Here is a 57,671-nt window from a genome sequence, read left to right as displayed (position 1 = left end):
GCTTGGAAATTCGATGATGACGGTTCGGCTTTTCACGGGTCCTTCTACGGCGTTCTGTGTGCCGCCGCGGACCAGAAATTTGGCACCAAAATCCTTGAGAGGTTTCGCATTTGCGGCGCGGTACGTGTCATAGACCTGCGGGTCACGCACATCCATGTTTGCAATCCAATATCCTTTGGCCATTATGCGGTCCTCTAATTCAAAGTGTTATAAAAATTGGCTATCATCTTGGCCGCCCCGGCCAGCCCAAAAGGTGGGTTGATCACAAACAGGCCAGAGCCAACCATACCATGCCCCGGACGGGCAGGGGCAAAGCGGACCTCATGGCGCAGCGCATCCGGGTGCGCGCCGCTCAGAGCGCTCAGCATCGGTTCATGGGCGCGGCTGGTCAGGATGGGGTACCACAGCGCGATAATTCCGACATTCCAAGCCTTTGCAAGCTTGCCAATGTGGCGCGGGATATCGGTGTAATCAGCCTTTATTTCATAGCTCGGATCGATCAGCATCAGCCCGCGGCGCGGGGTTGGCGGGGTCAGGGCAAACGCCATCTCGAACCCGTCGCGCAGGTGGCATTTGACGGGATAGGGCGACATCGCCAGATCCAATGCGCTGTGTTCGCGTGGGTGCAATTCGGCCAGATGGATCGCGTCGGTGGGGCGCAGCAACGATGCAGCTAAAAGGGGCGAACCGGGATAGGCGTCTGGGCCATGAGTGGCGCGGGTTATTGCAAGAACCTTTGCGTAGGGATGATCAGCGTCAAACCATTGATCAACCTTTTTAATTCCCTGTTTCGCCTCACCGGTTTTGACCGCCGCCACATCCGTCAGATCATATAGCGCACGCCCGGCATGGGTTTCCATATAGGTCAGCGGTTTGTCCTTGCGGGTGAGGTATTCGAGCATCCACGCTAGCAGGGCATGTTTATGAACGTCAGCCAGATTTCCGGCGTGGTAAATGTGTTGATAGCTGAGCATGGAACGGGTGTAGCGGATCACGGTGCGCACGCAACGGTTAATACGTCAAATTTGGCGCGATGCGCGAAATCGTGGTTAACGCTTTTGTTTGTTGGGCAAAGCGGCCTTGAATCACTGTCGGTATAACGTCGGGGCGGGGATTGGGTTTTGCCGTGATGAACGTGGTTTAACGCGGCGTTCCGGGGGGAATTGTTTCCGGACGGTCAAGGTTGCCTTGGCGGAGCAAAAGGCCGAACAGAGAGATGTCTTGCGGTGTGCTTCCGGCCGCCCAAACCGGACTTTGGTAAAAAGCGCAGCCAATAGTCGCATAGAGCCCAAAGCACCGGATGCTGCGCGGTGTTCGAGTGTCAACTTTCCATTATTCTGCGCAACTACCTGATAGTTGTTTGAGCTTGTTGCGAGTGCCCTCGGGCAGGACGCGTGCGTAAACTATAATCGACACTGCAGAATTCAACGATTTCTTCAACTCTCGCCTCGTGTTCGGTTGAATGGTCACTCCATCTTGATCAACCAAAGACTTGAGTTGGGAACGGGATAGCTGCCATCCCTCGCACAGCAGTCGATCTACACGCACCCTGGTTGGTACATTCGTTCGTAAACAAAGTCTGATTTCAGACCAATTTGGTCCATGAGTTCTGAAAGCGCTCTTTTCAATTGAGTACTCAGAGCCGAGGTCAATTTGCGAGGACTGGCGCTTCAACTCAGATACGTCGAATTCATACCGCGCAACGAAACTTGGCAAGCTGTGCTGCATTGCATCCAGCTCTGCCGGTTTTATGCGGCTAACGGGGTGTCGATCTAATATGGGCCGGTTCCATGTTTGATCGCAGACTTGGCATTTGTAGATCAGCCAAGCGTCCAATTTCTTGCCATTCGCGTTAAGGCGGATCTTTCCACTGGATACGAAAGGTTGTTGTTTGGCGCAGGTCGAGCAATGACGAATAGGTTTTGGAGTGGCCTTTGGCACAATCGTCCACTCAGCCATGATAATCTCGGTCATTTGATTGGTCTTCCGTTCGGAAGTTCGCAATGGCGACCGAAACGACCCCGTTGACCGAGGTGAAAAAACAGACCAGCAATGAAAAAGGAGCGTGGCGTGTCAGCCGTGCGTCGTGGGAGTGCCGGTCAGGTCTTTAAATGGCGACCACGCGAACAAAGACACCCGACGCGCCGCAGCACATCAGGTGTTCGGGTGCATTCTGAAGACCTGGGTTAGTAAGGCAAAGTTGGCTCCCGTCAGACCAAGCGAGGCGGTGGTACCCGAAAGCGGTCGTTGGTGCAAGCGGAGCGAAAGCTCGCGCCGTCCGCAGCGAACTCCTTGATACCCAGCGCGAAAAATGCCCGCATCGCGACCTTTGCGGTCACCTGTGCCGTTTGCGGCATCTGTCACATGGGCCGCAAAGCCGTCATCCGCCTCACACCAGCCGCGAATTCTCTTTTGCTGCCCTCACAAAGTCCTTGAACAGCGGATGCGGGTCAAAGGGTTTTGATTTCAGCTCTGGATGAAACTGCACGCCGATGAACCACGGGTGATCTGCCCATTCGACAATTTCCGGCAATTTCCCGTCTGGGGACATGCCGGAGAAGGTGAGGCCCGCTTTCTCAAGCTGGTCTTTGTACGCGATATCAACCTCATAGCGGTGGCGGTGGCGTTCGTCGATGGTGGTGCTACCATAGGCCTGCGCGACTTTCGAACCGTCTTTCAGCGTCGCGTCATAGGCCCCCAGACGCATGGTGCCGCCCTTGTCGTCGCCGACTTTGCGTTCGACTTTATGGTTGCCCTGTACCCATTCCTTTAGGTGATAAACTACGGGTTCAAATCGTTTTTTCCCGGATTCGTGGTCAAATTCTTCCGACCCGGCAGATTTCAAGCCCACGACATTGCGCAGTGCCTCGATCACGGCCAATTGCATGCCCAGACAAATGCCAAGATAGGGAACCTTGTGTTCGCGGGCGTATTGCGCGGCCTTGAGCATGCCTTCGGTGCCGCGTTCCCCAAATCCACCCGGTACAAGGATCGCGTGGAACCCTTCGAGACGGGGCGCGGTGTCTTCACGTTCGAAAATCTCGGAATCCACCCATTCGACCTTGACCTTGACGCGGTTGGCCATGCCGCCATGGGTCAGCGCCTCGGCAATTGACTTATAGGCATCTTCAAGCTGGGTGTACTTGCCCACAATCGCCACACGCACTTCGCCCTCGGGATGGTGAATGCGGTCGTAAACGTCGTGCCAGACGGCCAGATCGGGGCGCGGCGCGGGGGAGATGTTGAAGGCATCCAAAACCGCCTGATCAAGGCCCTGCGCGTGGTAGGCCAAGGGTGCCTCATAGATCGATTTCAGATCATAGGCGGCCACAACGGATTCTTTGCGGACATTACAGAACAGCGCAATTTTCTCGCGCTCCTTTTCGGGGATCGGATGTTCGGATCGGCAGACCAGAATGTCTGGCGCGATGCCGATGGATTGCAGTTCCTTGACGCTGTGCTGCGTCGGCTTGGTTTTCAATTCACCGGACGCGGCCAGATAGGGCAGCAGGGTCAGATGCATGAAAATGCACTGTCCGCGCGGTTTATCATGGGAAAACTGGCGGATCGCCTCGAAGAACGGCAGACCTTCGATGTCACCCACGGTGCCACCGATTTCGCAGAGCATGAAATCAACCTCATCATCGCCAATTGCGATGAAGTCTTTGATTTCATTGGTCACATGCGGGATCACCTGAATGGTCTTGCCCAGATAATCGCCGCGCCGTTCTTTTTCCAATACGGTGGAATAAACGCGGCCTGAAGAAATGGAATCTGTTTTGCGTGCCGCAACCCCGGTAAAGCGCTCGTAATGTCCAAGATCCAGATCTGTTTCCGCGCCATCGTCGGTCACAAACACTTCACCATGCTCAAACGGTGACATCGTACCGGGATCAACATTGAGATAGGGGTCAAGTTTGCGCAACCGCACCGAATATCCGCGGGCCTGCAACAACGCCCCCAGGGCCGCCGATGCCAGACCTTTGCCAAGCGACGAAACCACACCACCGGTGATAAAGATATAGCGCGCCATTTGTGTTATTTCCCCCGCGTTTTGGTTTCGAGCGTTGTTTTGATGCGTGACAAAAACCAGCCAAATGCGCTGCGGAAAACCGCAGCACCACGGGATTTAAGCCTAACAGGATTCGGATGATCAAGGCAAGGCCGGACGCAACATGATGTTGCGAAAATCGGCATTACCTCAACTTATTGTGGTTCTTTATGCACTCAAGTGCTTAGTCGGCGGCTGGAACAAGGGGCGTGGTGTCATCTGCCGAAGGCGGCAGCAGGCCTTCTCCCTCTGGCAGTGCGGGTGCATCATTCAACGCGGGTGGTGTCGCGCTTAACCGATCAATGACCGACGATCCGGCGGATTTTTCTGCAACGATGATGGTCAGGGTGATCGAGGTTATCAAAAAGCAAATGCCAAAAAGCCAGGTCAATTTGCCGAGTGCCGTTGCCGCAGACCGGCCCGACACTGCGCCGCCACCGCCACCCATGCCCAGACCGCCCCCTTCGGAGCGTTGCAAAAGGACTACCGCAATCAGGCAGAGTGCCAGAATGAGGTGGATGATCAGGACGACGTTTTCCATGGGGTGCGTGCTTTCGAATTTGTTTGCGGGTATCTAGGCATGTTTGCCTTTGGGGGCAAGGGAGGATTGCCGCTGCCTGCCAATCCCTACAAGCAAAGACCGCCGTATGGGGACGGCGGTCTTTTGAAACGGTGCTTCCACATCTTATAGAAGGGCTATCCTGGAATTGAGGTGGATCAGACTCGTTTCGTGTCATGAGTGTATCATATTCTGTGGTTTTTTTCGCGCAAAAAATCATCCGTAAAATGAGGGACTTGGGCAGGCAGGCCATAGACAACGCCCTTTCGGTCGGGCAGCATGCGAAAATGCCTCATGATCATTCTGACCACGATCACCCTCACGCCCTGCTGCCGCCGGACCCGGCGTTGCGGATCAAGGCGCTTGAGACATTGTTGACCCAAAAGGGGCTGATAGATCCGGCGGCGCTTGATGTGATCATTGATACTTATGAGAATAAGATCGGCCCACGCAACGGCGCGCGGGTCGTGGCGCGGGCCTGGGCTGATCAGGAGTTCCGATCGGCGCTTTTGGCGGATGCGACGGCGACGGTTGCCGACATGGGTTTTTTTGGCCGTCAGGGTGAACATATGGTTGCCGTTGAAAACGCAGACGGTGTGCACAACATCGTCGTTTGCACGCTTTGTTCCTGTTATCCTTGGCCGCTGCTTGGCATTCCGCCGGGATGGTACAAATCGGACGCGTACCGCGCCCGTGTGGTGCGTGAACCGCGCAAGGTTTTGGCGGAATTTGGTGTCGCATTGCCCAAGGATACGGCTGTGCGCGTGTGGGATTCCACGGCTGAGGTGCGCTATCTGGTGATCCCGGAACGCCCTGCGGGCACGGATGGCATGGACGAAGAAGCGTTGATGGCGCTGGTCACGCGCGACAGCATGATCGGCACCGGATTGGCGAGGGTGCCTTGAGCCGCGTACACGACATGGGCGGACGGTTTGGCGATGGTCCCGTGGTGCCGGAACCTGAGGATGTGAAATTTCACGCCGACTGGCATCCGCGCGCCTTGGCCGTGACTCTGGCGGCCAACTATCTTGGCCAATGGAACATCGACGTGTCGCGCCATGCGCGCGAATGTCTGGCCCCAAAAGACTATGCACGCTTTTCTTACTACGAAAAATGGATGGGCGGGCTTGCCGATCTGTTGGTCGACAAAGGAATTGTAAGCCCGGATGACCTTGCTGGATATGCCACCCCGACGCCCAGCACACTGGCCGCCAAGGCACTCACCGCAAGCCAGGTTCCGGCAGTTCTGGCCAAAGGCGGCCCCGCAGATCGGCCCAGCAATGTGACACCTGCCTTTGCTGTTGGCGATGTGGTTGCCACCCGCAGGATTGCAGAAAATGTGCTGGTCGCCGGAGGGCATACACGCCTGCCTGCTTATGCCGCCGGGGCCAAGGGTCGCATTCTGCGTCTGCATGGCACCCACGTCTTGCCTGACAGCAACGCGCATGGCATGGGCGAAGCGCCCGAGCCGCTTTATGCGGTGGCTTTCCCCGCAGCAGAGCTTTGGGCGCACCCTGAACATCCGCGTGATGAGGTCGTGCTGGACCTGTGGCAATCGTATCTGTCCAAGCCATGAACGCGCCGGACCCGGTATTTGAAGCCCCCTGGCATGCGCAGGTTTTTGCCCTGACCGTGCATCTGAACGAGGAGGGACATTTTGCATGGGCTGACTGGGCCACACGCTTTGGCGCGACCCTTGCCCGCCATGGGGTGGCCCGTGACCTCAATGGAGGCGATGATTACTTCACCGCATGGCTTGAAACGCTGGAAAGCTTTCTGTCCGAGCTTGGGATGACCAACGCAGATGCGGTTGAGCTACTGCGGGATAAATGGGAAGCCGCCTATCTCAGCACCCCGCACGGCGCACCTGTCACCTTGGATTGATCACTGATCTACATCGTCCATATCGGCCTGACCTGATAACGCCCGGCGCACGTGGCTCCAGCTTAACCCGATGCCCAGAACGAAACTGAGGGCCGCCAAGGCGAGCCAGACATTCATGCTGGAATTATTCAGCCTTAGCACACCCAGATCGTAAAGCACCCAAAGTGCCGCGGCCACAACCGCAAGCACCAACAGCATTCCAAACCCGCCGATTGAGCGCAACGTGGCGCGTAAATAGATGATGTAGCCGATGACCAGCAGCAGCCCCAGCAACACAGCAATCGACATGTTCATCCCGCCAAAGTCGCGTACCCAATTCACATAGTTGTATTCGGTGGGGTTGAATGTCACCGCCAGCAACAAGAATGCGCACAGCCACCGCAAGATAAAGCCCATTGAAAATTCCTTTGCCTCTTTTTGGGGAAAAATATCCCCACCGGAGGCAAGAAGTCTATGGGCCTTTATGCATCTAATCTGCGTGCTGGTCTTTTTGCAGTTTCGCCCATGCGACAGGCCCGCTATACGGGCGCGGGTTGTCTCGAAAAGGAATACCAGTATGGCCAATGTCGTAGTAGTCGGCGCGCAATGGGGCGACGAGGGAAAAGGCAAGATTGTCGATTGGCTGTCTGAGCGTGCTGATGTGATCGCGCGCTTTCAGGGCGGGCATAATGCGGGTCATACGCTGGTCATCGATGGTGAAGTTTTCAAGCTAAGCCTGCTGCCCTCTGGCATTGTGCGCGGCGGAAAGTTGAGCGTGATTGGCAACGGCGTGGTGCTGGACCCTTGGCATCTGGTCAAAGAAATTGCCGGCCTGCGCGGGCAGGGTGTGACGATCACCCCAGAAACCTTGATGATTGCAGAAAATACGCCGCTAATCCTGCCGATCCACGGCGAACTGGACCGCGCGCGTGAAGCGCAGATTTCGGTTGCGAAAATCGGCACTACGGGCCGCGGCATTGGCCCGGCCTATGAGGACAAGGTCGGTCGGCGTTCGGTGCGGGTTGCCGATCTGGCCGATGAGGCAACGCTGGAACTGCGGGTCGACCGCGCGCTGGTGCATCATGATGCGCTGCGCCGGGGGCTGGGCCTTGACCCTGTGGACCGCGAAGCATTGCTGGCGCAACTACGCGAGATTGCACCATCCGTGCTGGAATATGCCGCCCCGGTCTGGAAAGTCCTCAATGAAAAACGCAAAGCGGGCAAGCGGATCCTGTTCGAAGGGGCGCAGGGTGCGCTTTTGGATATCGATTTTGGCACCTATCCCTTTGTGACATCTTCCAACGTGATCGCAGGGCAGGCGGCGACCGGGACCGGCATCGGCCCCGGTTCCATCGATTTTGTTCTTGGCATTGTCAAAGCCTACACGACACGTGTGGGCGAGGGGCCGTTTCCGGCGGAGCTGCATGATGGCGACGGTCAGCGCCTTGGTGAACGCGGTCATGAATTTGGCACGGTGACAGGCCGCAAACGCCGTTGTGGGTGGTTTGACGCCGTATTGGTCCGCCAAACCTGTGCGACCAGCGGCGTTAATGGCATCGCCTTTACCAAGCTTGATGTGCTGGACGGGTTTGAAACGTTGAAAATCTGTGTTGGCTATGATCTGGATGGCACGCGCCTTGAGTATCTTCCCACAGCGGCTGATCAACAGGCGCGGTGCACCCCGATATACGAGGAAATGCCGGGCTGGTCTGAATCAACCGAAGGGGCGCGGTCCTGGGCGGACCTGCCAGCCGAAGCGATCAAATACGTGCGCCGCGTTGAGGAGTTGATCGATTGCCCGGTCGCCCTACTTTCTACGTCACCGGAGCGCGAGGATACCATTTTGGTGACCGACCCGTTCGCAGATTGAACAAAGGATACCGGATGGCACTCAGCTATAACGCTCGCAGGCGCTGGGCGCTGATCATTCTGTTGATTGGTTTGCCGCTTTATATTGTCGTGGCGCTGAATGTGGTGGCGTTGTTTGATCGGCCCGGCATTTTGCTGGAGCTTTTGATTTATCTGGGCCTTGGCATCCTGTGGGCAATCCCATTTCGTTTTATTTTCAAGGGGATCGGTCAGGCTGAGCCGGATGCGGAGAAAAAATAAAATCGCCCGGTCCCATCTTGCGCAGCTTTGATGAGACGGCAACAGGCACCTTTTATCTTGATTTCCTTGGCTTTGATTTGGTGTTTGAACACCGTTCTACCACTGACACGCGACTTTACATGGGTGTGAAGAAAGATGAATGCGCGTTGCATTTATCCGAGTGGGGACAAATTGGTTTTTTGAACGCCCAATGACCTTTGATTTCAGGGGGCTGAGACAAAGAAAGACGGCACAAACTGCGCCGTCTTTCTTCATACCTATATGGCTTAGCGTTAGCTGGCTGCGCGGTGATCGGGGCGATACCCGATGTCCTCCGATACCGTAAAGCGGCCTCCTTTGATCTTTTCGATCTTGCCAGCACGCAGCAATTGACCAAATGACCGCAACCCGTCTTCGCGGCTAAAACCATCCTCAGGATTGACCTGGCGCACCTTTGTCATCAGTTGTGGACGTGAAAATTGCTCGCGCCCTTCGACAAAGGACATATAGGCGGCGGCTGCTTCAAGCAGCTGTGGCAATTTCGTCGCGCCCATTTCAGCGGCATAATCGGCAAAGCTTTCGCCTTCAGGGGCTGGTTGTGTGGTTTCCGCCATCGCTGCAACACGGCGCGGACGCACCGGGCCTGCCTGATGCGGCCTGTCGATATCAATGCGCTGTTCTGCGACCAGTTTCAGCGGCGCGGGGCGCGCATCGCCGGGGCGCTCGGTGCGAGATGAGCTGCTGACAGGGCGGCGGGGCCGCACAACATCAGCAAGGTCATTGCGGTATGCGTCGTCGTCCTTGGCATCATCATCATCGGACGCCCCCATTGCTACATCTGCTTTTGTGGCGGCGACGGCCGCGCGCAGATGGGAAAAGGCACTGCGACGTGTGGCACTTTCCGGCTCATCCATTTGATGATCCGTTTCGGCCAGCAACCGATCTATGTCCTCGCTTCTGGCGTCGTCGATGGAAGGCAGCACATGGCGCGCTGTTGCGGCAGCGGGCGCATCTTCGGCTTCATTCTCGTCGTCTAATGCGTCAGAAAGTGGTGTGTTTTCCGGTGACATATCCGCTTCCAATTCAGCCAATTCGTTGGCCAATTCGGCTTGGTCTTCGGCAGACAATGAGGATTTTGCCGCTTTGGCGGGAGCCATGTCATCCAATGACGGACGGTCCCCTTCGTCATCCTGTTCGTCGTCATATTCCTCGAGATTACCGTTTTCGATAGCGGCCTCAAGATCGGCACGCTTTACCTTGATAACCCGTGCGCGGGGCATGGGTGCCTCATCGTCATCGTCATCGAAATTATCTTCGTCAGTGAGAGTGTCAGCTTCCTCCGCGTCTTCAGAGACAACCTCAACATCATCGTCCTCAAGGGTATCACCGTCAGTTTCATCCGCGTCGGGACCGTTTTCTTCAGACAGATTGTTCAATGTGTCATCTGAAGTCTGGGAGACAGCAACAATATCTTCGTCTGCCTCTGCAGTTTCCGCGGCCTCTGCAGCGTCCAGGCGACCAAGGATGGTAGAAATGTCGTCATCGTCGTCTTCGTCGTCGATGTCCTGGTCGGCCAAGTCTGCGGCATCATCTGCGACCAATGCATCCTCGATATCGCGGCGGACATTTGCCATCAAATGATCAGGCTCAACCTGCGATGCACCCTCGTCGTCGGCATGCTGATCCTCGACGAAGCCGTCTTCATCGTTGATTTCATCATGTTGGGCCACCACAGCACGGATGCGCTGAAGTTTGGCTGCGATACTATTGTTCTGGGTGTTCTTCTGGTCTGGATAGGGCGCAACGTGTTCTGCCGCAAGATCCTCATCTTCATCTTCGATCCCGGGGGCGTCAGTGGAATTTGCGAAAAAAGCCTCAGCATCTGTATCGGGCTGACCCGCTGCAACGTCATCGTGATCTTCGACGGGGGCTGATGCGACAGCTTTTTGATTCAGATCAGCCTCTACCACGGGTACTTTGGCAGCCTCGACACTGGGCTCATCCGCCTCTTGGCCGGTCTGGATATCTGGCGCGGCACTGTCGTCCGCGTCGTCTTCTTTGAGGTCAACTTCGGCATGGCGCATTGTGTCTGCGTCACGTGCGACTGATGCCGCAACAGCCGCTGCGACATTGGCGGTGTCTGCGATGGGGTCGTTTTCGACCTCGTCGCGCAAAAGGGCCTGAGGCGCTGTTGGCTTCTCTTCGGATCGGTTTTCGATCGCGGACAAGTGAATTTTGCCATCATGCTGATGCGCTTCGACCCGGCGTGAAATCTCTTTTTGCGCAATCCGCGCCAGCATCTCTGCATCTGGTTGCGGGGGTTCTGCGCCAAAATACGGGGCGTCCGAGGACAGACCACGGAAATATTCCGCAATCGCCTTCATCGTGCCAAAAGAATCGTCAAACCCCTCCAAAGTGCATGAAAAGGTGCCATAGGATACTGTTAATATTTTATTATTACTCATCATCGGATGCTCGTCCTCTGCGGTTCTGCAGTGTATCGTTTACCACGTTGTCCAAGACCAAAGCGGCCCGAATCTGTGCCCTTGAACGTATCATTTCGTGGCGACATTGTGATCTGTTTCCGAAAAGGGCAGTAATTTGCCATGATTAAGCCCATTGTTCACGATATCGCGCCGATTGTTCACACTCTTCATCCAATCACTCTTGTGGGTGGAGGGCAGGCTACGCCGGAAGACCTGCATACTTCACTGAATTTTGCGCCGCTTTGTGTGGCAGCAGATGGGGGGGCTGCTTTGGCCCTCAGGGCAGGGGTCGATTTGGCCGCTGTGATCGGTGATTTCGACTCAATCCCCGCAGATATTCTTGCACAGGTTCCGCGCGCGCGCCAACACCACATCGCAGAGCAGGACAGCACAGATTTCGAAAAAGCGCTGCTCCGGATCGACGCGCCATTGATCCTGGGTGTCGGATTCTGCGGCGCGCGTGTGGATCACCAGCTTGCCGCGTTTCACACATTGGTCAAGTTCGCACACCAGCCTTGCGTTTTGCTGGCTGAGGATGAGCTGATATTCCTGGCCCCACCGGAATTGACGCTGCCCAGTAGTCGGGGCGACACGATTTCATTGTTTCCAATGGCAACAGTTTCTGGACGCAGCACCGGGTTGGAGTGGCCGATTGACGGGTTGGTGTTCAAACCGGGGCATCAAAGTGGGACGTCAAATCGCGCGATCGGGACGGTTCGCATTGAGATGGATGGACCCGGAATGCTGATGATCGTACCAAGGCGGCTTATTCAGCCGGTTGTTGAACACCTGTCACGGCAGGCGCACGCGCGATGGCCTGTTCGCGAATAATGACGTAAAGGCCCGCGGCGATTGTGATCAGGATACCAAGAGAGGCGAGCGGATCCGGCAAGTCCTGGAAAATCGCGAAACCCAATAGCGTTGCAAACGGAATTTCGAGGTATTGCATCGGTGCCAGGGTCGTCGAGGGCGCATAGCGCAAAGACCAGGTCATCAACAGATGCGCGACCGTGCCGAGAGTGCCGATTGCCACAAGCAGCGCCCATTCCTGTGAATTTGGCACGATCATATCAAGCGCCGCAATGTCCACCCAACCGCCGATCCAGATCAGCGGCACCATCACTGCAACGGCCATCACGCCGCTCACGGCCTGCAATCCGATGGGGTCGGTTTCTTTGGCAATTTGCCGGGTGATCAACATAAAGAAAGAAAAGTTTACCGCGACGAAAACAGGCAAAAGAGCCGGCCAACCCACTGTCATAAAACTGGGTTTTATCACCAGCAATGTGCCACTGAACCCCACGATACAGGCCAGCAATCGGCGATATCCAACTTCTTCGTTCAAGACATATTTGCCAAGGATCAGCATGATAAATGGCATGACAAATGCAATTGCGACTGCATCGGCAAGCGGCAGATACTTTAGCGCTGTGAACATCGCGCCAATGCCCAAGATGTGCAGCAATGTGCGCAAGAAAGTCAGAGCAAGGATGCGCCCACGCATGCGCCACAACCGCCTTGTCGCCAATACCACGGGAATGAGGATCACGGCCTGTAACGCAAAGCGGATCAGCACAACCTGAGCCAACGGGACCGACGTGCCCAACATCTTTGCGATGGCGTCCCCGATCGGGGCCACAATGCAAAACCCCAACATCAGGGCGATTCCGAGGATTGGTCTGTCATGGGTCATCACGCCACGCTAATGCGAGCGTTAATGGTTTGCAACCTTTGGTTGCGGCGGTTAATCCGACGTTAATTGTTTGCCCGCGATGGCTGGTTATTCAGTCGATCCTCGCGAAAATTTGGGCAACATAACTTGCCAAAATACGATCCAGCTGTCTTGGCCGAACTTGCGAAGCCAGGTCTGGAACTGATGATCTATGCAGCAGGGCGGCTCAATGTCACCTGATTTCGGCCGCGCATTTTGGCTGAATAAAGTGCCTTATCTGCATGATCAAGAAGGGTTTCTCCATTGTCCAAAAGAGGTTGGTCGTCGCCGGTCAATACACCCCCAATGGCCATGCCGATGCTGATTGTCACGGCGATGGGTTCATTGCTGCCGGGGATATCAAATGGGCATTGGCTGATATTGTTACAAATACGAATGGCAGCCAATCGCGCATCCGCAAGTGTGGTGCCGGGCATCACGATCATGAATTCCTCGCCTCCGATACGGGCGACCATATCAACTGCGCGCATCGAGCCGCGCAACCTGTGCGCGACTTCGGCCAGAACGGAATCACCTGAGGCATGGCCATAAAGATCATTGATGCGTTTGAAGTGATCCAGATCGGCCACCATCACCGCAAAGGGGCGTCCGGTGCTACGGGCATGTTCGGCAATCCGGGTCAGATGCGGCATCGCATAGCGGCGGTTGTGCAAGCCGGTTAGGGGGTCGACCACGGCCGCTTTCAGCCCAGTGCGCACGGTGGCGCGCATCTGTTCGCCCATCCGCTTGCGCCGCGACAGCGCCTTGAGCCGCAGCGCCAGTTCCGCAGGTTCAAACCCATCTGTCATCAGATCATCAGCACCCAGATCCAAAGCATTGGTGGCCAGCGCGGGATTTGGCGTGGTCTGCATGACCAGCACGCCTGCATGCCGGGTGCTGGCATTTGCACGCAGTGTCGAGATGAGGTTCAGCGCCGTCGTCCCCTCCTGGTGGTCCTGCGGCAAGACCAGTACAAAGATATCCGGTATCGCCTCTTTCTCGATTGTTTGCATGGCGTCTTTGGCAGTGGCGCAGATCAGTCTGGACCCCATCAAGGGTCGCAATTGCGCGACCCAGCCCAGGGTACTGGCCTGATCCGAACTGACAAAAACACAATGGCCCATAGGCTCAAATTCAGTTGACGGTTCTGCCAAACCCAATGCCCGGCTCGTATCCTCGCGCATTTGCCATTCCGCAGCGGCATTATGCGCCCGGATCAAGCTGCGTACGCGGCCCAGCAACAACGTGTCATCGACGGGCTTGAGAATCACGTCATGCACACCTGCCTCAAGTGTGGTCATACGAGTATCGGTGTTCGCGCGGCAGCCGATGGCCATAATGGGGATATGTTCGGTCAGCGATGATTTTCGCAAGACACCGCAGAGTTCGGCCGCACCTCCATCGGGCAGGGACAGTGCGCTGATGATCAATTCAGGGCCATGTTGTCGTGCCAGGTCGACAGCCTCAGCAACCGAGGATGCCTGCACAACCTGATAAAATGCCGAGGCCAGTTTGACCTTCAGAACGATCCGGTTGGTTGCTATCGCATCGACGATGAGGATCTTGCCCTGCACGACGTCACCCTTACGCTGTAAAATTACATTTCATGCTTCTGTAATTGCGCCTATTGGTTAACAAAGCGTTTCCACCCCTCGCAAAACGGAATGAGAACATGACATATACGCGGGATTCCGCCGAGACTCTGGCGCTGCAGGCGCTGGGTTGGCTGGCGTCAAACGATGACCTGTTGCCAACATTTCTGGCCAGCACGGGGGCGTCCGAAAATGATCTGCGTTCGCGGGCGGCAGATCCGGTTTTTCTGGGGGCGGTGCTTGATTTTCTGATGATGGACGACGCTTGGGTGATCGCATTTTGCGATGGTGTTTTGCTGCCCTATGATCGGATCATGCAGGCGCGCGCGGCGTTACCGGGCGGCGATGAGGTGAATTGGACATGATCAAAGACAGGCTTGAAATCAAAGGCTTGATCTTTGACAAGGACGGGACCCTGTTCGATTTCGCAGCCACGTGGGAGGCGTGGGCGGTGGCGTTTCTGCTGCGTGCGGCACAGGGCGACACTGATCGCGCAATTCATGTGGGATCCCATATCGGGTTTGATTTTCAGGCGCAGAAGTTTGACCGCAACAGCGTGGTGATCGCCGGCACACCCGGCGAGGTTGCCGCCGCGCTCAAGCCGCATTTTTCAAACTTTTCTGATGTCGGTTTGCTGGAAATGCTAAACGACGAGGCTGAAAAAGCGCCGCAACGCGAGGCCGTTCCGCTCATGAAATTGTTAACGGATCTGAGGGGGCGTGGGTTAAAGCTGGGGGTCGCCACGAACGACGCGGAAGGCCCCGCGCGCGCCCATCTTAATCAAGCGGACGTCACACCGATGTTTGACTTTATCGCGGGATTTGACAGTGGGCATGGTGCGAAACCCGCACCGGGGCAGTTGCTGGCATTTGCCGCACAGACCGGACTGCGCCCCGACACGATTGCCATGATCGGCGACAGCACCCATGATCTGCGCGCGGGCAGGGCGGCGGGTATGACTTGCGTCGCTGTCCTGACCGGACTTGCGACCAAAGCAGAGCTTGCCCCCCATGCGGATGCGGTATTGCCTGATATCGGCCATCTTCCCGCGTGGCTGGACGGCGCGGGCCACTAGACCAACTTCGCATATTATCGTCCCTCCTGATAGGAAAGCGACACGTGCCGTCGCATACAGAAATGTCAGTCGCGCGGGTGTAAGGCCTTCTGGTGGCAGGTTTCAGGAGGACACCAGATGGCAAATGCACCCAAACGCAGAACACGTCACGGCGGGCGCGCAGGAGCCCAGGATCGACGTGGCAGTGCGGTCATCGAACAGATGCCATGGAGCCCGCCGATCAACATCGATCGACCGACAGAACCGCTGGGCCCCGAAGGGGTTGAGGCGATCCATGATGGCGCAATGCGGATATTGGAAGAGATCGGGATTGAATTCCTAAACCCTGAGGCGCTTGAAATCCTGAAAAAAGAAGGCTGCACCGTGAACGGTGAAAACGTGCGGATGGGCCGGGATTTTGTGATGGAATGGATCGCCAAAGCCCCGTCAGAATTCACCCTGACCCCGCGGAACAAGGAGCGCAAGATCACCATTGGCGGCAAGAACCTTGTATTTGGCAACGTGTCCTCGCCGCCGAATTACTTCGACATGGCAATTGGCAAAAAGGTCCCCGGCACCCGTGAGATGTGCAAGGATCTGCTGCGCCTGACCCAGTATTTCAACTGCATCCACTTTGCGGGTGGCTATCCGGTGGAACCGGTGGATGTGCATGCGTCCGTGCGCCATCTTGATGTGCTTTTTGACAAGCTGACCCTTACCGACAAGGTCATGCATGCCTATTCGCTTGGCAAAGAGCGCGTCGAAGACGTGATGGAAATGGTGCGTATCGCCAATGGCTTAACACATGAAGAATTCGACAACACGCCGTCGATGTATACCAATATAAATTCGACCTCACCGCTGAAACACGACTATCCGATGATGGATGGCTGGATACGGATGGCGCGGCGCGGGCAGGGGTTGGTTGTGACACCTTTTACTCTGGCGGGCGCGATGGCACCGGTCACGATGTCCGGTGCCGTGGCGCAATCGCTGGCCGAGGCGCTCTGCGCGGTGGTCCTGGCCCAGATCGTGCGGCCCGGCTGCCCCTGTGCGATTGGCACGTTTACATCAAATGTCGATATGAAATCCGGCGCGCCCGCATTTGGGACCCCGGAATACATGCGCGCCACCCAGATGACCGGGCAATTGGCGCGGTTTTATGACCTTCCGATGCGGTCATCTGGTGTTTGTGCGGCCAATGTGCCGGACGGGCAGGCGATGTGGGAAACCTCAAACTCGCTTTGGGCCGCAGTGCAGTCTGGCACCAACATGGTTTATCACGCGGCGGGATGGCTTGAAGGCGGGCTGATTGCGAGCCCGGAAAAATTCATCATGGACTGCGAGGTTTTGCAACAGATCCAACGCTATATGCAGCCCGAGATCTGCGCAACGGGTCCGGATGAGATTGCACTGGACGCGATAAAATCCGTTGGCAATGCCGGGCATTTCTTTGGCATCCAGCACACCCAGGACCGCTATACTACCGCATTCTATCAGCCGTTTCTCAGCGACTGGCGCAACTTTGAAGGCTGGGAGGTCGCAGGCGGCATCTGGACAGCCGAGCGCGCGCATCACATGTTCAAAGAGATCGTGGCAAGTTTTGAGGCCCCCCCAATGGACATCGCGATCCGCGACGAATTGGCGGATTTTGTCGCGCGCCGGAAGTCTGAGGGCGGCGCGCCGACGGATTTCTGAGAGAGGTCTGGGAAGGAGGGGTTTGGTCGTAAATGCGGACAAAGCGGCCATCTGACGGCGCTAGCGACATTGTCACCTAACCATAAGATCGCATTTGAGCCAAAAGCAGTTGATCTGGCAATCGGTCGGCTTGCCGACGAGCAACTGGAATGGTCGCCGGCATCAACAGTATCTCGAACCCCTAGTTGTTTGCAGTCAGGGGATCGATGATCTGAGAAATTTCGGTGATCTTCGAAACAGGAATTCCGCTTAATTCGGCATGCTTGTTGATCTCAGCTTCGCTCTCAGCAAGGTAGACACAGAACGTCTTTCCTGCTGCGACGTAGGAATGTTGCCATTGAATGCCGGGACCGATCGTAGCCAGAGCTGCATTTGATGCCCGAGCCGCACCGCAGAGTTCGGTCAGGGAAAAATCGCCGATGCCGGGAATGTCGCGTTCGATAATGAACCTTTTCATTATTGGTCTCCTTGGTTGTCGTTTATGAAGTCATGGGGAAAGCCTGCATGACAGCCAGCCAAACTCAAAACTCAATTTTCTTTAGCATCATGAAGGTTTTCTTTAGTGTAAGGCATTTACATGTTTCTTGGTAAAGGTAATCTTTAGCAATGGTTGTCCTGACCCATCTGAAGTCTCTTCAAGCCGTTGAATTGGCCATTCGCATGGGCTCTTTGAAAGAGGCGGCGGAGGTTCTGGGCATTACGCCTGCAGCTGTAGGTCAACGCGTTCGCGCCCTGGAGGACTTTCTAGGTGCAGATCTCTTGCTGAGAGGGCGATCTGGACTGCGGCCAACGCGCCAGCTTGATCATGCTCTGGCCGATTTGCAGCTGGCCTTTGCCGCGCTTGAGCGGGTGACACAGACACTCGACTTCCAGCGGGTTAGCGAAATACAGATTGTCGCAGACCCAGATTGGGCCGAACTTTGGTTGGCACCGCGTATTCACGCATTTCGCGACGCGCACCCCAATATTCTGTTTTGTATCAACGGAGCGGGTGACGTTCCTCTGCGGTTGGGCGCGCCTGACCTGCGTATCGATTATGGCGGCGGGCCCGGTGAGCCGCTGTTTACCGATGTTTTCCTGCCGGTTACCGGGCCTGACAACCCGCGCCGTATTGCAGACTGGGATCCCGTCCTTCAGATGGAAGGCATGCCACTGCTGCACCTTAAGGTTCAGCGCGAAAGTACTGATCATCCCGGATGGGTAGAGTGGTTTCAGAAATTCGGTCATCGCGAAAAGGGTCCAGATCGCGGCGTTCATTATCCCAATGCCCGGGTTGCGTTGCAGGCAGTTCGGCAGAATGTGGGATTTTTGGTTTGTGGTTTGTCATTGGTATTGAGCGGATTGGAAGACGGGAGCATCGTCAATCCGTTCCCTGCGTCTCAGCACCTTGGAGCACCATATCCCTACAGGTTGAAAATTCGCCCCGGCGTTGAAAAAAGGCCCCAAGTTGAGAGATTTGCGGCATGGCTCCGCACCGAAGCAAACCAAACACGTTGTGAAATCCAACGTCTGGGACGCCAGTAGTTCTTTCCAGACACATGGACCACAGCAGACATTGATGCGGTCTGCAGCAGTCGGCATTTTGGGCGCTCAGCGGACTTGAACCAATTGGAATGCGCCGCCCCCAAAAATATCTAAAATCCCATATGTCAGCTTTATCTTAACCCCTACCGCCCCATTCTGGCTTTGGGAAAATTGGGAATGAGGCAGCCATGCACGGGCTTATCAACCGCAGCATACAGAGTTTTGTTTGCGACAGTTACGGGACAGACATCTGGATTGATCTGATCCAACGGGCCGATCTCGACTTTGTCGAATTCGAGGCGATGTTGACTTATGATGATGCGTTGACACCGCTGGTTCTGGATACTGTGTCTGAGGTGCTGGGCCGTCCGCGTGGTGAAGTGATGGAAGACATCGGCACCTATCTCGTCTCGCATCCCAGCTTTGAAGCTGTGCGCCGGCTGTTGCGATTTGGTGGCGTCAATTTTGAAGATTTTCTTCATTCGCTGGATGATCTGCCCGACCGGGCGCGTCTGGCGGTCTCTGATCTGGATCTGCCGCGGGTTGAGTTGCGCGAACACGGAGAAGGGCAATTCAGCCTGATCTGTGACGCGCCTGTGGCGGGCTATGGCCATGTGATGATGGGTATTCTGCGTGTGATGGCTGATGATTACGGCGCACTGGCCTTGCTGGAACATACAGGCAGCGGGCAAGGCATCGAAACGGTTTCAATTGTATTAATTGAAGCGGAATTCTCCCGGGGGCGCCAATTTGATCTGGGGGCGCGGGTCGGATGAGTGCGTTGCTATGTACCGACGTGCTTGACGTATTGTGCCCGATGCATCTGACGCTGAATGCAACGGGGCATATCACTCACGCCGGGCCGACCATCCAAAAAATGCGGGCGGATGTGCCGATGGTAGGGCAGCGCTTCCTGGAGGTTTTTGTCGTCAAACGACCGCGTTCCATCGCAAATATGCATGATTTGCGTCAGGCAACCGATCTGAAGCTGCATCTTGAACTGCGCGATGCACCCCGAACAGAGCTTAAAGGTATCATGGTGCCGACCTCTGCTGCGGATGGCAGCATGATTGTGAATCTGTCCTTTGGCATCTCAATCCTTGATGGCGTGCGGGATTATTCACTGACCAACGCGGATTTTGCAGCTACCGACCTTGCCATCGAGATGCTTTATCTGGTTGAGGCAAAGACCGCCGCGATGGAAGCGTCGCGCCGGTTAAACCTGCGGCTGCAAGGGGCCAAGATTGCCGCCGAGGAACAAGCATTTACGGACACCCTGACGGGGCTGAAAAATCGCCGCGCAATGGACACGATTCTGTCGCGTCTGGTGGCGGGCAATTCATCTTTTGCCGTGATGCACATTGATCTGGATTATTTCAAAGCGGTCAATGACACGCTTGGCCATGCGGCGGGTGATCACGTTTTGCAGAACGTGGCCCGGATCATGGTTGAGGAAACCCGTGAAACGGATGTGGTGGCCCGGGTGGGCGGCGATGAGTTCACCGTCATTCTGCCTGATGTGCGCAGTGACGATATCTTGCGTCGTGTGGGGCGTCGAATTATCGACCGTCTCGAAGAGCCTATGCCATTTAATGGGCAAGAGTGCCGCGTGTCGGCCAGCATCGGCACCGTCTGGATACAATCTGGCGATCATCCGTCAATGGAGGCGCTATTGTCGAATGCGGATGTGGCCCTTTATGCGTCCAAACATGCAGGCCGTGCGCGTCAGACACTATATTCCCCGGAACTACGTGACTCTGCCAACGCTGGCATCCCGCCTATTGGGCGCAGTGAGAGGGTCAATGAACACTAAATAAATATTGTACACAAATTGTATTCAATGTTAAGCCTGCCCAGACTCATCCATTGAGTCGGTTTTCTGATGGCAGGGGATGACCGTGACACCCAAACATTCAAAATCTGACGTTCTGCATTATTTGCGGCACGCGATCCTGACCCAAAAATTGGCCCCCGGTGCCGATCTGGATGAGGCGACGCTGTCCGAGACATGGGGCCTGTCGCGCACGCCTTTGCGTGATGTGTTGCGTCAGCTTGCTGGCGAGGGATATCTGGATATCCGCACAAATCGTGGCGCACGGGTTTCTGAGATGAGCCATCGCACCTTGCGCGACTTTTTTCTGGCGGCCCCGATGATCTATGGTGCGGTGCTGAGACTGGCCGCTCAAAACGCGCAGGATTTGCAGATCGGCACGCTCAAAGATGCGCAGCGCGCGTTTAGGGCGGCCCTGCGCGGGGGCGACATTGCCGCACGTGCACTGGCAAACAATCATTTTCATGAAATCACCGGACAGATGGCGGGTAATATTTATCTGCTGCCAAGCTTCCAGCGCCTGCTGATCGACCATGCCCGCATTTCGATGACGTTCTTTCGCCCACAAGACAGTGAAATGGCGGAGAACCTGACCCTCGCCAGCCAGCAGCATGACGCGATCATCGCCGCGATTGAGGCAGGCGATGAAGACGCCGCAGCTGCCCTTGCAGTCGAACATTGGAACCTGTCGCGTGGCCGGATCGAACAATTTGTCATGCCCAGCGGGCTTGACCTGCAACTGGGTGCCGCCACGCCGCCTAAAGTGAGGACGCTATGACGCCGATATTCAAATTCGAGGGGATTTATACCCCGATTGTGACGCCGCTGAACCGTGATGGTACCTTCAACCATGATGCGTTGGCCGAACAGGTCGCGCACCTGATTGATGCGGGAGTGCATGGCATCATTTCGGGCGGCTCCACCGGGGAAAACTATGCCCAGACGGTTGAGGAAAGGCTGGCGCTGGCAAAGTTCACCAAGGAGCGCATAAAGGGCCGCTTGCCCCTGATTGTCGGGACCGGTGCGATGCGCACATCTGACTCGGTGGCTTTGGCGGCTGGTGCGCGCGACATCAAGGCGGATGCGATCTTGGTTGGCACGCCGCCATATTCGGTGCCCACAGAACGCGAAAATGCGCTTAATGCACTGGCCATTGACCGGGCTGCGAACCTGCCTGCCATGCTTTACAATTACCCAGGTCGCATGGGCGTGAACATGGGCCAGGAATTCCTCGATCGGGTGGGGCGCAGCCGCAATATTTGCGCAATCAAGGAAAGCAGCGGCGATATCAACCGGGTGCATCTGCTGGCCCGTGATTATCCACATATTCAAATGTCCTGCGGAATGGACGATCAGGCGCTTGAGTTCTTTGCATGGGGCGCGCGGTCCTGGGTTTGTGCCGGGTCCAACTTTTTGCCGCACGAACATGTGGCGCTCTACGAGGCCTGTGCGGTGCAGGGGGATTTTGCCAAAGGCCGCCGCATCATGTCCGCCATGATGCCGCTGATGCGGGTGCTCGAACAGGGTGGTAAATTCGTGGCCTGCGTCAAACACGGCACCACAATGGCTGGCATTGATACCGGCGGCATGATGCCTCCGCTCAAACCGCTGAACAAAGATGACAAACGCAGCCTGGAACAGGTTGTGCGCGTTTTGAAAACAACCATCGCACACATTCAGGCAGAGGGCTAAGAATATGGAATTGCTCACAAAAGAAGAATACACATCGCTTGCTGCTGAACTGAATTTCCCAACCGCGGCCTTTGTTGATGGCGCATATCGCCCTGCCGCTTCGGGCAAGACTTTTGCAACGGCGAATCCCGCGACAGGTGCCAAATTGGCCGATATTGCCGCCTGCGGGGCCGAGGATGTTGATTTTGCGGTCGCCAAAGCGCGTGAGGCTTTTGAGGATGGCCGGTGGTCGCGCCTGCATCCCTCCGAGCGCAAGGATGTGCTGATCCGGTTTGCCAAACTGCTGACCCGAAATGCGCGTGAACTTGCGATCATGGAAAGTGTCGACAGCGGCAAAACAATTTTCGATTGTGAAACAGTCGATATTCCTGAGACGATCCATTGCATTAAGTGGCACGCAGAAGCCATTGATAAGATTTATGATCAGGTGGCACCTGCGTCTGATGATCACATTGCATTGGTGGTGCGTGAACCGATTGGTGTGGTGGGGTTGGTTCTGCCGTGGAATTTCCCTCTGCTGATGATGGCATGGAAAATCGCGCCTGCGTTGGCGGCGGGGTGTTCAATGATTGTGAAACCAGCCGAGGAAACCTCGCTTACGGCCTTGCGGGTTGCTGAACTGGCGCATGAGGCGGGCGTGCCACGTGGCGTATTGAACGTGCTTCCGGGGGGCGGCGCGGACGTGGGCGAACCGCTCGGTCGGCATATGGATGTAGACATGGTCAGTTTCACAGGATCGACCGTCACGGGTAAACGGTTTCTGGGCTATGCGGGTGAAAGCAACGCCAAGGAGGTCGTGCTCGAAATGGGCGGCAAGAACCCTTGCGTGGTCATGGAGGACGCCGAAAACCTTGACCGGGTGGCGGCTCATATCGCCAATGGCGCGCTGTGGAATATGGGCGAAAATTGCAGTGCCATCAGTCGGCTGATTGTGCATAAATCCATCAAGGAAGTGCTGTTGAATAGAATCGAGGCGCATATGCGTGAATGGCCGGTGGGCGATCCGCTGGACCCTGAAACGCGGCTGGGCGCAATGGTCAGCAAAGCCCATTTTGATAAAGTTTCCAGCTATTTGAAAGATGCTCCTAAACCACGTGTGGGGGGTGGTACCAAATGCGGTGTGTTTGTTGAGGCGACCGTGGTGGAGGTGCCCGGTAATGATCACCGTTTGGCACGTGAGGAAATCTTTGGCCCGGTGTTGAGCGTGATTGAGGTCAGCAGTTTTGACGAAGCGATCAGCGTTGCCAATGATACGGACTACGGGCTCTGTGCGTCGATTTTCACCGCCAACGGCAAACGCGCGATGCGGGGCGCGCGGATGCTGCGCGCGGGTACGGTGACCCTCAACAGTTATGGCGAGGGCGATATTTCGACACCCTTTGGCGGCTTCAAGCAATCGGGCTTTGGCGGGCGGGACAATTCGCTGCATGCGCATGACCAATATACCCAGCTCAAAACCATCTGGGTCGACCTTTCCGATGATGCAGATGAGGTGGTGGATTGAGCCGCTACACTGCTGCCCGGACCCCGCGTTTTGACAGCCCCGCAGCCTGGGCCGAGATACTTGGCGGATACGACGCGCCGCGTCACTTATGCGATGTTCAAACCGCTGATGTGGTGATCATTGGTGCAGGGTTTGCAGGGTTGTCTGCGGCACGAAGGCTGCGCCAGATTGATCTGAACCTGCGGGTGTCCGTGCTCGATGCACTGCGCGTGGGCGAGGGGACTGCCGGCCGCAATTCGGGCTTTATGATTGATCTGCCACATGACTTGGCGTCAGACGATTATGCGGGCGGTGGCGATGACCGGGCGTTGATCGGCCTGAACCGCGAGGCCATTGCTTTCGCGCGCGCGGCAGTTGCGGAATATGGGATTAACCCAGCCTTTGCCGACCCTGTGGGCAAGGTGAACGGGGCCGCATCAGAGGCGGGCGATGCCCATAACCGCAGCTATGCGCGCCACCTATCCACCCTTGATGAACGCTCAGAACGGTTGGATGCGCAGGCGATGTTTGAGCTGACCGGAAGCCGCCACTACCGTTCTGGTCTTTACACGCCCGGAACTTTGATGCTGCAACCCGCCGGGTATATTCGAAGTCTGGCAGCGGGGCTGAGTGCGGCGGGGGTCAAGGTGTTTGAGACGTCGCCGGTGTTCGGTTTCGAGCGCAAAGGTGCCGATTGGCTTGTCAAATCCGACAAGGGTCAGATCACCACGCCGCGTGTTATCCTTGCAAATAATGGTCATTTGGAGAGTTTTGGCATCGCCAAGGGGCGGCTGATGCAGCTGTTTCTTTTTGCCTCGATGACCCCTGAACTTGCAGCCGATCAACTTGCGGTGCTGGGCGGTACGCCGCGTTGGGGGGTCACCCCGTCTGATCCCATGGGCACCACCATGCGCCGGATCGACGGTGCCCAAGGGGGCAACCGGATTATCACGAGGACGTGTGCCGTCTTGCGCCGCGGCATGTTGGCAGGGGCGGCGGATGTGGCCCGTGCAGCCCGTGTGCAACGAACAAAGTTTGACACGCGATTTCCGCAATTGGCCGGGCTTGAAATGCAATATAGATGGGCCGGGCACCTTTGCCTGACGCGCAACGGTGTGTCGGTGACGGGTCAGGTGGAAAGCGGCGTCTTTTCTGCCTGTGTGCAGAACGGCCTTGGCACCGCGCGCGGCACATTGACGGGGATCGCGGCGGCGGAGCTGGCAATGGGCCAACGCTCTGCCATCGTCGATCACTTTGCGGAAGAGGACGACCCAAAGCCTTTGCCCCCGCAACCCTTTGCCGGTTGGGGGGCAAATGCCTATTTGCGCTACAAAGAATGGCGCGCAGGGGCCGAATAGCGGGCGCTTTGAGTGGACCGCTGCAGCGCTCTGTCGTATCACCCATGCCATGAAAGGTCCCGTTCATATTGTCCGCCGTTTGTGGCACCGCATCAGCGAGGCCCGACGCCACGCGCGATTTGCCGCGTCCCTGCATCATCTGCATGGGCCAAAAGTGCTGGATGTGGCCGCTGGTGATGTTGTCCTGATCGCGCTGGTGCGCAACGGAAGCTATTATCTGAACGGGTTTTTCCGCCATTACCGGGCGATGGGGGTCAAGCATTTCGTGTTCATCGACAACGGGTCGACTGATGATACGATTGCACGGATCAAACGTGAAAAAGGCACGGTGATTGACCAATGCAAATTGCCGTTGGCAGGATACGAGGACCTGATCCGACAGTATCCGGCCAACACCTATGGCCAGAACCGATGGTGCCTTTATGCCGATATGGACGAGATCCTTGATTTTGAGGGCCGCACAACCGTTGGCATAAGTGGCCTGATTGGGTATCTGGAGGCGCGGGGGTTTACCGCGATGGTCGCCCAGATGCTGGAAATGTTTCCCAAAGGGCCGCTGAACGCCGTCGCAGATGTGCCGTTCAAACAAGCACTTCTTGAGTTTTTGTATTTTGACCTCAGCGCGGTCGAAAAACGGGACTATCACGACGCGGACATAGAGTTTTCAGCGCTCTTGCAGGACAACACGATCAGCAATGCAGAGATCAAGTTTTGCTTTGGCGGGGTGCGCGCCAAGGTCTTTGGCGAAAACTGCTGTCTGACCAAACATCCGCTCATCTTTAACGGACCGGGGGTGACGCCAGCGCCGCATCCGCATCTGTCGATGGGTGTGCAGTGCGCGGATGTGACAGCGGTGATCAAGCATTACAAATTTGCCAATGACCCGAAGGGCCGCGATGCCGCGTCACTGGCGGCGGGTGACGTTGCCCACGGTGAAGATGCAAATCGTGCAAAGGTGATGGCGCAAGCGACGGATATATCGTTGTTTTCTCTGGATGCACGGCGGTGGAACCGGGTTGAGTTGCTGTATCGCGCGGGGTTTCTCGTCAGCTCGGATGACTATACGGCGCATATCGCGACTGCGGATAAGTGATGATTGCCGCTGTTGTCATAGGGCGCAACGAAGGGGCGCGGCTGATCGCCTGTCTGGCGGCGCTCGAAGGGCAGGTTGGGCAGGTGATCTATGTCGATTCTGGGTCAACTGACGGGTCGACAAAGGCTGCTGCGGATTTTGGGGCCACTGTTATCGCACTCGAAATCGAGCAGGGGTTTACCGCCGCACGTGCCCGCAATGCAGGGTTGGCGGCCGTGGGTGATGATGTCGACTTCGTTCAGTTCCTCGATGGTGATTGTGTGCTGCGCGAAGGTTGGATAGGCAGTGCCATCGCATTTTTGCAGGCCCACAAGGATGTTGCGGTGGTCTGCGGGCGCAGGCGCGAGCGCCATCCAGAGACGTCGGTCTATAATGCCCTTATTGACCGTGAATGGGACACGCCTGTCGGACAAACGCTTGCCTGCGGTGGGGATGCGTTGATGCGGATAAAACCGTTGCGCGACGTTGGTGGCTACCGCGATGATCTGATCGCGGGGGAGGAACCGGAGCTTTGCCTGCGGCTGCGGCAGGTGGGGTGGAAAATCTGGCGATTGGATGCTGAAATGACGTGGCATGACGCCCGGATCACGCGCTTTGCACAATGGTGGCGGCGCAGTCGGCGCGCCGGTCACGCCTTTGCCGAAGGGGCCTTTCTGCATGGGTCACCTCCCGAATGCCACTGGGTCGCTGAGACCCGGCGGGCACTTCTGTGGGGTGCAATTCTGCCCACTGCCATCGTCGTGCTGGCGCTTGTGACGGACCCGGTCGCCTTGCTGCTTTTTGCGATTTACGCCCTTCAAATCGCCCGGCTGGCGCTGCGCGGCAATCTCGCCTGGGCGTTTTTCACGGTGCTGGGCAAGTTCCCCGAGGCCATGGGGGCGCTGCACTTTTACTGGCTACGTGCCCGCGGGGGTAAGACCCGGCTTATTGAATATAAATAACGCCGAAGCGACATCAGGAACTAGCGCTGGCCGAAGGCCTGCGCGACCAACCCTGGAAGGACCGCAAAACACTTGAGATAGCGCGGCACCATTCGGCGCGGTTCCTGTGCCGCGCGCCAAAGCCATTCCAGCGCCAGATTTCGCATGATTTGGGGCGCGCGCACCTGATGCCCGGACAGAAAGTCTAGCCCTGCACCGATGGATACAAAACCGATATTGGGCGCTTGGCCGCGCCCACGCGCTGCGAAAACCTCTTGTTTTGGCGCGCCGAGGGCAATGAAACAAATCGTTGCACCGCTTTGCGAAAGTGCCTCAAAAATTGCATCTGCCTCAGGCTGCGTCGGGTCAAACCCGAAGGCAGGGGCATGCTGGTAGACAATCTTCAGCCCCTGCGTGCTTTGCAACAGCGCATCTGCTGCCCCCTGCAGCACCGCGTCACTGCTGCCGACCAGAGCGATGGGCGCATCCGTCTCGGCGGCCAAGGCGCATAGCGGCAAGATCAGATCTGCACCGGGCATCAACGCAACAGGGCTGCGGGCAATCCGCGAGAGCCAGACGACTGGACGGCCATCCGCAATCACAATGTCGTGGGCGGCATAAGCCCGGGCAAATGCCGCATCATGGTGCAGTTTTGACAGGTGGTCGAGGTTCAGTGTGGCGAGTGCGAATCCAATTCTTTGTTGCAATCTTTTTCTGATCTCGCGAAACAATGCTGCCTGGGTGGCAAAATTGACCTCAATCTGGGATGCGCCGGCACCGAATTTCACAAGTACCCGCCAATGGCCACACCCGGCATTACATCTGAAAAGAATGCTATGCTGGGTCGTATATTTATAAATTTCAGATACATATGACAGTAAGTTAACCTAAAACATGAAGTACACTTTAAATCTACCGGGATGACAGCGCGCAGACTAGATGGTAATTTTCGCCAGATCAAAATAGACCCGTCAGACACAGGATTCACATGCCCAACGGTTTTGCATATCTGATGTTGATGATCTGGCCGCTTGTGTCGCTGGTCCTGTTCCGTACCCTGAAGTTGGAGCGTGCTTTGATCTGGTCGATCCTGGGGGGCTATCTGTTCTTACCCCCTTTGGCCGAATTCAACCTGCCGTTTGTTCCCGCTTTGGACAAAGTGTCGATCCCGAATCTGAGTGTGCTGGTGATCCTCGCTTTTGCGATGAATCAAAGGGTGGATCTGTTCCCGAAATCGCGGGCGGCGCAGTGGCTGGTTGCGGGGCTTATTCTGTCGGCGATCCCCACTGTGCTGTCCAACAGTGATCCCATCTTGTTTGAAGTGCTCAGCACCTCCGATCCGATTGTTTTTGTGACAAATCAATTGCCGGGGCAGTCACTTCGTGATGTGGGGTCGGTATTGATCGGTCAGATGCTGACCTTGGTGCCCTTCCTGCTGGCGAGACAATTTCTGGCGTCCGAAAAAGGACTGCGTGAAATACTGCTTGCGCTTATGGTCGGGGGGCTGATCTATTCGGTCCCGTCATTGATCGAGGTTCGGCTGAGTCCACAGTTGAATGTCTGGATTTATGGATTTTTTCAACACTCGTTTGAACAGGCCATTCGGGCGGGTGGTTACAGGCCCTTCGTTTTCCTGCCGCATGGGCTCTGGCTGGCGTTGTTCATGTGCACCGCATTGTTGTCTGCCGGGGCACTGGCGCGACATACGAAAGCTGTTGACCGTTGGAAAATGTTGCTGCTGGTGGGGTATCTCGCCGTCTTGCTGGTCATGTGCAAAAGTCTGGCTTCACTGATGTATGGCGCTGTTTTGCTGCCTGTTATCCTTTTTGTCCCGGCGCGCTGGCAGATCAGACTGGCGGTGGCCTTTGCTGTTGTTGCAATTGTTTACCCGATGCTGCGCAATTTCGACGTGCTGCCGCTTGATGCGATCCTCGCGCAAGCTGAGGCCATCAGCGCCGATCGCGCGCAATCGCTGGGTTATCGGTTTTTCCACGAGGATCAGTTACTGGACCGAGCCGCGGAAAAGCCGCTTTTTGGCTGGGGCGGGTGGGGCCGAAGTTTGGTCCACAATCCCGAAACTGGTGAGATATTGTCGGTCCCGGATGGTCGCTGGATCATCGTTTTTGGGACCTTCGGCTGGCTTGGATACATATGTGAATTTGGCCTGCTGGCATTGCCGCTGTTCCTAATGGGGCTCTACATCCACCGGCATGGTGACACAGCCTTGTCACCATTTGTAGCGCCTCTTACGGTGATCCTTGGGGTCACCATGATGGACATGTTGCTCAATGCGACGTTAACGCCGTTCACGTGGCTGACAGCGGGTGCGATACTGGGTCATGCGGAAAAACTGATGCCGCATGCCCGTGTCGGGCCGCGCCATCCAATTGGTCGTAATGTGGTTTTGGGCAAGCCTGCTGTGCGATCTGGCAAGCGCACGGTTTTATAGGCCTGATTGCAGAATCGCACATCGCCAGCAGTGATCCCACAATATGGCGGCATTGTTTCCAATGCAGCCAAAATACTCACGCTGGTCAGGTTTTGTCATGCTGGGAAAGGTATCGTCGTTACAGGGTATTTGCCCCAACCCATTGCGGGTTTGATTTTATGGTAAAAACAATGGCAAAAACCCAGTTTTTTCTGTTGGATAGGTCCATAGATAGCTATGTTGGTTTTGGGGCTCATACCCGTATTGGGACGGGACATGGGAAAAATTTGTTCGGATGAATACTGCAAATAACCGCACCTTTTCTGGCGATGATATTGCTATCGTCGGGATCAATGTCGACGTGCCGGGGGCGCAGGGGGTAGATGCCTATTGGGCAAACCTGCGCGACGGGGTCGAATCCATCCGCCGGCTGAGCGAAGAAGACCTGCGTGCTGCAGGTGAGGCACCTGAGGCAATCGCGCAAAAGAACTATGTGCCCGCAGCGGCCGTCTTGGATGGCTTTGACACATTCGACGCTGATTTTTTCGGCTTTTCGCCCAAAGACGCCTCGATCCTTGATCCGCAACACCGCAAGTTCCTGGAGGTGGCGTGGGGGGCAATGGAACAGGCAGGGCATCCGCCCGAAACCATTCCCGGACCAATTGGTGTTTATGCGGGCTGTGGCATGGGAAGCTATTTCTATTTCAACATCTGCTCAAACCCCGATCTGGTCGATGATGTCGGCATGTTTTTGTTGCGCCACACTGGCAACGACAAGGATTTCTTGTCGACCCGCGTCAGCCATGTGTTCGACCTCAAGGGCCCGTCGATCAATTTGCAAACCGCCTGTTCCACCTCGCTTGTGGCGATCCACTATGCGTGTCAGGCGTTGCGTGCCGGTGAAGTGGACATGGCGCTGGCTGGCGGCGTAACAATCGAGTTGCCCCATGGGCGTGGCTATGTGTTCAAAGAAAACGAGATTCTGTCGCCTGACGGCCATTGCCATGCTTTTGATCACCGCGCCCAGGGCACTGTCTTTGGTTCTGGTGCGGGCTGTGTGGCACTTCGTCGGTTGGCGGATGCGATTGCGGATGGCGATCACATTTGGGCGGTGATCAAAGGTTCCGCCGTCAACAACGATGGTGCGGCAAAGGCGGGTTATCTTGCCCCATCGGTTGATGGTCAGACCGCTGCGATTGTCCAGGCGCTCGATGCAGCAGGGGTTGCGGCGCAAAGCATCGGCTATATCGAATGCCACGGCACCGGCACATATCTCGGTGATCCAATTGAGGTCGCAGCCCTGACCGACGCTTTCCGCCAAACCACAGACGCCACAGAATTTTGTCGCATCGGGTCGGTCAAAACCAATATCGGCCATCTTGATACGGCGGCTGGCGTGGCGGGACTGGTGAAAACTACGCTGGCACTGCACCATAAACAATTGCCACCCTCGCTTGGGTATGAGGCCCCTAATCCTGCGATTGCTTTTGAAGGGTCGCCCTTTGCGGTGAACGACCAACTGCACGATTGGCCCGAGGGTCCAACCCCGCGCCGCGCCGGGGTCAATGCGCTGGGCGTTGGGGGCACCAATGCCCATATGGTGCTCGAAGAAGCACCTGAACCCAGAACATCGGATGAAAGCGACTGGCCCTTCCACGCCTTGTGCATTTCTGGCCGCAGCAAGGCAGCACTTGATGCGAATACCGCGGCGCTGTCGGCCCACCTTCGCGCGCATCCTGAAAAACCTTTGGCCGATGTTGCCTTTACCCTCAAAAACGGGCGGCGGGGGTTTGAAAAACGTCGCGTCGTTGTGGCGGAAACCCATGTAGAGGCCGCCGATCTGCTTGAGGCTGCTGACACCAGGCGCGTGTTCACCCACGAGGTTTTGGGCGACAAGCCCGAGGTGGTTTTCATGTTTCCCGGTGGTGGTGCGCAATATGTGGGTATGGCGCGGGATCTTTATGAGACAGAGCCGGTATTTGCCGACTGGATCGACCGTGGGCTTGATCATTTACAGCCGCAACTTGACTATGACATCCGGGCGCTCTGGTTGCCTGAGGCGGGGCAGGCGGTTGAGGCCGAAATCCGGCTCAAGACGCCTTCGGTACAATTGCCGCTCATTGCAATTGTCGAATACGCGCTGGCGCAGCTTTGGCTCAACTGGGGCGTGAAACCTGCGGTGATGGTTGGTCATTCGATGGGCGAAAATGTCGCCGCTTGCCTTGCAGGTGTAATGTCGTTTGAGGGTCTGATCGATCTGGTGCTATTGCGTGGGCAATTGTTTGACGAGGTGCCAGCCGGCGGCATGCTGAGCATTTCAGGGACATGGGAAACCATCGCGCTGTTGCTTGGCGATGATCTGGATATCGCATCCGTGAATGCGCCGGAACTCATTGCCGTATCTGGCCCTCAAACCGCCCTTGATGCCATGCAGGAACGGCTGGCGGCACACGACATTGAGTGTCAGCGCATTGCCATCGACATCGCCGCCCACAGTCGCATGCTGGAACCGATCCTGGGCCGTTACCGTGCGTTCCTGCAAACGCTCGACCTTCAGGCACCGCAGATGCCCTTCCTGTCGAACCGCACTGGCGACCTGATCACCGATGCACAGGCCACCGACCCGGAGTATTGGGTTGACCAGTTGCGCAACACCGTCAATTTTGCCGATTGCATCACAAACCTGAGTGCGCCGCGCAAGCGTGTTTTCCTGGAGGTCGGTCCCGGCAAAGCGCTGAGTGCGCTTGCACAAATGAACGACGGTGTGGCTGCAGGTCAGGTCATCTCAACTCTGCGCCACCCGGATGACGGTATCGCGGATGATGCTTATTTCATTGCTGTGATTGGCAGGCTCTGGGCGTGTGGCGTCGAGGCGGATTGGACACAGATCTGGGGCGAGGCCAGACGCAACCGCGTGGTGCTACCGACCTATGCGTATCAGCGCAGCAGATATTTCATCGAACCGGGCAAGGCGGCGGTGCCGGCTGCCGCGCCCTTGCCTGTGCGTCAGGACGACATTGCGGATTGGGGGGCTGTTCCGGTCTGGCGGCCACGCTTTGCCAATGCGGATGTGGACATGATCACCGATCTGGCGGCGACACCACTGACGTGGCTGATCTTTGCTGACGATATGGGCGTTGCGGCACCGCTCAAAGCACAGCTTGCAGCGAGCGGGCACACGGTCGTTTCCGTGCGCGCAGGTGATGCTTTCGCAAAGCTGGCCGAGGACCGCTATACGCTTGCCGCAGAACAGGGGCGCGCAGGCTATGATCAACTGATTGCGGCTTTGCAAGCGGCGGGCCAGATGCCGGACCGTATCGCACATTTCTGGCTGACCGATGACGCACAGGCACCGCGCCCCGGCAGCAGCACCTTTGACCGCAACATAGAACAGGGATTCTGGAGCCTGACCTGGCTCGCTCAGGCACTGACAGAGGCCGGATTGGACAAACCGCTGCACCTCAGCGTTTTCACGCGGGGTGAAGCGCAAGTCAAAGACGAACCATTGGAGCACCCAGAAAAAGCGTTGATCAGTGGTCCGGTTGGTGTCTTTGCACGCGAAATGCCGGGTGTCACGGCGGCGCAGATTGATCTTGAAACCGAATTTGAACCGGCAGCGGCAAAATGGTGGTTTGCGCGCAGGGCCACTGAGGTGCCCCAGGACGACCTTACAGCCCGTTTGATCGAGGAACTGATGGCAAGCCCTGGCAATGTCATTGCTGCCTACCGGGGGACGAGGCGGCTTGAGATGGGGTATAAGTCCATTCCATTGCCCGAAACAGATCAACCGGCCTTTCGCGATTGTGGCACATATTTGATCACCGGTGGGTTTGGCGGCATCGGCCAGACGTTGGCCTTTGATATCTTGGAAAATCACGCAGCAACGATGGTGCTGTTGACCCGTGAACCCTTGCCGCCGCGCGAGGCGTGGGAGGGGTTTTTAGAAAGCCATGGTGCCGCTGATACCACCGCCCTGCGCATCCGTGCCGTGATGCGCCTCGAAACGCTTGCTGAGGCAAGGGGTGGCCGGATCGAAGTGGCAGCAGCCGATGTGGCGAACCTGGCGCAGATGCGTCGGGTCACCGACGACCTGATGGTGCGGCACGGCGGGCTGACCGGGGTGATCCATGCCGCCGGTACACTTGATGATAGCCCGTTGCTGGCAAAACGTGATGCAGAGATTGACGCGGTTCTGTCACCAAAAGTGCAGGGGCTGCGGGTGCTGGACCAATTGCTACCCGATGGCACGCTCGAATGGATGGCGCTTTTTTCATCGACCAGCACGGCAACGCGGGCTGTGGGGCAGGTTGATTATGTTGCCGCAAACGCATGGCTCAACGCTTTTGCCAATGCACGCCGGGGTGCTGCGACCCGTGTCTATGCCATCAACTGGGGTGTTTGGGCGGACGTTGGCATGGCGGCTCACGCGACCGGGGGGGCGGCCAGCCATACTTTGCCAGCAAGGCCGGTTGATGCGGCTTTGCTGGACATAGTTGGGGCGGGCGCGGGTGGTGAAATGGTCCTTACGGCCACATTGTCAGATGCCGATTGGTTGCTGGATCAACACCGGACCGCAGAGGGTCAGGCTGTGATGCCCGGAACCGGCTATGTTGAACTGCTGGCTGAGGCGGCGCAGGCCCAAGGGATGACCGGTGGCTTTGAAATCCGTGATTTGTATTTCCTGCGTGCGTTGCCGGTGAACAAAGGCGCGCCCCGGCAGATACAAGTCACGCTGCGCCAAGAGGCGGATGGCTTTGCTGCTGAACTGCGCAGCGATTGCGTGTTGAATGGCAAGCCCGGTTGGCAATTGCATGCGCAGGCGACGTTAACGCGCTTGGTGAATAATAGTCTGCAAGATATTGATATTAAAGCGATATCGTCACGATGTTTGCACTTGAAAACCGCGTCTGAACAAGACAGGCTTCGCTCACCACAAGAGGCGCATCTGAAATTTGGGCGGCGCTGGCATGTGCTGCGTGAAACCAGGCTGGGCAAGGGTGAAGGGCTGGCAACACTGGCCTTGCCTGACGATGTCCGTGGCGATTTGGCCGCTGGTCATCTGCTGCATGCGGGTCTGATGGATATGGCGACAGGATGGGCGATGGCACTGGTGCCGGGCTATGGCGCGCAGCACCTTTGGGTGCCGGTGTCTTATGGCCACCTTGTGGTTCATAGCCCGCTGCCAGCGCAGGTGAAGTCCTGGGTGCGTTTGTCCGAGGGTCATGCAGGGGACGGGTTTGCCCGCTTTGACGTGACCATTTGTGATGAACGGGGCACCGTGCTGGTTGAGATCAGCGATTTTGCGATGAAGCGGCTTGAGGGTGGATTTGCCGCATCGGTGCCATTGAATGCCAGTGAGGTCCGCTTTGAGGATTTTGCGGGTACGCAAGATCACCGTACCCCAGCAGAAGAACGGCTGGCCTATCTGGTCAGCCAAGGCATCCGTGCATCCGAAGGGCCAGATGCGTTGCGCCGGGCGATTGCCTTGGGGCGTTCGCAGGTATTTGTATCATCAATGCTGCTTGATCAGTTGATTGCGCAGGCCGATCAACCGGCCGAGAAATCAGCGGCAGCGGGACAGAGTTTTGAGCGGCCTGATCTTGATGACAGTTTCGTTGCGCCCCGCACCGCCATCGAAGAGCGGTTGGCCGAACTGTGGCAGAACCTCTTGGGTGTCAGCCCGGTTGGGGTCGAAGACAGCTTTTTCGACCTTGGTGGCCATTCGCTGATCGCTGTGCGGCTCTTTGCCAGTGTGAAGCGCGAATTCAAGGTGGAGTTTCCGATCTCAGTCCTGTTTGAGGCCCCGACAATTGCCAAATGCGCGGCGCTTATTGCCGAACAAACAGGCGAAGCCGGCACATTGGGTAAGCGCACCGCCAATGACACGCACGTTCAAAAGTTCGACTATCTTGTACCGTTAAATCAGTCGTCCCAAAAACAGGCACTGCCGTTGTTCATCGTGGCAGGCATGTTCGGCAATGTTCTGAACCTGCGCCATCTTGCCATGCCGTTCAGCAGTGAACGGCCTGTCTATGGGGTGCAGGCCCGTGGGCTGATTGGTGACACCGCACCGCACACTGACATGCGGGACGCGGCGGCGGATTATCTGGCTGAAATTCAGGCACTGCAACCGCAGGGCCCTTATCTGTTGGCAGGGTATTCGGGGGGCGGGATCACGGCCTATGAAATGGCGCAACAGCTGCGCGATAGGGGGCAAGAGGTGGCCGTACTGGCCCTGCTCGACACCCCGTTGCCTGTGCGACCACCGCTGAGCAGAAAAGACAAGACATTGCTCAAGCTGCACGAATTTCACCGGAAAGGCCCAATGTATCTGATTGAATGGGCCAAAGACCGCATAGCCTGGGAAAAGGAATGTCGTGCAGAGCGACGGGGGGAGGTTGCCGAAACTCCGGGTGCCGAGTTTAACAACCACAAAATCGAACAGGCCTTTTTGACCGCTGCGGGCGCTTACGTGACGCCCAAATGGAACGGTCCGCTTACGTTGTTCCGGCCCCCACTGGACCGGCATTGGCAGGTGTCGCATGGCCGGTGGGTCAATGCAGAGCGGGAATATACGTTTGAAGACAATGATTGGCGGCAATATGCACCGCAGATCAAGGTTGTGGAAGTGCCGGGCGATCACGTCTCCATGGTCTTGGCCCCCTGTGTCACCGTTTTGGCGCAGGAATTGCGCGAGGTGATTGCGGCCGCGTTGGAGGCAGATGACAAACTCGATATGCCGCATGCCACGGCGGCGCAATGAGTGACGCGGCCCCCATCCGCCTGCTGGTCATCGTGCTCAATTACCGCACGGCGCAGATGACATTGCGCGCCGCCGAGGCGGCACTGGCGGACATGCCTGATCGCGGCGCGGAAATGATCATCATCGACAATGCCTCGCACGATGGGTCCGCAGAGGTTTTGCAATCCGCCATAACGGAGCGCGGCTGGGATGCGGGGGGCCGCGTGCGGCTTATCTTGTCGGATCACAACGGCGGATTTGGTGCGGGCAACAACCTCGGTCTGCACGCGGGGATGTCAGATGGCTCACCCCCGGATTTCTATTATATTCTGAACTCAGACGCTTTTGCCGATCGCGGCTGTATCGGTGCGTTGCTGGCGCATCTTAACGCGCATCCAAAGGCCGGGATTGCGGGCAGCCATGTGCGTGGGGACGATGATGTCGCTCATTGCACAGCGTTTCGATTTCCCTCAATCGCAGGTGAATTTGAAGGCGCGGCGCGGACCGGGTTCATTTCCAAGATGTTGCACCGCGCAGTTGTGGCACCGCCTTTGCCACAGAATGCCACCCGCGTTGATTGGGTTGCGGGTGCGTCGATGCTGTTGCGCGCTGAAATGCTGGGTGACATCGGGACGTTTGATGAGACGTTTTTTCTTTATTTTGAGGAAACTGATTTGTGCAAACGCGCTGCGCGGGCGGATTGGGAATGCTGGTATGTCCCTCGGGCCCGTGTTGTGCATATCGGGTCGGTATCAACCGGGATGAAAGAATGGCAGCGGATGCCGCCCTATTGGTTCGCCTCTCGGCGGCATTATTTTGTCAAAAATCATGGCCGCGTCTATGCGGCCCTCGCATGGTCCGCGCGCTTTGCGGGCGGGATGATCCACCAATTGCGCTGCGCAATTTCAGGCCGGAAACCTCAGGATCCACCCCATTTCCAACGTGATCTTTTGCGGCATGGCCTTGGGTTTGGCCCAGGGGGGACAATCGGCACCACAACGCGCCCCGCAATGAAGGACAGACCATGACCGTGCGTTTTCCGCCTGCCGCGTTTTCAGCCATTCTGATGGGAGATGAATCCCTGACCATTGCCTGTGGTGATCTGGTCTTGGCGGCTGGGCATATTCTGCATGCCGTGGTGACACAGGACGCTGCGGTGCGCCGCTGGGCCGAAGGGCAGAGCGTACCGGTTTATGCGCGTGCTGATGATCTGCTGGACGCTGCAGCGCAATTGGACTGGCTGCTGAGTATTGCGAACCTGCGCATGATCCCGGATGCGGTTCTGGCGCTGCCTGTCAAGGGCGCAGTCAATTTTCACGATGGACCTTTGCCCCGCTATGCCGGGCTGAACACCCCTGCGTGGGCGATCATCAACGGCGAGACGGTGCATGGTGTAAGCTGGCACATGATCGAAGGCGGCGTGGACCAAGGCGATCTGTTGGCGCAGGTCGCCGTTGAGATCGCGCCGGATGAAACGGCGTTCAGCCTCAATGCCAAATGCTACGCCGCGGGTTTGGAAAGCTTTGCCACAGTTTTGCAGCACCTCGAAAACGGCGCGCCTGACCGTACCCCACAGGACCTTGGTTTGCGCACTTACTTCGCAAAAGATCAGCGGCCAGAGGGCATTTTGGATTTCACCCGCGATGCAGAGGCGCTTTGCGCATTGGTTCGGGGGTTGGATTTCGGGACCTATTGGAACCCACTGACCACAGCCAAACTGGTTTTGGGTGATGCGATTTTGTGCGTTGGGGCGCTTGAGGTTTCTGATCAGGACGCTGCGGCCCCGGGCGCGGTTGTCAGTGTTTTGGCGGACCAGATCACCATAGGCACAGCGACCAAGCCAGTTGTTCTGCGCGGTCTCGCGGATATGGCCGGTGGTACCGTTGATCCAAGGACGATGGCACGGGTTGGCGATGTTCTGGACAGGCCCAAGGCCGCCCCGCTGATTAGCAAGGATGAAGCATACTGGCGAAGCGCTTTGCAGCAGATGGAGCCATTGACCGTGCCCTTGGCCAAGCCATCACACACGGCACCTGACCTGCAAGAACGGGCCATGATCTGTCCACCGGATCTGAGCATCTCCCATCAGGTCGTTGCTGTTGCATTGATCGCGCTGCGCAGTGCGGGGATGGCGAAAGGCGATTTGGCTGTTGCGCTCGCACAACCTGATCGGACGCTGGCTAATTGGGTGCCACTGAATGTTGACGCCACCGATGTGACAAGTGTCGCCGAATGCACAACCCGCATTGCGCCGCAAGTGGCCCGCGCGCAAACCACTACGGGTTTTGCTTGTGATCTGCCGCTGCGCGATCCCAGGATTGAAACGGGCCAGCGCCCCGATATTGCATTGACGTTCACTGACGATGCGGTGTCAGATGCCTGCGTTACGGCGTCCCTTGCAGGCGGCGCTGCCAAGCTGATCTATGACGCAAACCGTATTTCCGATCAGGCCATAGATGTCCTTGCGGCGCGGTTTCAATCGGCCTTCGCAGCAGTCTCAACTGCTGAGGATTGCGGCAGCGTCTGGGCTTTGCCCCCGGCAGAGAACCATCAGCTTTTGCAGGGCTGGAACGCCACACAAAAAGACTATGACGCCACACCGATCCACGCCGCGTTCGAGGCGCAAGTCGCCAGAACACCGGATGCCGAGGCACTGGTGTTTGAGGGTGAGGTGCTCAGCTATGCCACGCTGAACGCGCGCGCCAATCAGCTTGCTCATGTGTTGCGCGATATGGGGGCAAAGCCCGGTAGGCCGATTGGCCTTTATACGGCGCGCAGCGTCGATTTGATGATTGGCGCGCTGGGTATTCTGAAGGCGGGCGGTGCCTATGTACCGCTTGACCCTGCCTATCCGGCAGACCGCATTGCGCATTACATCAGCGACAGCGCGGCCCCGATCATCTTGACGCAAAGCGATCTGGCGGACCAGTTGCCCGACCATCAGTCGCAGGTGCTGAAGCTGGATGACGACCCCCGACTTGGCGCGGCAGATGTGGGCAACCCTGCACCATATGCGTCGCCGGACGACATGGCCTATCTGATCTATACTTCCGGCTCCACCGGGACGCCCAAAGGGGTGATGGTCAGTCACCGAAATGTCGCCAATTTCTTTGCCGGGATGGACGACCGCATTGATCATGCTGCAGGCGCGGTGTGGTTGGCCGTGACGAGCCTGTCATTCGATATTTCGGTGCTTGAGCTTTTCTGGACCCTTGGCCGTGGCTTCAAGCTGGTTCTGGCGGGGGACGCTGCGCGCACTGCTGTGTCGAACGGCCCAATTGGCACGTCGGACCGCAAGATTGACTTCAATCTTTTCTACTGGGGCAACGATGACGGCGTTGGCCCCAAAAAATACCAGTTGTTGTTGGAGGGTGCCAAATTTGCGGATGCCCACGGCTTTAACGCGGTCTGGACGCCCGAGCGGCATTTCCATGCCTTTGGCGGGCCCTATCCAAATCCTTCGGTGACCGGGGCCGCAGTTGCGGCGGTGACGCAAAATCTGGAAGTGCGGGCAGGGTCCTGCGTGGCCCCCTTGCATCATCCCGCCCGCATCGCTGAAGAATGGGCTGTGATCGACAATCTCACCAACGGGCGCGTTGGGCTGGCCATCGCCAGCGGGTGGCAGCCCGATGATTTTGTGCTGCGCCCTCAAAACACGCCGCCGGAAAACAAACCTGCAATGTATGCGGCAATAGATCAACTCCGCGCGCTTTGGCGGGGGGATGCGGTGGCGTTCCCGACCAAAGACGGCACACCCTTTGCCGTTGTCACGCAGCCCCGACCTGTGTCGAGGGACCTGCCAATCTGGGTGACGACTGCGGGCAACCCCCAAACCTGGAAAGAGGCGGGCGAGATCGGTGCAAATGTGCTGACACACCTGCTGGGTCAATCGGTGGATGAGGTTGCGGAAAAGATCAAGATCTACCATGAGGCGCTGAGTGGGGCCGGGCATGATCCGGCGCATCACAAAGTCACGGTGATGTTGCACACCTATCTGGCAGACACCCGCGCGCGGGCCGAAGAAGTGGCACGCGAACCGATGAAGGAGTATCTACGCTCTGCCGCGGGCCTGATCAAACAATACGCCTGGGCCTTTCCCGCGTTCAAAAAGCCTGCTGGCGTGACCAATCCGTTTGAGGTCGATCTGGGTGCGCTGTCAGAGGCCGAGATGGACGCGATCCTTGAGTTCGCCTTTCAACGCTATTTCAACGACAGCGGCATGTTTGGCACCGTGGCTGACGGCGTGGCGCGCGCCCAGCAGCTTAAGCGCATCGGTGTTGATGAAATCGCCTGCCTGATTGACTATGGTATCGCCACAGACACGGTGATGGCCGGGCTAAAGCCGCTGGCGAAAGTTCTGGCACAGTCCAATCAAGCCCTTGTACTGGCCGACGATGATTTTTCGCTCGCCGCGCAGATCGTGCGGCACGGCGTGAGCCACCTGCAATGCACGCCGTCGATGGCGCAGATGTTCGTCACGAATGATGAGGCACAGAATGCCTTGGCGCGCGTCAAACATCTGATGGTGGGGGGGGAGGCGCTGCCGGGATCATTGGTGCACGCCTTGCGTGATTGCACGGGCGCGACGATCCAGAATATGTATGGGCCGACCGAAACGACAATCTGGTCCACAACGCAAATGTTGGACGCAGTGCCCGGTGACACCGCCGCAATCGGGACGCCAATTGCAAACACGCAAGTGTTCATCCTTGATGGAAAGATGCGCCTGAAACCGAGTGGTACACAAGGGGAATTGTGGATTGGGGGTGATGGTGTTGCGCAGGGATATTGGCGCAGGGACGCGATGACCAAAGAGCGTTTTGTCCGCAATCCGTTTGGTGCCGGAACGCTTTACCGGACGGGCGACATTGCCGCATGGGACGCCAATGGCGTTCTGCAATTCAATGGCCGTGCCGATGCGCAGATCAAAATACGCGGCCACCGGATTGAGCCGGGCGAGATCGAAGCCCGTCTGTCCGAAATTGAAGGTGTCACCCAAGCGGTTGTCATTGCCCGCGCTGCACCTGGCGGCGCGCAATTGGTGGGCTATGTAACCGCAGAGATCCATTTGAATAGCGATGCGATACGGGTGCAACTGGCGCAAGTTTTGCCAGATATCATGGTGCCAAGTGCCATTGTGACGCTTGACGCCATGCCGCTGACGCCAAACAGGAAAATCGACCGAAAGGCATTGCCGGCCCCGGAAACGCGAAAACCAGCAGGTTTGGTGGCTGCGCCGACACCTGCCAGCGGGACACAGGCCAAAATTGCTGCCGTCTGGTCCGCGATACTTGGCGTGTCTGACATCGGCGGCGCGGACAGTTTCTTTGCGCTGGGGGGGCATTCGCTTTTGGCTGTGCAGGCGCACCGGGACATCAAAGCGGCATTGGGCGCGGCAAGTTTGTCGATCACTGACATTTTCCGCTTTCCGACGCTCGAAGGTTTGGCGGGCCATATTGATAGGACCAACGGGAGCAGCGCAGAGCCGGTCATTGTCGCGCCAGATCCAGCCAAGTCTGACACCATGGCCAAACGCCGCTTGATGCGCGCGAGCCGCAGGAAAGCCGGTGCATGATGGCCGCACCATCTGACCGATTTGATCAGCTTCGCGCGGCTGTTATCACGTTGTTTGACGGGTCTGTTGCCGTTGTGGTCACAGACCCATCACGCGGGCAGCCTGCGTTGAAGGCAGTTGAACGGCCTGCGGTCGCAGGGGCTATCCCGGCGCGGCAAACCGAGTTTGCCGCAGGTCGCGCGGCGGCGCGTGCGGCGATGGCGCAAATTGGGATCGAGCCCGGCCCGGTCCCTGCAGGCCCCGACCGAGCACCCGTTTGGCCAAAGGGTGTGATCGGCTCAATCACACATACGGACAAATTGTGCATTGCCGTGGTTGCCCCCGCCACAAACATCCGCAGTCTGGGTGTAGATGCGGAACCTGCGACGCCATTGGATTTTGATCTGATCCCAACAATCTGTTCGGCTGCAGAGCAGGCGCAGGTCGCAGGGCCGGATCTGGGTCGTCTTGCCAAGATTATTTTTAGCGCCAAGGAAGCAGCTTATAAGGCGCAGTATCCGTTGACGGGCATGCTATTGGGCTATGATCACCTCGATATTTCACTTGATCCGTCTGCGGGATCTTTCGTGGCAACCTTCCTCAAACCAGCGCCACCATTCGCGGTTCGTGACACCCTGCCGGGGCGGTTTGTGCAGGTGGCAGATCACCTTGTCACTGCGGTAACGATTGGGCAGGGTATGCCCGAAGGAGCCTGATATGTTGCATCTCACGCGCCGTTCTGCTGTGGCCGGACTGGGGCTTGCGCTTGCGGGCGCGGGCGCTGTTGCGTGGCAATCCCGTCCAGATATCAGCGCCGAAAAAGCGCGGGCGCTTTATGCTCAACCTTTGATGAAGCCCGCTGGTGCATTGAAGGTCTTTCACCTCGGCCATTCGCTTGTGGGCCGTGATATGCCTGCGATGCTGGCGCAACTTGCGGGGCCTGAGCATACCTACAAAAGTCAGTTGGGATGGGGCACATCGCTAAAGCAGCATTGGGAACCGGACCAAGTCATCAACGGATTTGCAGAAGAAAACAAGCGTCCCCATTTCCGCGCAGCCAAACAGGCGATCGGGTCGGGTGCGTTTGATGCGGTGGTGGTCACCGAAATGGTCGAGATTGCCGATGCGATCCGCTATCACGATGCCGCCACCTATCTTGCGCGCTGGGCAGAGCTGGCGTGGGACGCAAACCCGCGCACCCGTATCTATCTTTACGAGACCTGGCACCACACTGATGATGGCAATGGCTGGCTGACCCGGATCGATAGGGATCTGCGCAAATACTGGCTGGGGCAGGTCAAATATCCGGCTTTGACCCGCACAGACGCACCAATCCATCTTATCCCGGCGGGGCAGGTCATGGCCGCTTTTGTGCGGGCGGCACAGGCTTCGGGTGGGACGCCGGGGATCACCACTTTGCATGACTTGTTTGCCAGGCGGGACGATGGCACGCCCGACACGATCCATTTCAACGATCTGGGGGCGTATCTGGTCGCGTTGACGCATTTCGCCGTGCTCTATCATCGCAATCCTGTGGGCCTGCCCTACGCTTTGTTGCGCGCGGATGGCACCAACGCGCATGCGCCCGACCCTCAGACAGCGCAGTTGATGCAGCAGGTGGTCTGGGATGTCATCCAGCGTCACCCCGAAACCGGCGTTGCGGCATGAGCGGTCTTGGCCCCATTTTGTCGATCCTGATGGTGGGTCACAGCCTGTTTGGGAGTGCTGGTCCGGATATGCTGCAAGCGGCGCTCAGCGAAGGGCAGGGCCAGGGGCGTGTTCAGGCGCAGATCATAAACGGCGCGCCGCTGCGCTATAACTGGGAACAATCAGCCAATGCCGAAGGCGTCGATGCGCGTGCGTTGTTGCCCGAAGGCGGCATATCTCATCTGATTTTGACAGAGGCTGTCCCACTGGCCAATCACACCCGGTGGTCTGATACGGAAGTCTATGCACAGGCGTTTTTTGGTCTGGCTGTGTCGGCGAACCCAGCCACCAAGGTCTATTTGCAGGAAACCTGGCACAGTCGGAACAGTGGCACCGGCGTCGCGGTTGATGACGACGCGCAGGCCCATGTGCCTTGGCGAGCGCGTCTGGATCAGGATCTGCCGGTCTGGCAAGGGATCGTGACATCGGTTGCGGCGGGCAATCGGACCGAAACCGCAAGCATCACGCTGATCCCGGCAGGACAGGCGATGGCACGTCTTTACGATGAAATTGCTGCAGACAGGGTGCCGGGCATCAGCGACATCGGCGCGCTATTTGCCGATGATATTCACCTCAATGATCTGGGCCACTACTTTGTGGCGATGGTGCAATATGCGAGCCTGACCGGCGAAAGCCCACAGGGCCTGACGAATGCGTTCAATGACCGCTGGGGCAAGTCATTTGACGCGCCCGGCCCCGTTTTGGCCCGCAATCTGCAACGTATCGCATGGGACGCGGTACGCGGCTATGACGGTGCTGTGGTGGCACCCCAGCCATCTGAGGCACCTGCACGGGCGGCGAGTGCGCCGGGCGCGCCCACGGGCCCGCCCGCAAATATTTTGCAAGTACCCGAAGGTGCCGCGCCGGGCAGTGGCAACGTCGGCATCGGACTGGCCAGCATCGCAGATTGGAGCACCCAGCAGCCCTTCATCGACGTGATGAAAACCGCACGGTCTTGGCTTGGGCATAGACCCGGCGCATACGGCGGCATGGAATATGCCGAACTGGTCGCCGGCGGCTATCTGAACCCCGATGGCTGGCCGGTCAGAATGCCGCCTGACCTCAGCAGCATCGGGACGTTGATCTTGACTGACATGCCAGAAGCGGCGGTATCGCTTGAAGGTCGTTACCTCTTGCGGTTCGACGGCACCGGCGTGATCGAGGTGGCGGGGCGCGCGCAAAACGTTCGGTATGGCGCGGGCGAAGTGACGTTTGATTACACGCCCGGCCCCGGCAGTGTCGATATCCGCGTGCAACGGATCAACACGACCGACCCGCCGCGCAATATCTCGGTGATCAAGCTCGACAATGCCGCGCGCCTTGATCAAGGCGCGACTTTCAACCCGGCATGGAGTGCCCGCATCGGCGGCTTTCGGGTGCTGCGGTTTATGGACTGGATGCAGACCAACAATGCGACCGTATCAACTTGGGCGGATCGGCCGGAACCCGGTGATGTGAGCTTTGCCTCTGGTGTGCCGGTCGAAGTGATGGTGGCCCTTGCCAATGAGTTGGAAACGGACGCTTGGTTTAACATGCCGCATCTGGCGGATGATGATTATGTCCGCCGCTTTGCAACTTATGTGCGGGACAATCTGGACCCCAAACTGACCACCTATGTCGAGTTTTCGAACGAGGTCTGGAACTGGCAATTTGATCAGGCAGTCTGGGCCGATGTGCAGTCACTGGCGCGATGGGACCAAAAAGACAAATGGATGCAGTATTACGGGTTGCGTGCAGCCGAGGTAGCGCGGATCTGGTCCGATGTTTTTGGCGATCAGGGCGACGCGCGATTGGTCAATTTGATCTCCAGCCAGACGGGGTGGCTCGGTCTGGAAACCGAAGCACTTGATGCGCCGCTGGTTCAGGCCGAAGGGCTTGCTGCCCCGGCAGATGCGTTCGATGCCTATGCGGTGACGGGATATTTTGGTGGGATATTGGGTGTCGATGACCGACAGCCGGTGGTGAAAGACTGGTTGGATGAAAGCCGCACCCGCGCACGGGCAGCCGCCAAGACCAAAGGACTGTCGGGCGCAACGGCGCAGGAATATGTAGCGCTTCATCGGTTTGATCATGCCACGGCACTTGCGGGCCGTGATCTTTATGACGGGGCGGTCAGTGATGATGTCAATGACACTGTGGCGGATTTGATAGGCCGTGTTTGGCCCTATCATGCGGCCGTTGCGCGTGCGCGGGGGTTGGATTTGATTGTCTATGAGGGCGGCAGTCACGTTGTGGGTCTGGGTGCCCAGGTTGATGATGCTGATCTGACGGCGTTCTTCCAACATATCAACTATTCGACAGAGATGGGGACGCTGTACGCAACGCTGTTGGCGGGATGGCAGGCCATTGGCGGGCAGTTATTCGTCGCCTATTCGGATGTCTATGCGCCGACCAAGTGGGGATCATGGGGGGGCTTGCGGCATCTGGATGATGAAAATCCCCGATGGGATGCTTTGGTCGCGGTTCAATGAAGATGCTCAGCATCCTGATTCCCGCGCATAATGAGGCGGGGTATTTGCCTGATTGTATTGAGGCGCTGCTGGCATCGGATCTGGTCGACCTCTCCGTCGAGGTGATCGTGATTGCCAACGGCTGTACCGACAACACAGCCAAGATCGCTCAAACGTTCAAAGAACGGCTCATGTCAAAAGGCTGGGCGCTTGTGGTGTTGGACATCGCCCAGGGTGGCAAGGCGATCGCACTTAACGCGGGCGACAAGGCAGCGCAGGGGGATGTGCTGATCTATCTGGATGCGGATGTGCAGGTCTCGCCACCGTTGATTGCGCAATTGGCACAGGTATTGGACACCGGGATGCCGCGCTATGCCAGTGGCCAGCCGAACGTGACAGTTGGGACAAGCGTTGTCACGCGCCACTATATGCGGTTCTGGCGCACGGTGCCGTTTATGACATTGGGCGTGCCGGGATTTGGGGTCTTTGCGATGAACCGGGCAGGGAGGGCGCGCTGGGCGGCGTGGCCCGATATCATCTCGGATGATACATTTGCCCGGCTCAATTTTACCCCCGAAGAACGGAAGTCGGTATCGGCGCACTATGACTGGCCAATGATCGAAGGATTTGCCGCATTGGTGCAGGTGCGTCGGCGGCAGGACGCGGGTGTGGCGGAGATTGCCGAACGGTATCCCGCTTTGATGATCAATGCCGATGCCAAGAGGGGTGGTGCACCGCTGTGGCTGCGTGCCTTTCGTGATCCGGTTGCCTTTGCCGTGTTCATGATTGTGCGCGGCGTCGCACGGATGCCGATCCTGCGCAGTGAAAGCAAATGGGCGCGCGGGCGTTAGCGGCGAATGAGGTTCGCAAGCTTGGCGGCTTCTTTGCCCGCATCGTGGCGTTCAAAGACCCGCCCGCGGCCAGCTGCGCCCATTTTTGAAAGCCTGGTCAGCGGTGCGGTCGCAAAGTCATCAATCGCTTGCGCTAGCGCGTGTACATCCCCCGCCGGGACCAGCCATCCGGTCTTGCCATTCAGCACCAGTTCGGGTGTGCCCGCCACATAGGTGGCAATTACCGGACGAGCGGCGGCCATGGCCTCCATCACCACCATCGGCAGCCCTTCGGCAAAGCTTGGCATGATCAGCCCGTGTGCTGCGTCGAGTTCCGCGCGAATGCGCGTTTCATCCACCCATCCGGTCAGCGTGATCCGATCCGCAAGCCTGTGACTGGCAATCAAGGCTTCGATTTGTCCGCGCATTTCGCCATCGCCAATCAGTATCAGATGGATGTCCTTGCTGGTAGCTTGTGCGACAGCGTCAATCAGCGACAGCTGGCCCTTTTGCTCAACAAACCGACCTATGGCGACAAGGCGGCGGGTGCCTTTTTTCAGGGGTTCTGTCTGGTCAAAACGGTCCGGCTCAATCCCGCAATGCACGACTTCGATGCGATCCCAGTCATCGGGATCGGCCCAGCGACACAGCTGGCTGCGGCCGAATTGACTTATCGCGACAGTAAAGGCGGCATGGTGCACTTTGGTCCCCAAGGACAACGCCAACGGGCTGTCGAACTCTTCGGGACCGTGCACTGTAAAGGAATATTCCGGTCCCCCCAGCAAATGCGCCAACATCGCGACGGCGGCAGCATTGGTGCCAAAATGGGCATGGACATGAGACAGGGTTTCGGCCTCGCAGCGCCCCGCAACATAACAGGCTTCTGCAAGATAAACTAGATGGCGCAGCACGCCCACATTGGACGCGCGGCCCATTTTCCAGCTCACCTGAACCGCCGCAAAGAAGGCAGCAGTATCTTTGCGCAGCATCTGCCAGACCGCCCCGGCAATTGCGCCAACCCCTTGGGACAGTACGTATTCTGTCTTGCCAACCTCGGCTTTGTCCTGAGGATCAACCAAGGCGTCCGTGGGTGCGCGCATGGCAAACCGAAGCACCTCGTGACCAGCGGCTTCGAGCGCACGTATTTCACGGCGAATAAAACTATGTGAAGGTTGCGGGTAGGTGTTGAGGATGTAGGCGATTTTCAAAAGACGATCCTTTGTCCGGTCGCAGTGCACGGTGCGCGTCGGGTAAGTTGGCGACTTCCGGGCGAGGTTACGCTTTGGCTGCCTGCGCCTTGCGTGCCATGCGGGCGGTTCGCCCCTTGAGTTTCACAGCTTCGGCAATCACGATCACAGGGCGCAGCCCGGTTTCCCGTTCCATCTGGCGCGCAGTGCGCAGGACGGGATGGCGTAAGTCAAGCAAGAATGCCAAGGCAATCGCCGCGATGACCGAAGCCATGCCACCGAGAAGCGCCACGATTTTCCGACTGCGGGTGTACGGATAATCCGGCACTTGCGCCTCTTCGAGGGTGATCAGGCGCTCACCCCGCGCGGCGGCCTCCAGCGAAAAACCAACCTCTGCCTCGTTACGGCGGGTCGATATGACCTCAAGCTGGTCCTGAAGCTGATCCATCCGGCGGTCGAAACTGGCCAATGTGCGGTCAATTTCGGGCGAGGTTTGCAGGCTTTCCTTGAGGGCTGTGCGCCGCTCATTCAGGAGGGTGCGTTGTGATGTCAGGCTGGCAAGCTGCGCATCAATTTCGTCTTCCAGCCGTTTGACCGTGGCCGCCCGCGCAGAGGGGTCAAATCGGGTGCGCGCCAGTTGGGCCGCAATGATGTCGCGGTCCAGAGCCAGTATCGCAGTGTTCAGACTGGAAATTTCGTCGCGGCGAAAGGCAAGGCTGCCTTCGATAGACAGATCATTTTTGCTCCGAAAGGCTTGGAGCTCTTGCTCAAGTGCGGCGATGTCACGCACAATGTTGGCTTCTTGCCTTTCAAAGAATTCCAAGGTTTCGCGGGTCTGTTCCTCGCGCTGGGTGGCGGACAGGGCGCGGGTCCGGTTGGCAAACTCATGAGCCACCGCCTGCGCCTGTTCGGCGCTGTCCATTTCGGCAGTGATTGTCAGGACGGAAATGGTGCCGTCATCAGCAAACCCTTCCCGTGCCGCGGCAACGCCTGTGATCGTGACCGCGCTGCGCAGCAAGTCCACCTTTTCGGACAGCCGTAGCCCCGATGCGTTCTCATAAAGGCCAAATTTATCGATCATCCCGATCAGGTTATCGCGGGCCATCAGTTGTTGTTCAATCAACTGCAGGCGGCGCGCAGATGAGCCTTCGACCGTTGATGGGGCGAGGTCATTGGCGATTGTGGGCTGTTCAATCTGAATGACTTCGGCGGATTGATACATATGTTGTTGCATCAGGGCAAAAACGACAGAAACGATGCATCCCAAGAAGATCACACTTAGGATCAGCCGCGCCCGGCGGCGCAACAAATCCAGAAAGTCATCCAGCGAATAGATCGGACCCATCAGCCTGCGTATCCCAATATCGATGAGTTCGGGTGCACGCACCCGCAAGACCCGGTTTTGACCCGTTTAAACCATAGCAATCCGGTGATCATAGTGCTTCCTACATACTTCCAACAGGGGTTCAGACGGCGGATCAGGTGTACCGGACAATGCTTGAACGGCGCGCCCGGTTTAATACAACGCCCAACAAAGGCACCTGCCCATCCAACATCTGTTCGCATTCGGTCAGCTGGCGTGCGGTTGTCTGGGTCCCGTCTGACACCAGCAAAACGCCATCTAGATGGGGCAAAAAGGCGGACACATCATCAAAAGCCAACATCGGCGGCATATCATAGATCACAATCTCGGGCTGCAAGGCTGTTTGCATCTGTTGCAACGTCCGTATCGTGGTTGCGTTCTGAAGTGTTTCGGCGGCAAGTTCATGTGGTCCACTGCTCAGTCCGAGCGCCAATGTGTCAGTGCATCGGACCAAATGCTCGGCCATCGCGGTGCTGCCGTCCAGATACCTCTGCAGTGGACCACGCGCTTGTATGTCAACGGCTGCTGCGACGCCGGGATTTCGCATGTTAAAATCCATCAAGATTGAACGTGACCCGGTAATGCGCGACAGGCTGAGCGCCAGATTGACTGCCGTAAAGGTCGTGCCGCATCCGGTGGTCGGGGCGGTCACGGCGATGTTGGTCCAGCCATGTTCCTGCGCGGTCTGGCGCAGACGTGTGCGCAGCACATCAAAGGCATGGGCATCGCTATGACCAAGATCGCCGTCGATGGCGGTTTTGGTCGTGGTGTGCGTGCCACTTCTGCCCGGCGCTTCGAGCCTCAGGTCTTGCCAACGCGTATCTTCGGCAGATTTGACAAACGATGGCTTTTCCGGGGCTACGGCAGATAGTTCAAGCAGTCGCCTTTGCGACTGTTCATTCATGATATGACGAGGTCGAATGCCGTGGCGCATTCCGCTGAGAAAGGCAGGCGGTCTTTTGCCTCGGACCGTCGCATCCTGCGATGGTTTGGATGTTTCAGCGACAGGATAATTATCCTTCATTGCATCCCACTTTGGCGGTTTGGACATGCGTTAATCTTACACCTGATCTGTACTGATCCACAATAAGTCTCGCCTTAATATCCGGTCCGGCGCAGGACCACACCGATCGTCTTGTAGAGCACAGTAAGATCCAAATTGAACGAAATTTCGCGTAGATATTCCGCATCAACTTCGTTGCGATGAGAGAGCCGAGTGTTGTCGCGTGCAGACACCTGCCATAAACCTGTAACGCCGGGTCTGAGAGCGAAATAGGCGTCCGAATCACCGTACATGGACAATTGCTCCGGCATCATCGGGCGTGGCCCGACAAGGCTCATATCACCTTTCAAGACATTGAAAAGTTGTGGAAGTTCATCCATGGACGTGGCGCGCAGGAAGTGACCAACGCGGGTGACGCGCGGGTCGTCCCGTAGTTTTTGCAATTCGTCCCATTCACGCCGACGGGCCGGATCGGAAGCCAGATAGGCCTCCAGCACCGCATCCGCATCGCGCACCATCGTGCGCAATTTCAGAATTTTGAAGCGTTTGCCGTTTTTTCCCAGACGTTCTTGTGTGTAAAAGGGTGACCCGCCCTCGACCCAAAGCGCAATAGCGCAAAATGCTATAAACGGGATCGAAAAGGGCAGGGTGAGAAGGACGATAAGCCCATCCAGCAGCGGTTTGACCAAGCCACGATAAAAACCGCTCGCTTCGGCTTTGCGGGAAACCGCACCGTCCCAGACATAGCTGCGGCGTACCGACGACACGGCAAACCGTTCAGACCTTAGAATTGCGGGATTGCTATCAGCAGGTAATGCGCCAAATTCAAACTGGCCATACCCCAGTTGGTTCGTCTTAAAACTATTCATGATAACCCCTCCAGGGCGTATCGCTACTCTTTACTCTCAACTACGCGTTAATCCTAACTGCGCTCTGCATAGTTCCAACAACGGAAACGGTGACCCAGCGGAAGCTCAAATCACGTGCTCTATACATTACGTTCAGCTCACTCCGATGGTTAACCTAACGTCAACCTGTCATCGCGATTTCGTGATCGAGAACATTTCCATCACGAGTTCACTGGACCAACTGCCACATTGATAACAGTTTTTGACCGCAATTGAGGCAATTTCTTTGAAACAAACTGTTTCTTCTAAGGCACAAAAGGCATTCCCTCTATGCGTGTATGTTTATGGGATTAAAGAAGAATTCGCTCTGAATCCGATCTGACACATACCGAATCCGGCGGAAACACCGTTATCGCCAGATGCTGATTGAATGATCTGAGGACCGCATGGGTCGGACGGTATGAATTGCTGATGAGAGTATGAATTTTATTCGATAGATCGCAGGTGGTCCTTCTATTTTCATGGATCAAAGGATGTCACGGGACGATCAGAGGTTTGGGTATGCGTCAGGCAGTAGCCTGTTTGCGCATGACTGACATGGGCAGGGCAGTACCTGACGGAGGACAAAGCCCAAGCATCGCTAATATGTGCAGTGGTATGGCCTATAGAGGGCAGCCTGCGTTCAGAAGCGCATTCAAAACAACAGATCAAATGGAAAAGTGGCAGCCCGTAGGGGAGTCGAACCCCTCTTTTCAGGTTGAAAACCTGACGTCCTAACCGATAGACGAACGGGCCACTGGTCGTGAGCGGTTCTTTAGGTAAATGACGCGTAGGGTGCAAGCAGAAATTTCCCGTTGATGACAGAAATTGTATTCAGGCCGCACTGGCATCCTCAAGCCTGAGCTGCACAGAACGTTTGCCCCGCCAGGTATTGATATCCAGCCGCCCGGCCAGATGAAACCTTGCACCGCCATGATTTTCCATCGCAGGGCCAAGCGGGCCATCATATGCACCAAAGGCGATCGCGTCCATCGTGGCCCCCAAACCGTCGCCAAAAGTGACCTTGAGGTGGTTTTCGCCCACCCGTTTGGCAAAGCGGATCTGCATGTCGGAAAAGACAAACCGCGGGGCAGGGGCCGCAGCCCCAAATGGTCCGGCTTCCTCAATCTTTTCGACCAGTTCAACCGTCGCGGCACCCGGCATCAACAGACCAGTTACCGCAAGTTCAGATGGCCCGGCCAGATGCGCGCCTTGTTTTGCCAATAGCTCGCCAAGGCGCGCCATGGCCGCGTCCAGCTTGTCCTCGGCCACGGTCAGCCCGGCGGCCATCTTGTGACCGCCCCCTTTGATCAGCAACCCTTCGGCCGCGAGCCTTTGGATGGGTGCACCAAGGTCGATGCCAGAAACAGACCGACCAGACCCTTTGCCAATGCCGTCCTCGACCCCGATCACCACCGCAGGTCGGTTTGATGCTTCTTTCAGCCGCGCAGCGACGATGCCGACCACACCGGGGTGCCAGCCGGGCCCCGATGCCCAGACGAGCGGTGCGTCAAATCCGCGTTCCTCAGCCTGAGCCAGGGCCGCAGCACGCACCGACGCTTCAACATCCCGGCGGTCGGTGTTTAATGCGTCAAGGCGTTCGGCCAGCGCGGCCGCCTCGTGCGGATCGTTCGTCGCCAAAAGCCGTGCGCCCAGATCGGCCTGACCAATGCGCCCGCCTGCATTGATGCGCGGGCCCAGCAGGAATCCCAGATGATAGGATGTGGGTGCCGTATCCATGCGCGCAACATCGGCCAGCGCCGCAAGCCCGACCCGCGCCCGCTGCGCCATAATCCGCAGGCCCTGGCGCACAAAGGCGCGATTGACACCGATCAAAGGGGCCACGTCGGCAACTGTTGCAAGGGCCACCAAATCAAGCAGGCCCATCAGGTCCGGTCCCTTGCGATCGCTCTCCCGAAGGTGCCGGCCCGCCTCGACCAACATCAAAAATACCACAGCGGCTGCACATAGATGTGCAGATGCGCCATCTTCGTCTTGCCGGTTCGGGTTTACAACCGCCAGCGCATCCGGCAGCACCTCACCTCCCAAATGGTGATCCAGCACAATCACATCTGCGCCCCTTGCCGCTGCTATCGGTCCATGGGACAAGGTACCGCAATCGACGCAAACAATCAGATCATGATCTGTTGCAAGGGCTGCCATGGCCTCTTCATTCGGGCCATAGCCTTCGTCGATGCGGTCAGGAACATAAAGCGTGGCATTGTGACCCATGTCTCGCAGCCAAACCAGCAGCAATGCCGCAGAAGAGCCGCCATCGACATCGTAATCGGCAAAAACAGCAATACGTTGCCGCCCGTCAAGGGCGCTCAGAAACCGGCGCGCTGCGCTTTCCATGTCTTTCAGCGACCTTGGATCAGGCAACAGATCCCGTATCGAGGGGGCAAGAAATGCGTCAGCTTCCGGTGGGGCGACACCGCGTCGCGCCAGCACCTGACACACGGGCTCCGGCAGGTCGGTTCGCTGCGCCAACACCTCGGCTGCGCGTTCCACATCGACGCCGGGACCAACCCAACGCCGCCCGGTCAGGGATGTCTCAACGCCCAGATACGCCATGACCATCCCTCATTTCACCCTTTTACAAATACCGTCCGACATATGCAGCAGCCACCGGCCTCTGCGTTATTCCACCGGTGTGCGATAGTTCATGCGCCGCACCGATCCGGTTTTGGACCGCATGATCAGGGTTTCCGTGGTCATCCAGCCGACTTCGCGTTTGACGCCCGGTACCAGATTGCCATCCGTCACCCCCGTGGCGGCAAAGATGACATCTTCGGTCACCATCTCGTCGCGACGATAAATGCGGTCGAAATCGGTGATGCCCGCTTTGGTGGCGCGGCCGCGTTCGTCGTCGTTGCGGAACATCAGGCGTCCATACATCTGACCGCCCATACATTTCAGCGCGGCTGCGGCCAACACGCCCTCAGGCGCACCGCCCTGGCCCATATACATGTCAATGCCCGTGGAAGGATCTGCGCAATGCATGACCCCGGCCACATCGCCATCGGTGATCAGCCGGATCGCCGCCCCCGTGGCACGCACCTCAGCGATCATCGTCTCGTGGCGGGGGCGTTCCAGAATGCACACGGTGATGTCGCCCGGATCACATTTCCTGGCCTTGGCCAGTGCCGTGACGCGCTGACCCGGCGACATATCCAGTGTCACCACATCCGTCTTGTATCCCGGACCAATCGCCAGCTTGTCCATATACACATCCGGCGCATGCAGCATCGAGCCGCGCGGCCCCATCGCAATCACCGTCAGGGCATTCGGCATGTCCTTTGCCGTCAGCGTGGTTCCTTCCAATGGGTCCAGCGCAATGTCGACACCGGGGCCATTGCCGGTTCCGACCTCTTCGCCAATGAACAACATCGGTGCCTCATCGCGTTCGCCTTCGCCGATCACCACGACACCGGCAATATCAAGCAGGTTCAGCTGCTCTCGCATCGCATTGACCGCCGCCTGATCCGCGGCCTTTTCGTCACCTTTACCGATCAGCTTGGCCGATGCCAACGCGGCGGCCTCAGACACGCGGGCAAGGCCCAGCGACAACATGCGATCTTGAAATTGGGCAGTGAGGGTCATGGGGCAGGGTCCTTAGTATTGGTATTTCATGTTTCGTCTAGCGCTCAGGGGGGATTGATACAAGGTTTGGTGTTGGTTTGCAGGGTTTGGGGATAACTGGTGAATGTCGGCGGTGAGCCCAAACCTCCAGTTTTCTGCATCGCGGTGAAGGTCAACTTTGACCGAAGTGGCGCGAAAACCTATCTGACAGCTTCGCGCCACATAACACTGGTGCTTAGTTCTCGACGGCGGCTTTTAGCTCCGCATTGAAGGTTTGATACATCGGCAACAACTGAACCACAAAGTTCGCCGCATAGGGGTTGTCGACGATCTCGTCGGACTGGACGAACAGGGTCTGATCACCACAGGCTTCAACCCGATAGAGGTGGTTGTCGTGACCGCCGCCGTTGTCCTCGGGGAACGGGTCGGACCAGCCGAATGATTGGCCATCTTCATAGATAAGCGTGTGAGGTATTTCCATCAAATTGGGTTCACCGTTCTCATCGGTGCCAAAGATAAAGGTGATGGTCACGCTGCCGCCGTCTTGGATGTCACCGGTCATGCCCTGCAATGTCGCGGTGCTCCAGCTTGCCACATCGTCGAAGTCGGTCAGGGTCGTCCAGACATCCTCAGGGGCAGCATTAATAAGCGCCGATGTGTCGACTGTCGCATGAGTCGGGCTGAGTTGGGCGATGCTGCCGCTCATCAGACGCGCATTGCAGGGCGTGTCTGCCGCCAATGGTGTGCTGAACGCGATTGCAAGCAATGGGGCGGCAAATGCGGTTGAGATGTAGGGCAATAAACTATTCATGGTGCTTCCAATTGAGTTTGTGTTTCCTTTTTTTGATGTGTTGGGTGACCCCGCGGCTACTTGCTGGGGTCACCCGTCGCCCAAGCCACGCCATCACCGCGATCCATTGTCGCCATCTGCGCCATGTCGGCATCGTCGATGGTGAAATCGAACAGATCCAAGTTTTGCGCCATCCGGTCTGGATTCAGGCTTTTGGGCAGGACGGCATAACCGTTCTGTACGCCCCATCGCAGCAAGAGCTGTGCTTCAGACACGCCGTACTTCTGTGCCATATCTTTGAAGACGGCACCATCTGCTTTCATGTCATCCGTCTTGGCACTGTCTTGACCGGGCTCTGTGCGCCAAGTGGAAAGCGGGACAAGGCTGCTATAGGCAATCGGTGCGATGTTGTGCCGGGCCATATGGGCAAGCAGGCCGGGTTTCTGGGACCAAGGATGCAATTCGATCTGGTTGGCATCTGGCATCGGCAGGCCAGCGGCGCTGATCTCGTCAAGGTGGCCTTCGTTGAAGTTGCTCACGCCAATGGAACGGGCCTTGCCGCTGGCTTGCAATTCCAGCAAGGCGCGCCACTGTTCAAGGCGCATGTCGCCGCCGTAGGGTGCGTGGATCAGATAGAGGTCCACATAATCCAAACCCAGACGCGACAGGCTTGCGGCGCATTCTTCAAGGGTTTGCGCACCGGTTTTGGGCGCGTCGCCCCAGGCAGGGTTTCCGGGCCAAAGCTTGGCCGTGACGAACAGATCAGCACGCGATAGCCCTTCGGCCTGAAGCCCTTTTCTGATCCCGGCCCCAACCGTTTCCTCGTTGCGATAACCAGAGGCCGTGTCGATGTGACGGTAGCCTAATGTGATTGCCGAACTGATTGCGGTTTCAGCATCGTCGTTCGAGATAAGATATGTACCGAACCCGACCGTTGGGATTGAGGTGTCAGAGTTCAGGGCGAACATGGTTTGTGGTCTAGACATGCAGTGCTCCATTCTTGTGTCATGTTGAGAGGAAGCTACGTGCGTGGCGACGATCCGTCCTGCCAATTTTTCCGGAATTTCTGCCGATTCCTCCGAATCGTTGGGAAATTGCGTGATCTCACGGAACACTCCTGATACGGATCGGTAGAGGAGACGCCGATGACGTTTGAGAGATTACAGCACCTGTCAGCAGAGCTTTCAGTCCGCGAAACAGCACGTTCGGGTAGAATCCTTCCTGCTGCGCACATATTTCAACGCGACGAAATTACAGCGTTCGAGGCTGTCGTCTATAACCCTGTTATTTGTCTGATCCTACAGGGACGAAAAGAAATGAACGTCGGGAAGCAATGCGTTGAACTTGGCGAAGGGTATGCGCTTTTGGTCAGCCATGACTTGCCCGTGACGTCGAAAATCACACAAGCCAGTGCCGACGCCCCATACCGCGCACTTATCCTGTCACTGGATTTAGGTATTTTGCGCAGCCTTTATGAACAGGTCGGTGAAGCGGTGTCTGACGCGCATGATGCAAGGTCACTCTCGGCAAGTGTCGCTGATCCCGCATGGGTCGATCCAATTCTGCGCTATCTGGAATTGATGGACGCACCCCTTGATGCGCAGGTCCTCGGTCCGATGATCTTGAAAGAAATCCACTACCGTCTTTTGTTGTCGCCGATTGGCGGCATGTTGCGGAACCTGTTGTCGGTCGATAGCCATGCCAGCCGTATCGCCAAATCCATCCAACAGATCAGGACCAATTTTCGAGAGCCGTTGGTTGTGGGTGAACTGGCCGAAGTGGCGGGGATGAGCCAGTCGTCGTTTCACGAGCACTTCAAGTCTGTGACTGGCACTTCACCGTTGCAGTATCAAAAAGAACTACGGATGATCGAGGCGCGCGCCTTGTTGGAGCGCGGTGTCCCTTCTGTATCGGTCGCAGGATTTGAAGTCGGCTATGAGAGCTCCTCGCATTTCAGTCGCGACTACTCCCGCAAATTTGGTTGCTCCCCCAAACACCACCTCGCGCGGGCATCTTAGTTTACTTCTGCGGTGAGCAAAGCAGCCATCCAAACAAAATAGGTCAACGGCGGCTTTGTCCTGTGTGGATGTCTCCTGCAAAGCAAGACATTTTTGAAGCCATTGGCAATTTGTCAGATACGGTCTT

Annotated in this window: 47 protein-coding genes and 1 tRNA gene (1 of these 48 running past the window's edge); 28 read left to right on the top strand and 20 right to left on the bottom strand. The window is 57.3% G+C overall.

The window, feature by feature from the left end:
* From ACEWL3_RS13185 to secG, 5 genes are all read right to left on the bottom strand, one after another.
* Nucleotides 1-183: the 5' portion of a DUF1330 domain-containing protein gene (locus ACEWL3_RS13185; RefSeq protein WP_386182026.1), read on the bottom strand. It extends 111 nt beyond the left edge of the window; 183 of the gene's 294 nt are visible here — the first part of the coding sequence; it begins with the start codon at nt 181-183; its stop codon lies off the left edge, out of view.
* Between the two features lie 11 nt (nt 184-194).
* Entirely contained in the window at nt 195-974 is a 780-nt protein-coding gene (gene rlmJ, locus ACEWL3_RS13180) for a 23S rRNA (adenine(2030)-N(6))-methyltransferase RlmJ (RefSeq protein WP_386182129.1), read from the bottom strand.
* A 358-nt stretch (nt 975-1,332) separates the two neighbouring features.
* Nucleotides 1,333-1,974, bottom strand: coding sequence for a DUF1062 domain-containing protein (locus ACEWL3_RS13175; protein WP_386182028.1), 642 nt, complete (start codon nt 1,972-1,974; stop codon nt 1,333-1,335).
* Between the two features lie 415 nt (nt 1,975-2,389).
* The gene (gene pyrG, locus ACEWL3_RS13170) at nt 2,390-4,033 is read right to left on the bottom strand and encodes a CTP synthase (RefSeq protein WP_386182030.1); all 1,644 of its coding nucleotides are present in this window, start codon (nt 4,031-4,033) and stop codon (nt 2,390-2,392) included.
* Nucleotides 4,034-4,235: 202 nt separating this feature from the next.
* The gene (secG, locus tag ACEWL3_RS13165) at nt 4,236-4,592 is read right to left on the bottom strand and encodes a preprotein translocase subunit SecG (RefSeq protein ID WP_114879204.1); all 357 of its coding nucleotides are present in this window, start codon (nt 4,590-4,592) and stop codon (nt 4,236-4,238) included.
* Nucleotides 4,593-4,897: 305 nt separating this feature from the next.
* Between secG and nthA the strand changes: the two genes are divergently transcribed.
* The 3 genes from nthA to ACEWL3_RS13150 are packed head-to-tail and all read left to right on the top strand — an operon-like array spanning nt 4,898 to nt 6,494.
* Nucleotides 4,898-5,515, top strand: coding sequence for a nitrile hydratase subunit alpha (nthA, locus tag ACEWL3_RS13160; RefSeq protein ID WP_386182033.1), 618 nt, complete (start codon nt 4,898-4,900; stop codon nt 5,513-5,515).
* A complete protein-coding gene (gene nthB, locus ACEWL3_RS13155; RefSeq protein ID WP_386182035.1) occupies nt 5,512-6,186 on the top strand; it encodes a nitrile hydratase subunit beta in 675 nt (224 codons plus the stop codon). Before nthA ends, nthB begins: the two co-directional genes overlap by 4 nt.
* A complete protein-coding gene (locus tag ACEWL3_RS13150) occupies nt 6,183-6,494 on the top strand; it encodes a nitrile hydratase accessory protein (RefSeq protein WP_386182037.1) in 312 nt (103 codons plus the stop codon). The genes nthB and ACEWL3_RS13150 overlap by 4 nt, the downstream gene beginning before the upstream one ends.
* Here the strand turns inward: ACEWL3_RS13150 and ACEWL3_RS13145 are convergent, their stop codons facing one another.
* Nucleotides 6,495-6,890, bottom strand: coding sequence for a DUF6524 family protein (locus ACEWL3_RS13145; RefSeq protein WP_386182039.1), 396 nt, complete (start codon nt 6,888-6,890; stop codon nt 6,495-6,497). It abuts the gene before it with no gap.
* A 160-nt stretch (nt 6,891-7,050) separates the two neighbouring features.
* On the opposite strand from ACEWL3_RS13145, the gene ACEWL3_RS13140 reads away from it, so the two are divergent.
* From ACEWL3_RS13140 to ACEWL3_RS13130, 3 genes are read left to right on the top strand one after another with little or no spacing between them, the layout of a single operon-like run.
* Complete coding sequence (locus tag ACEWL3_RS13140; protein WP_386182041.1) at nt 7,051-8,343, top strand: adenylosuccinate synthase; 1,293 nt, start codon at nt 7,051-7,053, stop codon at nt 8,341-8,343.
* Nucleotides 8,344-8,357: 14 nt separating this feature from the next.
* Nucleotides 8,358-8,582, top strand: a complete 225-nt coding sequence (locus ACEWL3_RS13135; RefSeq protein ID WP_386182043.1) for a DUF2842 domain-containing protein — start codon at nt 8,358-8,360, stop codon at nt 8,580-8,582.
* A gap of 17 nt (nt 8,583-8,599) precedes the next feature.
* Nucleotides 8,600-8,776: a glyoxalase superfamily protein gene (locus ACEWL3_RS13130; protein WP_386182045.1), complete on the top strand. Its 177-nt coding sequence runs from the start codon at nt 8,600-8,602 to the stop codon at nt 8,774-8,776.
* A gap of 78 nt (nt 8,777-8,854) precedes the next feature.
* Here ACEWL3_RS13130 and ACEWL3_RS13125 read toward each other — a convergent pair whose 3' ends face one another.
* Nucleotides 8,855-11,029, bottom strand: a complete 2,175-nt coding sequence (locus ACEWL3_RS13125; protein WP_386182047.1) for a hypothetical protein — start codon at nt 11,027-11,029, stop codon at nt 8,855-8,857.
* A gap of 138 nt (nt 11,030-11,167) precedes the next feature.
* Here ACEWL3_RS13125 and ACEWL3_RS13120 point away from each other — a divergent pair, with 138 nt between their 5' ends.
* Nucleotides 11,168-11,878, top strand: a complete 711-nt coding sequence (locus ACEWL3_RS13120) for a thiamine diphosphokinase (protein WP_386182049.1) — start codon at nt 11,168-11,170, stop codon at nt 11,876-11,878.
* On the opposite strand, the gene ACEWL3_RS13115 is transcribed toward ACEWL3_RS13120, so the two are convergent.
* Entirely contained in the window at nt 11,814-12,740 is a 927-nt protein-coding gene (locus ACEWL3_RS13115; protein ID WP_386182051.1) for a DMT family transporter, read from the bottom strand. The two genes, ACEWL3_RS13120 and ACEWL3_RS13115, sit on opposite strands and share 65 nt — an antisense overlap.
* Nucleotides 12,741-12,928: 188 nt before the next feature.
* Complete coding sequence (locus tag ACEWL3_RS13110) at nt 12,929-14,332, bottom strand: diguanylate cyclase (RefSeq protein ID WP_386182053.1); 1,404 nt, start codon at nt 14,330-14,332, stop codon at nt 12,929-12,931.
* A 98-nt stretch (nt 14,333-14,430) separates the two neighbouring features.
* On the opposite strand from ACEWL3_RS13110, the gene ACEWL3_RS13105 reads away from it, so the two are divergent.
* The 3 genes from ACEWL3_RS13105 (at nt 14,431) to ACEWL3_RS13095 (ending at nt 17,102) form a co-directional block, all read left to right on the top strand.
* Complete coding sequence (locus ACEWL3_RS13105; protein ID WP_386182055.1) at nt 14,431-14,715, top strand: DUF3572 domain-containing protein; 285 nt, start codon at nt 14,431-14,433, stop codon at nt 14,713-14,715.
* Nucleotides 14,712-15,425 carry an HAD family hydrolase gene (locus tag ACEWL3_RS13100; protein WP_386182057.1) on the top strand — a complete coding sequence of 238 codons (714 nt, stop codon included), beginning with the start codon at nt 14,712-14,714 and terminating at the stop codon, nt 15,423-15,425. Before ACEWL3_RS13105 ends, ACEWL3_RS13100 begins: the two co-directional genes overlap by 4 nt.
* Before the next feature lie 117 nt (nt 15,426-15,542).
* Nucleotides 15,543-17,102, top strand: a complete 1,560-nt coding sequence (locus ACEWL3_RS13095) for a trimethylamine methyltransferase family protein (RefSeq protein ID WP_386182059.1) — start codon at nt 15,543-15,545, stop codon at nt 17,100-17,102.
* A gap of 181 nt (nt 17,103-17,283) precedes the next feature.
* On the opposite strand, the gene ACEWL3_RS13090 is transcribed toward ACEWL3_RS13095, so the two are convergent.
* Nucleotides 17,284-17,559, bottom strand: coding sequence for a DUF4242 domain-containing protein (locus ACEWL3_RS13090; protein ID WP_386182061.1), 276 nt, complete (start codon nt 17,557-17,559; stop codon nt 17,284-17,286).
* Nucleotides 17,560-17,708: 149 nt separating this feature from the next.
* Here ACEWL3_RS13090 and ACEWL3_RS13085 point away from each other — a divergent pair, with 149 nt between their 5' ends.
* The 9 genes from ACEWL3_RS13085 (at nt 17,709) to ACEWL3_RS13045 (ending at nt 27,024) form a co-directional block, all read left to right on the top strand.
* Nucleotides 17,709-18,626, top strand: a complete 918-nt coding sequence (locus ACEWL3_RS13085; RefSeq protein ID WP_386182063.1) for a LysR family transcriptional regulator — start codon at nt 17,709-17,711, stop codon at nt 18,624-18,626.
* 188 nt (nt 18,627-18,814) lie between these two features.
* On the top strand, nt 18,815-19,402 hold the full coding sequence (locus tag ACEWL3_RS13080; protein WP_386182065.1) for a heme NO-binding domain-containing protein: 588 nt from the start codon (nt 18,815-18,817) through the stop codon (nt 19,400-19,402).
* Nucleotides 19,399-20,439 (top strand): diguanylate cyclase domain-containing protein, encoded by a 1,041-nt coding sequence (locus ACEWL3_RS13075; RefSeq protein WP_386182067.1) that lies wholly within the window; start codon nt 19,399-19,401, stop codon nt 20,437-20,439. The genes ACEWL3_RS13080 and ACEWL3_RS13075 overlap by 4 nt, the downstream gene beginning before the upstream one ends.
* Before the next feature lie 79 nt (nt 20,440-20,518).
* The gene (locus ACEWL3_RS13070) at nt 20,519-21,235 is read left to right on the top strand and encodes a GntR family transcriptional regulator (protein WP_386182069.1); all 717 of its coding nucleotides are present in this window, start codon (nt 20,519-20,521) and stop codon (nt 21,233-21,235) included.
* Nucleotides 21,232-22,149, top strand: a complete 918-nt coding sequence (locus ACEWL3_RS13065) for a dihydrodipicolinate synthase family protein (RefSeq protein WP_386182071.1) — start codon at nt 21,232-21,234, stop codon at nt 22,147-22,149. The genes ACEWL3_RS13070 and ACEWL3_RS13065 overlap by 4 nt, the downstream gene beginning before the upstream one ends.
* A 4-nt stretch (nt 22,150-22,153) precedes the next feature.
* Nucleotides 22,154-23,653 (top strand): aldehyde dehydrogenase, encoded by a 1,500-nt coding sequence (locus ACEWL3_RS13060; protein ID WP_386182073.1) that lies wholly within the window; start codon nt 22,154-22,156, stop codon nt 23,651-23,653.
* Nucleotides 23,650-24,990, top strand: a complete 1,341-nt coding sequence (locus ACEWL3_RS13055) for an NAD(P)/FAD-dependent oxidoreductase (protein ID WP_386182075.1) — start codon at nt 23,650-23,652, stop codon at nt 24,988-24,990. Before ACEWL3_RS13060 ends, ACEWL3_RS13055 begins: the two co-directional genes overlap by 4 nt.
* Before the next feature lie 49 nt (nt 24,991-25,039).
* Nucleotides 25,040-26,083, top strand: a complete 1,044-nt coding sequence (locus ACEWL3_RS13050; protein ID WP_386182077.1) for a glycosyltransferase family 2 protein — start codon at nt 25,040-25,042, stop codon at nt 26,081-26,083.
* Nucleotides 26,083-27,024, top strand: a complete 942-nt coding sequence (locus ACEWL3_RS13045; protein ID WP_386182078.1) for a glycosyltransferase family 2 protein — start codon at nt 26,083-26,085, stop codon at nt 27,022-27,024. The genes ACEWL3_RS13050 and ACEWL3_RS13045 overlap by 1 nt, the downstream gene beginning before the upstream one ends.
* A 20-nt stretch (nt 27,025-27,044) precedes the next feature.
* Here the strand turns inward: ACEWL3_RS13045 and ACEWL3_RS13040 are convergent, their stop codons facing one another.
* The gene (locus ACEWL3_RS13040; RefSeq protein WP_386182080.1) at nt 27,045-27,791 is read right to left on the bottom strand and encodes a WecB/TagA/CpsF family glycosyltransferase; all 747 of its coding nucleotides are present in this window, start codon (nt 27,789-27,791) and stop codon (nt 27,045-27,047) included.
* Between the two features lie 200 nt (nt 27,792-27,991).
* Here ACEWL3_RS13040 and ACEWL3_RS13035 point away from each other — a divergent pair, with 200 nt between their 5' ends.
* From ACEWL3_RS13035 to ACEWL3_RS13000, 8 genes are all read left to right on the top strand, one after another.
* Nucleotides 27,992-29,452: a hypothetical protein gene (locus ACEWL3_RS13035; protein WP_386182082.1), complete on the top strand. Its 1,461-nt coding sequence runs from the start codon at nt 27,992-27,994 to the stop codon at nt 29,450-29,452.
* 274 nt (nt 29,453-29,726) lie between these two features.
* Nucleotides 29,727-36,194, top strand: a complete 6,468-nt coding sequence (locus tag ACEWL3_RS13030; RefSeq protein ID WP_386182084.1) for a type I polyketide synthase — start codon at nt 29,727-29,729, stop codon at nt 36,192-36,194.
* On the top strand, nt 36,191-37,201 hold the full coding sequence (locus tag ACEWL3_RS13025) for a glycosyltransferase family 2 protein (protein WP_386182086.1): 1,011 nt from the start codon (nt 36,191-36,193) through the stop codon (nt 37,199-37,201). Before ACEWL3_RS13030 ends, ACEWL3_RS13025 begins: the two co-directional genes overlap by 4 nt.
* Nucleotides 37,198-41,748 (top strand): MupA/Atu3671 family FMN-dependent luciferase-like monooxygenase, encoded by a 4,551-nt coding sequence (locus ACEWL3_RS13020; RefSeq protein ID WP_386182088.1) that lies wholly within the window; start codon nt 37,198-37,200, stop codon nt 41,746-41,748. The genes ACEWL3_RS13025 and ACEWL3_RS13020 overlap by 4 nt, the downstream gene beginning before the upstream one ends.
* On the top strand, nt 41,745-42,443 hold the full coding sequence (locus tag ACEWL3_RS13015; protein WP_386182090.1) for a 4'-phosphopantetheinyl transferase family protein: 699 nt from the start codon (nt 41,745-41,747) through the stop codon (nt 42,441-42,443). Before ACEWL3_RS13020 ends, ACEWL3_RS13015 begins: the two co-directional genes overlap by 4 nt.
* A gap of 1 nt (nt 42,444) precedes the next feature.
* On the top strand, nt 42,445-43,395 hold the full coding sequence (locus ACEWL3_RS13010; RefSeq protein WP_386182091.1) for a hypothetical protein: 951 nt from the start codon (nt 42,445-42,447) through the stop codon (nt 43,393-43,395).
* The gene (locus tag ACEWL3_RS13005; RefSeq protein WP_386182093.1) at nt 43,392-45,905 is read left to right on the top strand and encodes a hypothetical protein; all 2,514 of its coding nucleotides are present in this window, start codon (nt 43,392-43,394) and stop codon (nt 45,903-45,905) included. Before ACEWL3_RS13010 ends, ACEWL3_RS13005 begins: the two co-directional genes overlap by 4 nt.
* Nucleotides 45,902-46,735 carry a glycosyltransferase family 2 protein gene (locus tag ACEWL3_RS13000; protein WP_386182095.1) on the top strand — a complete coding sequence of 278 codons (834 nt, stop codon included), beginning with the start codon at nt 45,902-45,904 and terminating at the stop codon, nt 46,733-46,735. Before ACEWL3_RS13005 ends, ACEWL3_RS13000 begins: the two co-directional genes overlap by 4 nt.
* On the opposite strand, the gene ACEWL3_RS12995 is transcribed toward ACEWL3_RS13000, so the two are convergent.
* The 9 genes from ACEWL3_RS12995 to ACEWL3_RS12955 all read right to left on the bottom strand — a co-directional run bounded on the left by ACEWL3_RS12995 (nt 46,732) and on the right by ACEWL3_RS12955 (nt 56,512).
* Nucleotides 46,732-47,922, bottom strand: a complete 1,191-nt coding sequence (locus tag ACEWL3_RS12995; RefSeq protein ID WP_386182097.1) for a glycosyltransferase family 4 protein — start codon at nt 47,920-47,922, stop codon at nt 46,732-46,734. The two genes, ACEWL3_RS13000 and ACEWL3_RS12995, sit on opposite strands and share 4 nt — an antisense overlap.
* Before the next feature lie 67 nt (nt 47,923-47,989).
* Nucleotides 47,990-49,246, bottom strand: coding sequence for a GumC domain-containing protein (locus ACEWL3_RS12990; protein WP_435000999.1), 1,257 nt, complete (start codon nt 49,244-49,246; stop codon nt 47,990-47,992).
* A 133-nt stretch (nt 49,247-49,379) separates the two neighbouring features.
* Nucleotides 49,380-50,315, bottom strand: coding sequence for a CpsD/CapB family tyrosine-protein kinase (locus ACEWL3_RS12985; RefSeq protein WP_386182101.1), 936 nt, complete (start codon nt 50,313-50,315; stop codon nt 49,380-49,382).
* A gap of 47 nt (nt 50,316-50,362) precedes the next feature.
* Complete coding sequence (locus ACEWL3_RS12980) at nt 50,363-51,136, bottom strand: sugar transferase (RefSeq protein ID WP_386182103.1); 774 nt, start codon at nt 51,134-51,136, stop codon at nt 50,363-50,365.
* Nucleotides 51,137-51,835: 699 nt separating this feature from the next.
* Nucleotides 51,836-51,910: transfer RNA gene (locus ACEWL3_RS12975), tRNA-Glu, on the bottom strand.
* Nucleotides 51,911-51,988: 78 nt separating this feature from the next.
* Entirely contained in the window at nt 51,989-53,728 is a 1,740-nt protein-coding gene (gene recJ, locus ACEWL3_RS12970) for a single-stranded-DNA-specific exonuclease RecJ (protein ID WP_386182105.1), read from the bottom strand.
* Nucleotides 53,729-53,794: 66 nt separating this feature from the next.
* The gene (gene glpX / locus ACEWL3_RS12965; RefSeq protein WP_386182107.1) at nt 53,795-54,757 is read right to left on the bottom strand and encodes a class II fructose-bisphosphatase; all 963 of its coding nucleotides are present in this window, start codon (nt 54,755-54,757) and stop codon (nt 53,795-53,797) included.
* Nucleotides 54,758-54,971: 214 nt separating this feature from the next.
* Entirely contained in the window at nt 54,972-55,547 is a 576-nt protein-coding gene (locus tag ACEWL3_RS12960) for an SRPBCC family protein (protein WP_386182109.1), read from the bottom strand.
* Nucleotides 55,548-55,603: 56 nt separating this feature from the next.
* Complete coding sequence (locus tag ACEWL3_RS12955; protein ID WP_386182111.1) at nt 55,604-56,512, bottom strand: aldo/keto reductase; 909 nt, start codon at nt 56,510-56,512, stop codon at nt 55,604-55,606.
* A 159-nt stretch (nt 56,513-56,671) separates the two neighbouring features.
* On the opposite strand from ACEWL3_RS12955, the gene ACEWL3_RS12950 reads away from it, so the two are divergent.
* Nucleotides 56,672-57,544 (top strand): AraC family transcriptional regulator, encoded by an 873-nt coding sequence (locus ACEWL3_RS12950; protein ID WP_386182113.1) that lies wholly within the window; start codon nt 56,672-56,674, stop codon nt 57,542-57,544.
* Nucleotides 57,545-57,671 lie beyond the last annotated feature (127 nt).

Source organism: Sulfitobacter sediminivivens (genome assembly GCF_042611115.2).
In the GTDB taxonomy this organism is placed as follows: Bacteria; Pseudomonadota; Alphaproteobacteria; order Rhodobacterales; family Rhodobacteraceae; genus Sulfitobacter; species Sulfitobacter sediminivivens.
Note: the sequence above shows the minus strand (reverse complement) of the source record. Positions and strands in the feature narration are given on the sequence as shown.

Bases quoted from the DNA above. Each gene is read 5' to 3' on its own strand.
- ACEWL3_RS13075 (WP_386182067.1), top strand. From the start codon at position 19,399: ATGAGTGCGTTGCTATGTACCGACGTGCTTGACGTATTGTGCCCGATG.
- ACEWL3_RS13105 (WP_386182055.1), top strand. From the start codon at position 14,431: ATGACATATACGCGGGATTCCGCCGAGACTCTGGCGCTGCAGGCGCTG.
- ACEWL3_RS13095 (WP_386182059.1), top strand. From the start codon at position 15,543: ATGGCAAATGCACCCAAACGCAGAACACGTCACGGCGGGCGCGCAGGA.
- ACEWL3_RS13015 (WP_386182090.1), top strand. From the start codon at position 41,745: ATGATGGCCGCACCATCTGACCGATTTGATCAGCTTCGCGCGGCTGTT.
- ACEWL3_RS13020 (WP_386182088.1), top strand. From the start codon at position 37,198: ATGACCGTGCGTTTTCCGCCTGCCGCGTTTTCAGCCATTCTGATGGGA.
- ACEWL3_RS13150 (WP_386182037.1), top strand. From the start codon at position 6,183: ATGAACGCGCCGGACCCGGTATTTGAAGCCCCCTGGCATGCGCAGGTT.
- ACEWL3_RS12990 (WP_435000999.1), bottom strand. From the start codon at position 49,246: ATGGGTCCGATCTATTCGCTGGATGACTTTCTGGATTTGTTGCGCCGC.
- ACEWL3_RS13125 (WP_386182047.1), bottom strand. From the start codon at position 11,029: ATGATGAGTAATAATAAAATATTAACAGTATCCTATGGCACCTTTTCA.
- ACEWL3_RS13050 (WP_386182077.1), top strand. From the start codon at position 25,040: ATGAAAGGTCCCGTTCATATTGTCCGCCGTTTGTGGCACCGCATCAGC.
- ACEWL3_RS13060 (WP_386182073.1), top strand. From the start codon at position 22,154: ATGGAATTGCTCACAAAAGAAGAATACACATCGCTTGCTGCTGAACTG.
- nthA (WP_386182033.1), top strand. From the start codon at position 4,898: ATGCCTCATGATCATTCTGACCACGATCACCCTCACGCCCTGCTGCCG.
- ACEWL3_RS13100 (WP_386182057.1), top strand. From the start codon at position 14,712: ATGATCAAAGACAGGCTTGAAATCAAAGGCTTGATCTTTGACAAGGAC.
- pyrG (WP_386182030.1), bottom strand. From the start codon at position 4,033: ATGGCGCGCTATATCTTTATCACCGGTGGTGTGGTTTCGTCGCTTGGC.
- ACEWL3_RS12985 (WP_386182101.1), bottom strand. From the start codon at position 50,315: ATGTCCAAACCGCCAAAGTGGGATGCAATGAAGGATAATTATCCTGTC.
- ACEWL3_RS13090 (WP_386182061.1), bottom strand. From the start codon at position 17,559: ATGAAAAGGTTCATTATCGAACGCGACATTCCCGGCATCGGCGATTTT.
- ACEWL3_RS13065 (WP_386182071.1), top strand. From the start codon at position 21,232: ATGACGCCGATATTCAAATTCGAGGGGATTTATACCCCGATTGTGACG.
- glpX (WP_386182107.1), bottom strand. From the start codon at position 54,757: ATGACCCTCACTGCCCAATTTCAAGATCGCATGTTGTCGCTGGGCCTT.
- rlmJ (WP_386182129.1), bottom strand. From the start codon at position 974: ATGCTCAGCTATCAACACATTTACCACGCCGGAAATCTGGCTGACGTT.
- ACEWL3_RS12980 (WP_386182103.1), bottom strand. From the start codon at position 51,136: ATGAATAGTTTTAAGACGAACCAACTGGGGTATGGCCAGTTTGAATTT.
- ACEWL3_RS13070 (WP_386182069.1), top strand. From the start codon at position 20,519: ATGACCGTGACACCCAAACATTCAAAATCTGACGTTCTGCATTATTTG.
- ACEWL3_RS13145 (WP_386182039.1), bottom strand. From the start codon at position 6,890: ATGGGCTTTATCTTGCGGTGGCTGTGCGCATTCTTGTTGCTGGCGGTG.
- ACEWL3_RS13035 (WP_386182082.1), top strand. From the start codon at position 27,992: ATGCCCAACGGTTTTGCATATCTGATGTTGATGATCTGGCCGCTTGTG.
- ACEWL3_RS12950 (WP_386182113.1), top strand. From the start codon at position 56,672: ATGACGTTTGAGAGATTACAGCACCTGTCAGCAGAGCTTTCAGTCCGC.
- ACEWL3_RS13045 (WP_386182078.1), top strand. From the start codon at position 26,083: ATGATTGCCGCTGTTGTCATAGGGCGCAACGAAGGGGCGCGGCTGATC.
- ACEWL3_RS13115 (WP_386182051.1), bottom strand. From the start codon at position 12,740: ATGACCCATGACAGACCAATCCTCGGAATCGCCCTGATGTTGGGGTTT.
- ACEWL3_RS13000 (WP_386182095.1), top strand. From the start codon at position 45,902: ATGAAGATGCTCAGCATCCTGATTCCCGCGCATAATGAGGCGGGGTAT.
- ACEWL3_RS13140 (WP_386182041.1), top strand. From the start codon at position 7,051: ATGGCCAATGTCGTAGTAGTCGGCGCGCAATGGGGCGACGAGGGAAAA.
- ACEWL3_RS13085 (WP_386182063.1), top strand. From the start codon at position 17,709: ATGGTTGTCCTGACCCATCTGAAGTCTCTTCAAGCCGTTGAATTGGCC.
- secG (WP_114879204.1), bottom strand. From the start codon at position 4,592: ATGGAAAACGTCGTCCTGATCATCCACCTCATTCTGGCACTCTGCCTG.
- ACEWL3_RS13005 (WP_386182093.1), top strand. From the start codon at position 43,392: ATGAGCGGTCTTGGCCCCATTTTGTCGATCCTGATGGTGGGTCACAGC.
- ACEWL3_RS12955 (WP_386182111.1), bottom strand. From the start codon at position 56,512: ATGTCTAGACCACAAACCATGTTCGCCCTGAACTCTGACACCTCAATC.
- ACEWL3_RS13135 (WP_386182043.1), top strand. From the start codon at position 8,358: ATGGCACTCAGCTATAACGCTCGCAGGCGCTGGGCGCTGATCATTCTG.
- ACEWL3_RS13030 (WP_386182084.1), top strand. From the start codon at position 29,727: ATGAATACTGCAAATAACCGCACCTTTTCTGGCGATGATATTGCTATC.
- ACEWL3_RS12960 (WP_386182109.1), bottom strand. From the start codon at position 55,547: ATGAATAGTTTATTGCCCTACATCTCAACCGCATTTGCCGCCCCATTG.
- recJ (WP_386182105.1), bottom strand. From the start codon at position 53,728: ATGGCGTATCTGGGCGTTGAGACATCCCTGACCGGGCGGCGTTGGGTT.
- ACEWL3_RS13175 (WP_386182028.1), bottom strand. From the start codon at position 1,974: ATGACCGAGATTATCATGGCTGAGTGGACGATTGTGCCAAAGGCCACT.
- ACEWL3_RS13120 (WP_386182049.1), top strand. From the start codon at position 11,168: ATGATTAAGCCCATTGTTCACGATATCGCGCCGATTGTTCACACTCTT.
- ACEWL3_RS13025 (WP_386182086.1), top strand. From the start codon at position 36,191: ATGAGTGACGCGGCCCCCATCCGCCTGCTGGTCATCGTGCTCAATTAC.
- ACEWL3_RS13080 (WP_386182065.1), top strand. From the start codon at position 18,815: ATGCACGGGCTTATCAACCGCAGCATACAGAGTTTTGTTTGCGACAGT.
- ACEWL3_RS13010 (WP_386182091.1), top strand. From the start codon at position 42,445: ATGTTGCATCTCACGCGCCGTTCTGCTGTGGCCGGACTGGGGCTTGCG.